General features: G+C 61.8%; 55 protein-coding genes (2 of these 55 only partly in view). 21 read left to right on the plus strand and 34 right to left on the minus strand.

The features are described from left to right. Nucleotides 1-729, plus strand: the 3' portion of a protein-coding gene (locus tag HNP71_RS08030; RefSeq protein WP_183266373.1) for a LysR substrate-binding domain-containing protein. The gene continues 198 nt to the left of window position 1, outside the view; only the last 729 of its 927 coding nucleotides appear in the window; the start codon falls outside the window, past its left edge; the stop codon is at nt 727-729. Here the strand turns inward: HNP71_RS08030 and lldD are convergent. From lldD to HNP71_RS08070, 8 genes are all read right to left on the minus strand, one after another. Further along, nucleotides 726-1871, minus strand: coding sequence for an FMN-dependent L-lactate dehydrogenase LldD (lldD, locus tag HNP71_RS08035; protein ID WP_183266374.1), 1146 nt, complete (start codon nt 1869-1871; stop codon nt 726-728). The genes HNP71_RS08030 and lldD overlap by 4 nt on opposite strands. Before the next feature lie 162 nt (nt 1872-2033). Next, nucleotides 2034-3704 (minus strand): sigma-54-dependent Fis family transcriptional regulator, encoded by a 1671-nt coding sequence (locus tag HNP71_RS08040; RefSeq protein WP_183266375.1) that lies wholly within the window; start codon nt 3702-3704, stop codon nt 2034-2036. A gap of 135 nt (nt 3705-3839) precedes the next feature. After that, nucleotides 3840-4832: a 2Fe-2S iron-sulfur cluster-binding protein gene (locus HNP71_RS08045; RefSeq protein WP_183266376.1), complete on the minus strand. Its 993-nt coding sequence runs from the start codon at nt 4830-4832 to the stop codon at nt 3840-3842. A 2-nt stretch (nt 4833-4834) separates the two neighbouring features. Next, on the minus strand, nt 4835-5821 hold the full coding sequence (locus tag HNP71_RS08050) for an aromatic/alkene monooxygenase hydroxylase subunit beta (RefSeq protein WP_183266377.1): 987 nt from the start codon (nt 5819-5821) through the stop codon (nt 4835-4837). A gap of 11 nt (nt 5822-5832) precedes the next feature. Beyond that, entirely contained in the window at nt 5833-6147 is a 315-nt protein-coding gene (locus HNP71_RS08055; RefSeq protein ID WP_183266378.1) for an MmoB/DmpM family protein, read from the minus strand. A 26-nt stretch (nt 6148-6173) separates the two neighbouring features. Further along, nucleotides 6174-6509 carry a Rieske 2Fe-2S domain-containing protein gene (locus HNP71_RS08060; RefSeq protein WP_183266379.1) on the minus strand — a complete coding sequence of 112 codons (336 nt, stop codon included), beginning with the start codon at nt 6507-6509 and terminating at the stop codon, nt 6174-6176. Between the two features lie 5 nt (nt 6510-6514). Next, nucleotides 6515-6775: a toluene-4-monooxygenase system B family protein gene (locus HNP71_RS08065; RefSeq protein WP_183266380.1), complete on the minus strand. Its 261-nt coding sequence runs from the start codon at nt 6773-6775 to the stop codon at nt 6515-6517. Between the two features lies 1 nt (nt 6776). Continuing rightward, a complete protein-coding gene (locus HNP71_RS08070) occupies nt 6777-8282 on the minus strand; it encodes a ferritin family protein (RefSeq protein ID WP_183266381.1) in 1506 nt (501 codons plus the stop codon). 468 nt (nt 8283-8750) lie between these two features. Here HNP71_RS08070 and HNP71_RS08075 point away from each other — a divergent pair, with 468 nt between their 5' ends. The 4 genes from HNP71_RS08075 (at nt 8751) to HNP71_RS08090 (ending at nt 13175) form a co-directional block, all read left to right on the plus strand. Continuing rightward, nucleotides 8751-9068: a 2Fe-2S iron-sulfur cluster-binding protein gene (locus HNP71_RS08075; protein ID WP_183266382.1), complete on the plus strand. Its 318-nt coding sequence runs from the start codon at nt 8751-8753 to the stop codon at nt 9066-9068. A 92-nt stretch (nt 9069-9160) separates the two neighbouring features. Beyond that, nucleotides 9161-10813, plus strand: coding sequence for an acyl-CoA dehydrogenase family protein (locus HNP71_RS08080; RefSeq protein WP_183266383.1), 1653 nt, complete (start codon nt 9161-9163; stop codon nt 10811-10813). Between the two features lie 423 nt (nt 10814-11236). Further along, nucleotides 11237-11701: a hypothetical protein gene (locus HNP71_RS08085; protein WP_183266384.1), complete on the plus strand. Its 465-nt coding sequence runs from the start codon at nt 11237-11239 to the stop codon at nt 11699-11701. Between the two features lie 172 nt (nt 11702-11873). Beyond that, on the plus strand, nt 11874-13175 hold the full coding sequence (locus HNP71_RS08090) for a polyhydroxyalkanoate depolymerase (protein ID WP_183266385.1): 1302 nt from the start codon (nt 11874-11876) through the stop codon (nt 13173-13175). Here HNP71_RS08090 and cydC read toward each other — a convergent pair. The 10 genes from cydC to trxC form a co-directional block, all read right to left on the minus strand. Further along, complete coding sequence (gene cydC / locus HNP71_RS08095) at nt 13172-14839, minus strand: thiol reductant ABC exporter subunit CydC (protein ID WP_183266386.1); 1668 nt, start codon at nt 14837-14839, stop codon at nt 13172-13174. The two genes, HNP71_RS08090 and cydC, sit on opposite strands and share 4 nt — an antisense overlap. Then, a complete protein-coding gene (gene cydD, locus HNP71_RS08100) occupies nt 14836-16602 on the minus strand; it encodes a thiol reductant ABC exporter subunit CydD (protein WP_183266387.1) in 1767 nt (588 codons plus the stop codon). Before cydD ends, cydC begins: the two co-directional genes overlap by 4 nt. A 12-nt stretch (nt 16603-16614) precedes the next feature. Further along, nucleotides 16615-17658 (minus strand): cytochrome d ubiquinol oxidase subunit II, encoded by a 1044-nt coding sequence (gene cydB / locus HNP71_RS08105; protein ID WP_183266388.1) that lies wholly within the window; start codon nt 17656-17658, stop codon nt 16615-16617. Between the two features lie 28 nt (nt 17659-17686). Next, the gene (locus tag HNP71_RS08110; RefSeq protein WP_183266389.1) at nt 17687-19129 is read right to left on the minus strand and encodes a cytochrome ubiquinol oxidase subunit I; all 1443 of its coding nucleotides are present in this window, start codon (nt 19127-19129) and stop codon (nt 17687-17689) included. Nucleotides 19130-19220: 91 nt separating this feature from the next. Next, nucleotides 19221-19826: a GbsR/MarR family transcriptional regulator gene (locus HNP71_RS08115; RefSeq protein WP_183266390.1), complete on the minus strand. Its 606-nt coding sequence runs from the start codon at nt 19824-19826 to the stop codon at nt 19221-19223. A 234-nt stretch (nt 19827-20060) separates the two neighbouring features. After that, nucleotides 20061-20840 carry a sulfite exporter TauE/SafE family protein gene (locus HNP71_RS08120; protein ID WP_183266391.1) on the minus strand — a complete coding sequence of 260 codons (780 nt, stop codon included), beginning with the start codon at nt 20838-20840 and terminating at the stop codon, nt 20061-20063. Nucleotides 20841-20844: 4 nt separating this feature from the next. Beyond that, nucleotides 20845-21762: an MBL fold metallo-hydrolase gene (locus HNP71_RS08125; protein WP_183266392.1), complete on the minus strand. Its 918-nt coding sequence runs from the start codon at nt 21760-21762 to the stop codon at nt 20845-20847. Continuing rightward, nucleotides 21759-22391, minus strand: coding sequence for a class I SAM-dependent methyltransferase (locus tag HNP71_RS08130; protein ID WP_183266393.1), 633 nt, complete (start codon nt 22389-22391; stop codon nt 21759-21761). Before HNP71_RS08130 ends, HNP71_RS08125 begins: the two co-directional genes overlap by 4 nt. Nucleotide 22392: 1 nt before the next feature. Beyond that, nucleotides 22393-22596 (minus strand): YgaP family membrane protein, encoded by a 204-nt coding sequence (locus tag HNP71_RS08135; RefSeq protein WP_183266394.1) that lies wholly within the window; start codon nt 22594-22596, stop codon nt 22393-22395. Nucleotides 22597-22610: 14 nt separating this feature from the next. Then, a complete protein-coding gene (trxC, locus tag HNP71_RS08140) occupies nt 22611-23048 on the minus strand; it encodes a thioredoxin TrxC (RefSeq protein ID WP_183266395.1) in 438 nt (145 codons plus the stop codon). Nucleotides 23049-23381: 333 nt separating this feature from the next. Here trxC and HNP71_RS08145 point away from each other — a divergent pair, with 333 nt between their 5' ends. The 6 genes from HNP71_RS08145 to HNP71_RS08170 are packed head-to-tail and all read left to right on the plus strand — an operon-like array spanning nt 23382 to nt 28097. Further along, nucleotides 23382-23759: a group II truncated hemoglobin gene (locus HNP71_RS08145; protein ID WP_183266396.1), complete on the plus strand. Its 378-nt coding sequence runs from the start codon at nt 23382-23384 to the stop codon at nt 23757-23759. Then, entirely contained in the window at nt 23752-24390 is a 639-nt protein-coding gene (locus tag HNP71_RS08150; protein ID WP_183266397.1) for a DUF2202 domain-containing protein, read from the plus strand. Before HNP71_RS08145 ends, HNP71_RS08150 begins: the two co-directional genes overlap by 8 nt. Nucleotides 24391-24438: 48 nt before the next feature. After that, nucleotides 24439-24906, plus strand: a complete 468-nt coding sequence (locus HNP71_RS08155) for a PaaI family thioesterase (protein WP_183266398.1) — start codon at nt 24439-24441, stop codon at nt 24904-24906. Between the two features lie 36 nt (nt 24907-24942). Beyond that, on the plus strand, nt 24943-26376 hold the full coding sequence (locus HNP71_RS08160; RefSeq protein ID WP_221246694.1) for an aldehyde dehydrogenase family protein: 1434 nt from the start codon (nt 24943-24945) through the stop codon (nt 26374-26376). A 9-nt stretch (nt 26377-26385) separates the two neighbouring features. Further along, nucleotides 26386-27636, plus strand: coding sequence for an FAD-dependent oxidoreductase (locus HNP71_RS08165; protein ID WP_183266399.1), 1251 nt, complete (start codon nt 26386-26388; stop codon nt 27634-27636). Further along, nucleotides 27633-28097 (plus strand): hypothetical protein, encoded by a 465-nt coding sequence (locus HNP71_RS08170; RefSeq protein WP_221246695.1) that lies wholly within the window; start codon nt 27633-27635, stop codon nt 28095-28097. The genes HNP71_RS08165 and HNP71_RS08170 overlap by 4 nt, the downstream gene beginning before the upstream one ends. Nucleotides 28098-28361: 264 nt before the next feature. Here HNP71_RS08170 and HNP71_RS08175 read toward each other — a convergent pair whose 3' ends face one another. Then, the gene (locus tag HNP71_RS08175) at nt 28362-29249 is read right to left on the minus strand and encodes a LysR family transcriptional regulator (RefSeq protein ID WP_183266400.1); all 888 of its coding nucleotides are present in this window, start codon (nt 29247-29249) and stop codon (nt 28362-28364) included. Between the two features lie 219 nt (nt 29250-29468). On the opposite strand from HNP71_RS08175, the gene HNP71_RS08180 reads away from it, so the two are divergent. The 5 genes from HNP71_RS08180 to HNP71_RS08200 all read left to right on the plus strand — a co-directional run bounded on the left by HNP71_RS08180 (nt 29469) and on the right by HNP71_RS08200 (nt 38888). Continuing rightward, complete coding sequence (locus tag HNP71_RS08180) at nt 29469-31487, plus strand: type I restriction-modification system subunit M (RefSeq protein ID WP_183266401.1); 2019 nt, start codon at nt 29469-29471, stop codon at nt 31485-31487. Continuing rightward, the gene (locus HNP71_RS08185) at nt 31484-32728 is read left to right on the plus strand and encodes a restriction endonuclease subunit S (protein ID WP_183266402.1); all 1245 of its coding nucleotides are present in this window, start codon (nt 31484-31486) and stop codon (nt 32726-32728) included. The genes HNP71_RS08180 and HNP71_RS08185 overlap by 4 nt, the downstream gene beginning before the upstream one ends. Further along, the gene (locus HNP71_RS08190; protein ID WP_183266403.1) at nt 32725-35952 is read left to right on the plus strand and encodes a type I restriction endonuclease subunit R; all 3228 of its coding nucleotides are present in this window, start codon (nt 32725-32727) and stop codon (nt 35950-35952) included. The genes HNP71_RS08185 and HNP71_RS08190 overlap by 4 nt, the downstream gene beginning before the upstream one ends. Beyond that, nucleotides 35945-37225, plus strand: coding sequence for an ISL3 family transposase (locus tag HNP71_RS08195; RefSeq protein ID WP_183266404.1), 1281 nt, complete (start codon nt 35945-35947; stop codon nt 37223-37225). Before HNP71_RS08190 ends, HNP71_RS08195 begins: the two co-directional genes overlap by 8 nt. Nucleotides 37226-37709: 484 nt before the next feature. Continuing rightward, complete coding sequence (locus HNP71_RS08200; protein WP_183266405.1) at nt 37710-38888, plus strand: TDT family transporter; 1179 nt, start codon at nt 37710-37712, stop codon at nt 38886-38888. Nucleotides 38889-38962: 74 nt separating this feature from the next. Here the strand turns inward: HNP71_RS08200 and HNP71_RS08205 are convergent, their stop codons facing one another. After that, nucleotides 38963-40249 (minus strand): NAD(P)/FAD-dependent oxidoreductase, encoded by a 1287-nt coding sequence (locus tag HNP71_RS08205; protein ID WP_183266406.1) that lies wholly within the window; start codon nt 40247-40249, stop codon nt 38963-38965. 85 nt (nt 40250-40334) lie between these two features. Between HNP71_RS08205 and HNP71_RS08210 the strand changes: the two genes are divergently transcribed. The 5 genes from HNP71_RS08210 (at nt 40335) to HNP71_RS08230 (ending at nt 46562) form a co-directional block, all read left to right on the plus strand. After that, nucleotides 40335-40658 (plus strand): ArsR/SmtB family transcription factor, encoded by a 324-nt coding sequence (locus HNP71_RS08210; protein ID WP_246344127.1) that lies wholly within the window; start codon nt 40335-40337, stop codon nt 40656-40658. Nucleotides 40659-40669: 11 nt separating this feature from the next. After that, nucleotides 40670-41002, plus strand: coding sequence for a rhodanese-like domain-containing protein (locus tag HNP71_RS08215; protein ID WP_183266408.1), 333 nt, complete (start codon nt 40670-40672; stop codon nt 41000-41002). 18 nt (nt 41003-41020) lie between these two features. Beyond that, nucleotides 41021-42010 carry an efflux RND transporter periplasmic adaptor subunit gene (locus HNP71_RS08220; protein ID WP_183266409.1) on the plus strand — a complete coding sequence of 330 codons (990 nt, stop codon included), beginning with the start codon at nt 41021-41023 and terminating at the stop codon, nt 42008-42010. Then, a complete protein-coding gene (locus HNP71_RS08225) occupies nt 42007-45231 on the plus strand; it encodes an efflux RND transporter permease subunit (protein ID WP_183266410.1) in 3225 nt (1074 codons plus the stop codon). The genes HNP71_RS08220 and HNP71_RS08225 overlap by 4 nt, the downstream gene beginning before the upstream one ends. Before the next feature lie 722 nt (nt 45232-45953). Next, entirely contained in the window at nt 45954-46562 is a 609-nt protein-coding gene (locus tag HNP71_RS08230; RefSeq protein ID WP_183266411.1) for a flavin reductase family protein, read from the plus strand. 132 nt (nt 46563-46694) lie between these two features. Here HNP71_RS08230 and HNP71_RS08235 read toward each other — a convergent pair whose 3' ends face one another. The 14 genes from HNP71_RS08235 to HNP71_RS08300 all read right to left on the minus strand — a co-directional run. Continuing rightward, on the minus strand, nt 46695-47642 hold the full coding sequence (locus tag HNP71_RS08235) for a SphA family protein (protein WP_183266412.1): 948 nt from the start codon (nt 47640-47642) through the stop codon (nt 46695-46697). A gap of 536 nt (nt 47643-48178) precedes the next feature. Continuing rightward, nucleotides 48179-48832, minus strand: a complete 654-nt coding sequence (locus HNP71_RS08240; RefSeq protein ID WP_183266413.1) for a trimeric intracellular cation channel family protein — start codon at nt 48830-48832, stop codon at nt 48179-48181. 23 nt (nt 48833-48855) lie between these two features. Continuing rightward, nucleotides 48856-50130: an amidohydrolase gene (locus tag HNP71_RS08245; RefSeq protein ID WP_221246696.1), complete on the minus strand. Its 1275-nt coding sequence runs from the start codon at nt 50128-50130 to the stop codon at nt 48856-48858. Nucleotides 50131-50142: 12 nt separating this feature from the next. Beyond that, nucleotides 50143-50352: a hypothetical protein gene (locus HNP71_RS08250; RefSeq protein WP_183266415.1), complete on the minus strand. Its 210-nt coding sequence runs from the start codon at nt 50350-50352 to the stop codon at nt 50143-50145. Between the two features lie 563 nt (nt 50353-50915). Beyond that, entirely contained in the window at nt 50916-51143 is a 228-nt protein-coding gene (locus HNP71_RS08255; RefSeq protein ID WP_221246697.1) for a type II toxin-antitoxin system TacA family antitoxin, read from the minus strand. Continuing rightward, nucleotides 51118-51285, minus strand: a complete 168-nt coding sequence (locus HNP71_RS08260) for a hypothetical protein (RefSeq protein WP_183266416.1) — start codon at nt 51283-51285, stop codon at nt 51118-51120. Before HNP71_RS08260 ends, HNP71_RS08255 begins: the two co-directional genes overlap by 26 nt. After that, nucleotides 51285-52001, minus strand: coding sequence for a hypothetical protein (locus HNP71_RS08265; RefSeq protein WP_221246698.1), 717 nt, complete (start codon nt 51999-52001; stop codon nt 51285-51287). Before HNP71_RS08265 ends, HNP71_RS08260 begins: the two co-directional genes overlap by 1 nt. Then, entirely contained in the window at nt 51998-53050 is a 1053-nt protein-coding gene (locus tag HNP71_RS08270; RefSeq protein ID WP_183266418.1) for an ABC transporter ATP-binding protein, read from the minus strand. The genes HNP71_RS08265 and HNP71_RS08270 overlap by 4 nt, the downstream gene beginning before the upstream one ends. Further along, nucleotides 53047-53676: an ABC transporter permease family protein gene (locus HNP71_RS08275; protein ID WP_183266419.1), complete on the minus strand. Its 630-nt coding sequence runs from the start codon at nt 53674-53676 to the stop codon at nt 53047-53049. The genes HNP71_RS08270 and HNP71_RS08275 overlap by 4 nt, the downstream gene beginning before the upstream one ends. Further along, nucleotides 53649-54599, minus strand: a complete 951-nt coding sequence (locus HNP71_RS08280) for an ABC transporter permease family protein (protein WP_183266420.1) — start codon at nt 54597-54599, stop codon at nt 53649-53651. The genes HNP71_RS08275 and HNP71_RS08280 overlap by 28 nt, the downstream gene beginning before the upstream one ends. Further along, nucleotides 54596-55612, minus strand: coding sequence for an ABC transporter substrate-binding protein (locus HNP71_RS08285; RefSeq protein ID WP_183266421.1), 1017 nt, complete (start codon nt 55610-55612; stop codon nt 54596-54598). Before HNP71_RS08285 ends, HNP71_RS08280 begins: the two co-directional genes overlap by 4 nt. Nucleotides 55613-55628: 16 nt before the next feature. Then, a complete protein-coding gene (locus tag HNP71_RS08290) occupies nt 55629-56351 on the minus strand; it encodes a TonB family protein (protein ID WP_183266422.1) in 723 nt (240 codons plus the stop codon). A 1-nt stretch (nt 56352) separates the two neighbouring features. Further along, nucleotides 56353-56757, minus strand: a complete 405-nt coding sequence (locus tag HNP71_RS08295; RefSeq protein WP_246344129.1) for an ExbD/TolR family protein — start codon at nt 56755-56757, stop codon at nt 56353-56355. A gap of 12 nt (nt 56758-56769) precedes the next feature. Further along, nucleotides 56770-57129 carry the 3' portion of a MotA/TolQ/ExbB proton channel family protein gene (locus HNP71_RS08300; RefSeq protein WP_183266424.1) on the minus strand. The gene runs 318 nt beyond the window's last position, so only the last 360 of its 678 coding nucleotides appear in the window; the start codon falls outside the window, past its right edge; the stop codon is at nt 56770-56772.

Below are 57129 nucleotides of genomic sequence, written 5' to 3' on the forward strand. Positions count from 1 at the left end.
GACCGCGCCGCCCAGATCCTCGCCGATCTGGAGGACGCGCGCAACGCCACCTCCTCGCTCAATGCACAGCCGCGCGGGCTGCTGCGCATCAACATCCCCGGCGCGTTCGGGCGGCTGCACATCATGCCGCACATGAAGGACTTCCTCGCCCAATTCCCCGAAATCCGGCTGGACGCGACACTGACCGACGCCACTGTGGACGTGATCGCCACGGGCACGGATGTCGCCATCCGCATCGGCACGCTCGCCGAATCCTCATTGATCGCACGGCGGCTCGCCCCGCATACAAGGCTGCTGGTGGCTAGCCCCGGCTATCTGGCCGCGTATCCGGTGCTGGAGGAGCCCGAGGATCTGCGCCGCCATGAATGCCTGGCCTTTGCCCTGCAACCCACCAACTCCTGGTATTACCGCCCCCGGCAAGGAGGAGCGGAGATGGCGGAGATGTCCGTCAGCGGGCATCTCCGCGCCAATGATTCCGACACGCTGCATCAGGCGGCGCTAAATGGCCTCGGCATCGCCCTGCTGCCGACCTGGCTGGTGGGGCCGGATCTGCGTGCCGGCAAGCTGCGCGCGGTGCTGACAGGCTGGGACTGGTTCATCGCCCCGGGGCCCGAGCGGGCGATCTGGGCGGTATACCCGCCCAAGAAGGTGGTACCGCCCAAAACCAAGGTGTTCATCAACTTCATCGCCGAGCGCTTCGGCGCCCCGCCTTATTGGGAACCGGCCTAAGCCAGCTCCGCTTTCACGAGGCTGTCGCGTGTGATCTCCGCCACATTGCGCGCGCCGGTAAGCGCCATCGCCACACGCATCTCCTGGGCGAAGAGGTTGAGCAGATTGGCCACACCCGCCTGCCCCGCCGTGGCCAAAGCGTAGATATAGGCGCGGCCTAGCAGCACACCGTGCGCACCGAGGGCAAGCATCCGCACCACATCCAGCCCCGAGCGGATACCTGAATCCACCAGCACCGTCAGGTCATTACCAACGGCATCGGCGATTGCCGGCAGGGCGCGGGCGGTGGAAAGCACGCCGTCGAGCTGGCGTCCGCCATGGTTGGAGACGACGATGCCATCGGCGCCGAAGCGCACGGCCTCGCGTGCATCTTCGGGGTCGAGGATGCCCTTCAGCACCATCTTGCCTTTCCAGAAATCGCGGATCCATTGGAGGTCTTCCCAGCCGATGGAGGGATCGAAATTCGCGCCAATCCAGCCCATGTAGTCGGCCAGCCCGGTTGGGTTGCCGCGATAGGCGGAGATGTTGCCAAGGTCGTGCGGGCGGCCGAACAGCCCGACATCAAAGGCCCAGGACGGCTTGCAAATAGCTTGCGCCACACGCCGCAGCGGCGCTCCGGGGCCGGAGAGGCCGGAGTGATTGTCGCGGTAGCGGGCACCGGGAACCGGCATGTCCACGGTAAAGACCAGCGTGTCGATCCCCGCCGCCACGGCCCGCTCCAGCGCGTGCCGCATGAAACCGCGATCCTTGAGCACGTAGAGCTGGAACCAGATCGGCTGATCCACGGCGCCTTGCACCTCCTCGATCGGGCACACCGACATCGTGGACAGGGTATAGGGAAGCCCGGAATCGGTGGCCGCGCGGGCCGCCTGGACCTCGCCACGGCGGGCATACATGCCGCTCAGCCCCACCGGCGCCAGCGCTACCGGCATGGCCCATTTGCGGCCCAGCTGCTCGGTTTCCAGGCTCAGCGCGGCGACGTTCTTCAGCACACGCTGGCGCAGCGCGATAGCCGAAAGATCGGCGCTGTTCCGGCCCAGCGTGGTCTCCGTGTAGGCACCGCCGTCGATATAGTCGAAGAGGAATCGCGGCAGCTTCCGGCGGGCACCTTCCCTGTAATCCGAAGGGGCGGAAATGATCATTGTATCATCCTATCAAGCTTGGTCGCCAAAAGCGCCTAGCGCAGAGATATAAAACAACCGGTATTTTGTAAAAACCAGATATGCCGGCGTCTCGCGCGCCAGTACACAGGCAGCGTGATGATCCGCAGCATGCTGATCATGCCATCGGCGGCGTTTTTAAATCTAAGGCGGCAAAGCAATGCCGTGTTTCTGCAGCCGGTACACCAGCTTGGGGCGGGTAATGCCCAGCAGCCGTGCCGCCTTGGCGAAGTTGCCGTGAGCCTCGGCCACGGCGGCGCGCAGCATGGCGGCCTCGGTCTCCGCCAAGCCCGGCTTGGGCAATACCCCTTCCCCCGCATCCGCCGCGGGTTCCGCCACGAGCGCGATATTCCCGTTGCGCTTGAGCACGAAAGAGGAGGTGTCGATCTCCTCACCGGTGGTGAAGAGATGGCACAGGTCCAGCACGCCATTATCCTCGGCCAGGATCACTGCGCGCTCGACCATGTTCTCCAGCTCGCGCACATTGCCGGGCCAGTCATAGTTGAACATCGCGTCCACCGCGCGCTCGCGGAAGCCGGTGATGATTTTGCCGTGCTTCTTGGCGAAGCGCTGAACGAACCAGTTCATCAGCAGCGGGATGTCGTCGCGCCGCTCGCGCAAAGGCGGGACCTTGATGGGAAAGACGTTGAGACGGAAGAACAAGTCGTCGCGGAAATGCCCGGCTTTTACCGCCTCGCGCAGATTGACGTTGGTGGCGGCGATCACGCGCACATCCACTTTCCGCGTGCGCGTGTCGCCAACGCGCTCGATCTCGCCCTGTTGCAACGCGCGCAGCAGCTTGCCCTGGGCGGTGAAGCTGAGCGTGCCGATCTCATCGAGAAACAGCGTGCCGCCATCGGCACGCTCGAAACGCCCAGGCCTGGAGCATGTGGCGCCCGTGTAACCGCCCCTCTCCACGCCGAACAGCTCGGATTCCATGAGATGCTCGGGGATGGACGCGCAGTTGACGGCGATGAATGGTCCGCCGCGCCGTTTGCTGAGCTGGTGCAGATTATGCGCGAAAATTTCCTTGCCGACTCCGCTTTCCCCTAAAAACAGCACCGTTGCCTCAGTGGGGGCGGCCTTCTTCACCATGTGGCAGACGGTGTTGAAGCCGGCGGAAATGCCCACCATGCCGAAGCTATTTTCCGGCACCGCCGCCTGTGCGGCGACACGGCTCGCAGCGGGTGGATGCGCCACGGCTTCGCTCGACCATTTCACGAAATCGCCGATCTGCAGGAAGCGCAGGTCATCCTCGGCGTCCTCCCACTCCTCCACCGGCTTACCCACGACACGGCACCTGTCATGTCCCATTGCCCGGCATTCCACCTCGCGCCAGAGGATCGGCCGCCCCATGAAGGCGCTTGAATAGCCGCAGGCATAGCCGACGAGCATCCAGCACACCGCCTCGTTGCCGATGCCATAGCTGGCCACATGCGCCTCGGCCTCGGCGCAGTCGATGAGCGCGAAATCGCCATAATAATGGCCTCGCCCGACATCGATATCCAACGCCAGCGGCTCGCAATGCACGACGCCTTCCAGCGAGACGAGTTGCGGCCCGGCCAGGAAGTCATCGTAGGAGTTGGCCCCGGCGCGCACCTTGCGGGTCATGGCGGCATCATTCGTGCCGGCCTGATAGCCGATGCGCGTGATGAGGCCGCGCGCCGTCTCCTTGCCCAGGCTCTCGATAAGCTCCTGGCGCAGCGACCCAAGCGAGCTGATATGCATCAGCATCATCCGCTGATCGTCCAGCCATATGCGCCCTTGCTGCGGCGCAAAGCGGAGCCGCCGGGCGAGGTCGTGCATGTCCGGCATACGGATACCCGCCGCATGCGGTTTTTCCCTAACCGGCGCGCTATGCCTCGGGGCCGTGTTCGCGGGCCTTCTTTTCAGCATCATTTCCCCCGCGTGCCTCAAGGCACGCTTGTTTTGCCGAGCAGCAAAACCGGTTCACAGAAATCTGTCAAAATGAATCTGTGAGTAGGAGACGCGGTGCTGCACCATCAGCAGGGTTTGCAGGGCCTCGATCATCGGCGGTGGACCGGCGAAATAGAACTCGTACTGCTCCAGCGGCGCTGGCAGGGTACGTGCCACTGCCTCATGCACGAAGCCCTTGGTGCCGGTCCAGCTGTCATCCGGGGCGGAAAGCACGGGCAGATAGGCCAACCTGGGGCCGGCCAGCCCGGCGAGCTGATCGCCCCCGCAGAGATCACGGACGGTGCGCGCCCCGTCGAAGAAATGCACATGCCGGGGAGAGGGCGCGCTGAGTGCCGCCCGGGCGATGCCGAGCATCGGCGCCAGCCCAGAGCCACCGGCAACGCAGACGATCTCGCGCGGGGCCTCCTCGCGCAGATAGGCGTGGCCGTAGGGACCATCGAAGGGCAACGTATCGCCTGGGGCCAGGGCCTCGAACAGCGCGCCACTGCCTCGCCCGTTAGGGACGCGGCGGATGATGAACTGCCAGATCCCGTCCTCATTCGGCAGGTTGGACATGGAATAGGCGCGCGCCCCCGTGGCGCCGGGCGGGTAGAGCAGAGCGTACTGGCCCGGCAGGAAGGCGGCGCCCCCCGGCACGCGCAGCGTGAATTCGGCCATGTCCGGCGTGAGCATCCGCCGCGCCTCCAACAGCGCCGTGCGCTGGCGTGGCGGGATCACGGGGCGGTATTCATCGGCACAGCGCAGCTTTACCGTGCAATCCGAGAGCGGACGGGACTGGCAGGCAAGGAATTTGCCACGCTTACGGTCTCGCTCGGAGAGCCCGGGGGCTTCTGGCCAGAACCGCTCCATCTCGCCGTCCAGGAGGTCGAACCGGCAGGCGCCGCAACCGCCGACGCTGCATTCATGCGGCAGGCCCACCCCGGCGCGCAGGGCCGCGCGCAGGAGCGTGTCTTCTTCCGAGGGGAAGGCGAATACCTCCCCCCCTTCGATCTGAACGCGGTGCATCGTCAGAGACCGATTGATGCGCGGAAATCGCGCACCGCACCGCGCGCCTGGGCGGCGGCACCGGGTGCATCCGGCAGAGCGGCGCAATAAGCGTCGATGGCCGCATCGCCCAGTGGTTCCCACTTGGCAACCGAGCGGGAGAGCACATCCCGGTTGCCGTCCTGGGTGAGCGCCATCTTCACCAGCGCCCCGGCCCAGCGGCGGTGACGCAGCGCATCGACGAGTTGCGCGTCGGTCAGCATGCCGAGCAACGTGTCGCCGTTATGCCGCCCGGCGTTGCCCAGGGCGCGCAGCACGGTCTCCTCCATCGCCGGGCGCAACACCAGGCTCAGGCTCACGAAGGCTTCGCCCCAATCGTAAGCCACCAACGCCTTCTCCGCGAGTTCACGGAAGCCCTGCCAAGCTTTGTCCTGCTCCCAGTAGCCGCGCTCATCCGTGCCGAGGCCGATATCGCTAAAGGTTTTGGAGAGTTCCTTCGTGCGGTAGGCGGTATGGGTGAGCCAGCGCAGGGAGTCGGCCGCCTGGTAGGCCGCGCAGTTGGAGATGGTGGAGGCAGGGGCGATCTGCGTCAGATACGCCGAGCCCATCTGCAAGGCGTGGAACAGATAGCGCCCCGGCGCGTAGAGCCGCGCCAGGCTGCCGGCCCAGGTCTTCTCCAGCATCGTGTCGTGCCCACGGGCGGAGAACTGGTCAAACAGCCCATACACGTAGGTTTCCTGACCGTCCTGCAGCATGTTGTAGGTGCGGTAGACGATCTCGTCCGGGTCGCGGAATTCGTCCCAGTCCGTGTGCTTAAGCGGGCAGGCGTTGCGGTTCGTCTTGAACCACAGCGCCAGATCCATGTTCGGGTCGAGCTCGAACGGCGCGTCGGGGTTGTCGGTGGTGTAGTGCAGGTTTGTGGAAACGATCTCGTATTCGCTGGGCTTGCGCCGGCGTGCGGCAAGGTGGCTCCAGGTCTTCAGCGGCTTGAGCATTTGCGTTTCAGACATATCCGGCCCCCTCACAGCGTTTTTTCATAATAGAAGCGCACATGGTCGTCCGTGGTCTCGATGCGCCCCGAAAAAGAAGCGAGATTCACTTCCAGCTCGGCGAGGCGGAATGGCCGACCCAGCGCTTGCTCCAGCGTCGCGCGGCGTAGGATCAGTTCACCATCGGTGTCGATGCGCACATAGGCGAGCTTGTCATCCACGCGGATCTCCTTGCCCGGATTATCCTCGCGTGCGGCCTCGATCACACCTTCCGTCATGTCGCTAGCGCGCAGCACCGGGCCCACCCGGTTGTTGCGGTAGCCTTCGGCAACTGTTTTGGTTGTCACGGTTTCCTCCTGGTTTTTTCTTGTTTTCAGCTATGGGCGAAAAGCGGTGACACGCCTTCCACATCGACATAGAGATCATCGCCCTCGGTTTTCACCGGATATTGGGCGAGGCGACAATCGCCGGGGTTGAGACCTTCGCCGGTATTCGCGTCGAAGGTCCACAGATGCGCGCGGCATGTCACCACGCGTCCGTCGAACTTGCCCTCGGAAAGCGGAATGTCCTGGTGCGGGCAGATGCCCTGATAGGCGCGCACCTCCCCGCCCTGGGGCCAGACCAACAGGACCACATGGCCGTTGATCTCGACCTCAAGCATGTCGCCTTCCCAAAGATCATCCAGCGCACAGGCTTTTTCGAAACTCATGGGCCTTACTCCGCCGCGAAGATGAATTCGAGGGTCTCCATCGGCTGGACGGGCGTTTCGCACAGCTTAGCCGTGCGCGGGAAGAATTCCGTATCGCCCTGGCGCCGTACGCGGATCACCTTATCCGGCTGCGGGGCGACGCGCCGCCCCACCGAATGATGCGCCGCCGCCGCCGCCACCTCGTCCATGGTGTTTTCGGTATCGACGGGCACGAGTTGCAGCACAAAATCGTACTGGAAGTTGGAGATGACTGGAAACAAAGCCATTTCAAGCGGCCTTCTTGCTGTAGGGAGCGTTGCGGTAAGCCTCGACCCAGGCGTATTTGTGCGCATCGTCGCCGATCTCGCCAGGGGAGAGGTTCATGTATTGCAGCGCGCCCATCAGGTTGGGCGGCTGGATATGCCCGGTCAGGAAACGGTCCACGGCTGTGAGGTGGTCGCGGTAACGCACCGGGTCCTGCTGGAAAACCCAGCGGTCGATCTCCGAGTTGAAGTGATAGGTGCGGCCCTTGTAGTCGAGCGGATAGTCCTTCACGTTCCAGCCCTTGCCCGGCACGGCGCAGATGGGAATCTGGCTCATGTTGCAGATGATGGGCAGCGTCTCCGGCACGGTCAGCTCGGGTCTTCCGGCCAGCAGGTTGTCGATGATCACGTCCCAGCATTTGCCGAAGGTGTCGTTCCAGCCGGGATATTTCTCTTCCAGCCAATCGCGGCACTCAGGCGTCATGCCCGCCGCCGGATTCCACCACACGGTGGGGCGCCAAAACCACACGCCCAGATGATAGGCGTGATGCTGGTAGTCGAACTCATTGATCATCTGGTCCCAGTACCAGGGCAAATCGAGGCCCAGATCGATCAGGCTGCGCTCGAACTGGCCGACGATCCATTCCTGCATGAACTCCTTGAAGGATTGCTTACGGTGCTCAAGCGGCGTGTAATAATCCATGGATAGGCCGGTAAGCAGCGCGAAGAGCCGCCAAGCGCGGGCGATGGCCACATCCACCAGCTTCTGCGCCTCGGCCTTGCGGCCATTGGCGATGAGAATTTGCAGCGCCGGGCCGCCGATCTGCGCATGGCGGGATTCGTCGGTCTGGATGGAGGAGATGAGGCTGGCGAAGGTGTAGTCGCCGGTCTCGGCGGCATCCGCGGCCAAGCCGAGAAACTGCATGTTGGTGAAGCCGGTCTCGAAGGCGAAAGTCAGCATCACCGCGATATCCGTGGCGCTGCGGGCCATGAACAGATCGTCGAAGGTATGACGCGCGGCAATCGCGCCCCATTCATTGGTGTGATAGGCTTTATGTGCCCAGTCGAATTGCCGATCCTTGGGGCAATGCTCGTGCGGGAAGTAGAGCTGGATCTGGCCGTGGCGGTTTTCGTCCAGCATGCCGAACGTGGCCATGTTGCGCATCCCCGGTGCGCGGCCAAAGCGGGCCATGCGGGCTTCGGCGCTCATGGCGGCGTACTCGCCAAGGGCGATAGCGCCGTAATGGGCCTTGAGAATCGAAAGCCAACCTGAATCGGCGGTCTCGTACATACGGTTGCGCTCAAGCGCCGCCTTCACGGAATAGGCGCCCGCATCCTTTTCGCGCTGGATGCGCACGTATTCTGGATAGGACGTCTTGTACGGCTCGTCATAGCTTTCCCACTTTTCGGCGGGCACGCCCTGGGCGCCGGTCATTACGTCAGGGAAGAGTTCAGCGTCGCTCACGTAGCTGGACGTCCAGTTCGTGGCGCGGGCAATGTCGTACCATTCCGCACGATCAAGCAAGGCCATAGAATCCTCCTATTGTTTTCATAACGATTATTTCCCCTCGGACATTTGTCTTGGTTGTTGTGCAGGGGAGAAACAGCAAGCGCCGTGCCATAAGGCGGCAAAGCGCCCGCTGCTGCGGCGCAACACGTTGCCAAGCCGGCGGTCTGGCTGGCTTTTTGGAAAAAACAGGAAAAATGCCGCTGCGCCGCACAATGATACGTCAGCGGTGGGAAGTGATCATTTGATCAACACCGCCATCTCGGCAATGTCGATGATTATCTCTATTTCGTAAAATATCGAAAAACGAATTCGCATGAGGCCATAGGTTTGTCGGACGGCTTGAAGCCGAGATTGACCAAGCATCTGCCCGAGACCGCCGGGTTCAAAAGGAGGGAGTGGTCGTTCCCATCGTTGGACGCACGAAGCTCCGGGGGAGCTCAACGCGCATTGCAATGGCTGCACAAATGTCCGCAGTGCTACACTTCGTTCATGCCACATATTCTCGTTACCACCCGTGATGGCCTGACGCATCAGGTTGAATACCTCCCCGGCCGTATTCTGACGGACGCGCTACACGATGCCGGTCTCACCGAACTGCGCGCGCTTTGCGGCGGCTGCCTGACCTGCGCCACCTGCCACGTCTATGTCGATCCGTTGAGCTCCGCCTCACGCCCACCCTTCGGCGAGTTGGAGGGCGTTGTCATCGGCGGCCTGGCTGCCCCGCGCGAGAACTCCCGGCTGGCCTGCCAACTGGTGCTCACCGCAGCGCTGGACGGTCTTGCACTTACGATCCCGCCCGAAGGCTAGGAGCCGCCACCATCATGGCGGTGTCCGCAGCATTCCATTCGCACGCAGGGGGTCATGCGGTGTATGGTCGGCGCGAGACTAGGAGGAACAGCATGTCAGGCTATGCCACGCATGAGGTCCGCAACCAGCCGCCGCCGCTTGAAGACTTCAATGCCTGGGCTGCTGATTTACCGCTGCGGGAGGCAGTAACGGCATTTGGCGCCGGGTGGGCGGAGGCGCGTCTTGCGACATGCGGCGCACGCGTCGGCTCGGCGCATGTGCAAGCGCTGGCGCGGCTGGCCAACCGCTTCACCCCCGAGCTGCGCACACATGACCGCTACGGACACCGTATCGACGAGGTCGAATTCCACCCCGCCTGGCATGAGCTTCTCGGCATGTTGCGGGCCGACGAGGTTCACTCTTTGGGCTGGACTGAACCTCGCCCCGGCGCACAGGTGGCGCGCGCCGCCCTCTCGTATCTTTGGGCTCAAGGCGAGGCAGGTATTGGCTGCCCGGCGGCGATGACCTTCGCCTCGATGGCGGCACTGCGCCATGCGCCAGATCTGCTGGACCGCTTCCAGGTCAAGATCCTGTCGCCGCTCTACGACCCGCGCGCCCTCCCACCAGCGCAGAAGCCCGCGCTCACGGTGGCCATGGCGATGACGGAAAAGCAAGGCGGCTCCGACCTTCGGCAGATACAGACCCAGGCAGCCCCCGCAGGCGGCGGCTGGTATGCGCTTACCGGCCATAAATGGTTCTTCTCGGTGCCGACGGCCGACCTATTCCTCACGCTGGCACGCACCAAGGCGGGGCCAACCTGTTTTCTGGCGCAAGGGTGGCGCGACGGTGGCGGCCGCAATTTCCTGCTCCTGCAGCGCCTCAAGGAGAAATGCGGCAATCGCTCCAACGCCTCGTCGGAGGTTGAGTTCCGCGGGCTTCAGGCCCAGCCAATCGGCGAGGAAGGGCGTGGCATCGCCACGATCCTGGAAATGGCCCACCTCACCCGCCTGGAATGCGCTCTGGGCAGCGCCGGGCTGATGCGTCAGGCACTGCGACTGGCACTGCACCATGCCAACCACCGCACGGCGTTCGGCCGCCCCCTGGTGGAACAGCCCGCAATGACAAACGTGCTGGCGGATCTGGCGCTGGAGGCGGAGGCTGCCATGTGGCTGGCGCTGCGAGCGGCGGCCGCGCTCGATGCCAGCAGCCGCGACGAGGGCGAGCGGATCTTAAGCCGCCTTCTGGCGCCGCTCGCCAAATACTGGGTGTGCAAACGCGCGCCGGTGGCTGTGGCCGAGGCCTTGGAGTGCCATGGTGGCAACGGCTTCATCGAGGAGCATGATATCGCCCGCCTGTACCGTGACGCGCCGCTCAACGGACTGTGGGAAGGCTCGGGCAATATCATTTGCCTGGACGTCATGCGCGCCCTTGCCCGCGTACCGGACAGTGCGGACTTGCTGCGTGCGGAAATCACCCGCGCCAGAGGGGCTCACCCCGCGCTGGACGCTTGGCTGGCTACCCCGCTGCCAGCGCCCGAGGAAAAAAACGCGCGCCTGCTTACCGAGCAGCTTGCTCTGGCACTGGCCGCCAGCCTGTTGCTGCGGCACGCCCCCTCTTACATCGCCGCCGCCTATTGCGCGACGCGCCTGGGGCATGCCGGGGGATATGCTCCCGGCACACTGCCAGCGGGCATCGACTGCGCCCCGATCGTCTCCCGCGCGGCACCAGCCGGCATGGGCGACGCCCATTTGGAAAAACGCGGCTGATCACGGCGCAATCAAGCGCCATGATGATGCCACCAACTGATATTACCGCGAGTTTACTGGCGGGTATTGCCAGGAAGCCAGTATAAAAACGCACTCGGTGAGTTGGGCCAGAACCAATCATTCCTCTAACGCGTCGTGCAGATGAATACGCCATCTTGTGCATGCAAGCGAGCAGTGATCATTTCCTCACCCCGAAGCTGTTTGTTTTCAGCTAAAAAATCAGGAGGGAGTCATGGAATTTGCTGCATGGCAAAAATTCATGCTGACACTGGGAAAGAGGCGATGGAAGCCGCCACGCATCTTTATGGCCACAATGACAGCCCAGAATTGTGGCAGAAACTGAAGTAGACAAAAAGAGCCGGCGTTCTGTACGCTTAAGTTTTTTACCAAGACCAAGTCTGGCAGCCAAGCGAGGAAGCTAAAATGACTGACGTCACAATACAGAGAAGAACATCCGACTTTATAAACCAGCAAAGAGCAGGTGTTGAGATGCTCGCACACCCTCTATTCGACGGCATCGAGCAAGCATTGAAATATCAGCATAACGGGTTGAAACAGTTAGAAGGGGTCGTCTCTGAGCATCTTGGACGGCGCCTCGAGGCATGTACGGCAATGCAGCATCTTATCACGCGGATGCGAGATGAACGCGACCCGGCAAAAATTCTCGAGGCGCAGCGGGAATGGTTTTCCGGTGCGGTCGAGAGAATGACGGCTGATGCACTCGCATGGCAATCTGCGGGGGCGGCACTGCTCAAAAGCGCCAAATCTATGCCCGAATCAGGTTCGGCACAATATGCGCCCCCCAGAGAGAAGACACAGGCACCTCGCGTTGACCCGGAGGCCGCCTCCCCCGCGCCCCTGCGGCGCAGCGATATCAAGGCGGGTTGAACAAAAGTCTCTCACAACGGTTGTTGCAATGTGGTGGACTTTCTTGTCCGATCCCATCGCAAAACAACCATGATGATAACGTTATCATCATGGCAGGAGGTGGCATGAACAAGTGGCACTGAAAGCAACAGAGCGGCGTTCCAACGTCCTTCATCAGCCCTTGGACAGAGGCATGGTCATCGGTGAATTTTGCAGCGGCGCGGGTGGACATGTCACCCTCGGTCTATCGCGTGCAGCACCTGCCTACTGGCTCTACGAGATGGCTCACGCGGCAATTCGCCCGGCCCGCGCCTTTGTCGACGTCAGCAGGCTGCTCTTCGAAAATTCGGCCAATCCACTCGCCGAGAGCCCTTTCGGCAAATCGCTTCTTGCCGCAGGCGAATTGTTCGAGCGGACGACACGCCGCTTTGCTAAGCCGGAATGGAATATAAACTCCACCATCGTCGATGGAGACGTTGTCCCGGTGCAAATCTCCTGCCTGTGGGAGCGGCCGTTCTGCCGCCTTTTACATTTCCGAAGGGCGGTCGAATATTCGCGGCTTACCGTAGACCCATGCTTACTGATCGTCGCTCCAATGTCCGGCCATTATCCAACGCTGCTGCGAGGAACGGTTCAGGCATTCCTGCCCAGCCATGACGTCTACATTACCGAATGGGTCGATGCGCGGGCGGTTCCTCTTATCGAAGGCTGCTTCGATCTTGATGACTATATCGACTACGTCATCGATATGTTGCATCTGTTCAACGGCGATGTCCATGTCCTGGCCGTTTGCCAGGCTGCGGTTCCGGTCCTGGCAGCCGTTGCGCTGATGGATGCCGACGATCATCCTGACATTCCCCGCTCGATGACCCTGATGGGCGGCCCGATTGATACACGGATTAATCCCAGTGTCATCAATAAACTCGCCGAGAGACGCGGTATCGACTGGTTCCGCCAGAATGTTATCACACGAGTGCCATTCCCGAATCCTGGCGCCTTGCGGGAGGTTTATCCTGGTTTCCTGCAGCTCTATGGTTTCATGGTGATGAACCTGAGCCGTCACATGGAGGAGCACTTCAAACTTTTTCAGCATCTTATCCATGGCGACGGCGATTCCGCCCAGCGGCATCGCGACTTTTACGATGAATATCTCGCGGTGGCCGATCTCTGCGCCGAGTTCTACCTCCAGACATGCGATACGGTTTTTATTCGCCACGCTCTGCCAAAAGGCGAGATGACACACCGCTCCCGTCCAGTCGATCCTGCGCAAATCCGGCATGTGGCGCTTATGACGATCGAAGGAGAACACGATGACATTTGCGGTGTTGGCCAGACTTCGGCCGCGCTGCGGCTATGCGCGAATCTCCCGGCGAGCCACAAAAAACATTGGTTGCAGCTTGGCGTTGGTCATTACGGCGTGTTCAACGGCGCACGCTTCCGCGCCGAGATTGTACCACGTGTTAGAGACTTTATCCTCGAAAACGACCATGGCTAGGGCGGTGACGTTCCATAGCACACGCCCAAGTTCAACACCTTATCGGCCAAACGCAGCGCCTGTGGGCGGTGCGTGACAAGCAAGGTCGTGCGGTGGCGCATCAAGCGGGTCAGAGCCTCAAGCACCGCCTGTTCGCTGTGGGCGTCCAGCCCTTCGGTGGGCTCGTCGAGCAACAGAATTGGGGCGTCCTTGAGGACGGCGCGGGCAATGGCGATGCGCCGCGCCTGCCCGCCGGAGAGATTGCGCCCGCCCTCGCCGACGATGGTCTCCAGCCCCTCGGGCATGGCCCGCACCTCGTTCAGCAGAGCCGCTTGGCGCAGTGCCTCATGCAGTTCGGCATCCGTCGCATTGGGGCGGGCGACGAGCAGGTTCTCACGGATGCTGGTGTTGAACAGATGCGTCCGCTGCGCGACCACCGCGCAGAGGCCACGCACGGTCTCACCTTCCAGGGCTCCGAGCGGCACGCCGCCGATCTCCACCGCGCCGCTCTGGAACTCAAGAAAGCGCAGAAGGACATTGAGCAGACTGGTCTTGCCCGCCCCCGAGGGACCAACAATGCCGAGGCATCCACCTTGCGGTACATGGAAGCTCAGATGCTCCAATACGTTGGGCTGGCCCTCGCCATAGCGCAACGTGAGGCCGTCCACACGCACATCGAAGCGCCGCGGCGCCGCTTCTGGCCGTGCGGGGTCGCGGGTGGCGGGGACAGCATCAGCGATTTCGAAGATGCGCCGAGCCGCCGCCATGATCTCCCCCAGCGCCTTGAAGGCTGCGGGCAGAGGGGCGGTAATCTCGAAACTGGCGAGAACCAGCAGGCCCAGCATGGCGATATCCGGGCCACTCAACCGCTCCCCATCCGCCAGAGGCAAGGTGAGCAGCAGGACCAGCCACAGGCTGAGTTGGGCTACCAGCCCGCCCAGGACGCTGCCCGCAGCGCCAATCCCGGCCAGACGGCGCTGGGCGCCAAGCTGCGCCACCCCCGTCTCTTCGCAGCGCGCCATCTGCGACGCCAACGCTTGGTCCACGGTCAGTTCGGCGAAGCCGCGCGTGAGATCGGCGATGTCGGCGGTAAGACGCCCGCGCAAGGCAACCGCCTCGCCCCCCGGGCGATGACCCAGGCGCTGGGCAAGCAGCGGCACGGCCACTCCCGCAAGAGCCAGACCAACCATGTCCACTCCCGCCACGCGCGGGCTGATCCAGGCGAGGAACGCCCCCATGAGCGGCGTGGCGATGAGCGCCGCCGCACCGGGAACAAACACACGCAGATAGAAGGTTTCCAGGCTGTCGATATCGGCGCGGATGCGGCTCAGCAGATCGCCGCTGCGGTATTGTTGCAGCCGCGCAGGAGCCAGCGGCTCCAGCCTTGTGTAAAACCACACGCGCAGCCGGGTGAGCAGGCGGAAGGTGGCGTCATGGGTGACCAGCCGCTCCAGATACCGCCCCACGGTGCGCAGGATGGCCAGGCCCCGAATGGCGGCGGCGGGGGTGAAATATTCGATCATCGGCCCGCCATGCCCGGCCAGCGCCATGGCGGCGATAAACCAGCCCGAAAGCCCCAGCAGCGCGGTATTGGCTAAGCTCACCACGGCGCTCAACCCAACCCCGGCCAGCCCCCAGCGCCATTCCCCGCGCAGCAATTTCAGCAGCCGCCACATGTCGCTCATGCAGCCCCCCCATAGGCGGCGAGCGCCGCCGCATAAGCCCCAGGCCGAGCGCGCAGTTCGGCGGGCGTGCCGGTTTCCACGACCCGCCCATCCGCCAGCACCACGATGCGGTCGGCATCGGCCACGCTCTCCAGCCGGTGGGCGATGACCAGCACCGCGCGGTCACGCGTCTGGGTCGCCACAGCATGATTGACGGCGGCGGCGGCAGCAGCATCCAGGCTGGCATCGGCTTCGTCCAGAATCAACAGATCCGCGTCCTTCAGTAGGGCGCGTGCCAAAGCCAGGCGGCGGATCTCCCCGCCCGAAAGCCCCTGGCCATGCTCGCCGACGAGACTGTCATAGCCCCGTGGCAGGCGTTCGATGAAGCCCGCAGCCCCTGCGGCCTCGGCGGCGGCGCGCAATTCCGTTTCGGTAGCGTCAGGTTTGGCGAGGCGGAGATTTTCCGCGATGCTGCCGTGGAAAATGGTCGGCGCCTGGGGCAGCCACGCCACGCGGGCGAACCAGCCTTGCGGGTCGATGCCGCGCAGATCCACGCCATCCACAACGATGCGCCCGGCATCCGGCGTTGCCAGCCCCAGCAGCAGCCTCGCCAGCGTGCTTTTGCCGCCGCCGCTTGGGCCGATGAGCGCGACACGCTCACCTTGCTTCAGCGTCAGGTCAATGCCGCGCAGCACCGGCTGGCCCGACCTGTAGCTAAAATCCACGCCCTCCAGGCTAATCATGCGGATACGCGCGTCGGGCAACTTGCCTTGGGTAGAGAGGCGTTCAGGGGCGGGCGTTTCCAGCAACGCCACGATCTGCTCCGCGGCGGCGACGGCCTCCATCCGCGCATGGTGCTGCGTGCCCATCGCCCGCAGCGGCCGGTAGAATTCCGGGGCCAACAGCAGCACGTAGAACCCGGGCAGGAGGGACATCTCGCCGTAGTAAAGCCGGAAGCCGATATAGACGGCAATCATGGCGATGGAGAGCGTGGCGAAGAACTCCAACACCAGCGCCGAGAGGAACGCCACCCGCAGCACCGCCATCACGCTATGGCGGTATTCGTCGGACATGCGCTCGACGATCCGCGCCTCGATCCGGCTGGCGTTGAACAGTTTCAGCGTGGTCAGTCCCTCGATCACATCGAAGAAATGCGCGCTCATGCGCGCGAGGCGCCGCCATTGACGCTGGTTGAGCTGCTCCGCCCCCTTGCCGACGATCACCATGAACAGCGGGATCAGCGGCGCGCTGGCCAGCATGATGAGGCCGGAAACCCAGTCGGCAGGGAAGGCGAAGGCCAGCAGCGCGGCGGGGATGAACATGGCCAGCGCCGCTTGCGGCAGATAAGCGCTGTAATATTGGTCGAGCTTGTCCAGCCCGTCGGTGAGCAAGGCGGCGAGCGCGCCGCTGGCCTGGCCCTGCACAGAGCTTGTCCCCAATGAAGCGAGCTTGGCATGCAACTCGCGCCGCAACGTCTGCTTGGCCCCCGCAGCCGCCGCGAAGGCGAGGCGCTCCGACGCCACCCCGGCCAGGGCGCGCGCGGCGAAAATGCCGAGCAGCGCCCATAGCCAGGGCCAAGTGGCGGCGAGGCCGAGATGGCGGGTCACCACGCCATCAACGATCCGCGCCAACGCCCAGGCTTGCGCCACCAGCAGCAGCCCGCCACAGCTCCCCGCCGTCACCGCGCCCAGCAATGCGGCGCGCACCGGCTTGGCCCGGCCGCGCAGCCAAGCGTTGAGCCGTTTGGCGGTGGCGCGGGACATTGGCGGGGCGTGGGTAGCCATGGCGGGCGGCCTTTAGTGGTAGGCGGCCAGGGCGGAGACCCGCGCCCGGAACACCCAGAGCTGATAGGCGTTGTACATCAGCATGATCGGGAAGAATCCGCCCATGGCCAGGGTGAAGGTGAAGAGCGATACGGCCGGGCTGGCGCCGGAATAGATCGTCCAGGTGCCGGGGATGAGCCAGGGATAGATTGTGGCCATCATCGCCCCGGCCATGATGGCCACGCCGAGATTGAGCCACAGGATCGCGGCCAGATCGCGGTCATGCGCCACGGCGCGGCGCATTTGCACCGCGGCGAACACCACCGCCAGCGGTACCAGCGCCCAGAGCGCCGCATCCGGCCCCAGCCATTTCCGTGCGGCCCAGGGGAAGAGCTCGGCACTGGCCGCCAGCGTGATCACCACCGCCGCCAAGGCGAGGTAGAAGATGCGGTTGGTCCACGCCGCAGCCTGCTGGCGGATCGGTTCGGCTTTCTCGAACCGGGCGCGGATGAACAACACCCCGGAGAGCGTGACCGCGACAACCGCCGCCACGCCGGTCCACAGGCTGAAGGGCGAGATGAAGCGCCAGGGACCGCCGACATAAGTGGGCACCGTGCCGGGCGTGTTGGTGAGCGGGAAGCCCTGCAGCACCGCGCCCACCGCCATGCCGCCGAAGAACGCGGTGACCAGGCTGGAGACGCCGAAGGCGATGTCGGAGAAACGCTGCCAGCGGGCCTCGGCCAGATGGCGGAATTCCAGCGCCACGGCGCGGGTGATCATGCCCCACAGCGCCAGCGCCAGCGGCACCATCAGGTAGGGAAAGGCCGAGCCGTAGACGAAGGGGAAGGTGCCGAACAGCACCCCGCCCGCCACGATCAGCCAGGTCTCGTTGGCGTCCCATGTGCCCGCCATGGCGGACATGATCGCGCCGCGCTCATGCTCGCTGCGCACGAACAGGGAGAAGATGCCGGCGCCGAGATCGGCGCCGTCGAGCAGCACGTAGAGCAGCACGCTGAAATCCAGCGCAATCCACCAAGCGAAGGTGACGAGGCTCTGAATCTGGGTCAAACCGTTCATGATGAAATTCCTTTCGGTATGACGGGGATCAGATGGGACGGATGTAGGAAGGCAGGGCGTCCGGATCGTGCTTGGGCACTTCCAGCTCACCCAGATGCTGGTGCCCATCCGCCGCCACGGGGCTGGTGAGGTCCGGCCCCATGCGCATCAGCTTGGCCAGGAAGTACCAGACGCTGGCCCAGACCACGATTTCGAACGCCATGTAGCCCGCCAGCCAGAGTGCGGCTTCCAGCACGCCCATATGGCTAACGCCGTCCTCGGTGCGCATCAGCCCGTACACCACCCAGGGCTGGCGGCAGATCTCGCGCACCCACCAGCCGCACCAGACGGAGATGTAAGGCAGGAACCCAGCCACGATGACCGCGCGCAGGAACCAACGGTGGCGGCTGACGCGCTCGGCGCTGAGGCGTCCGCGCAGGGCCAGCCACGCGCCCCAGAACCCCAGCAGCACCAGCGCCCCGCCAGCGGCGACCATGACGCGGAAGCTGTAGAAGGGGATTAGCACCGGCGGGCGGTCCTGCGCCGGGATGTCATCCAGCCCGGTGACCTTGCCGTTCCACGTATGGGTTTCGATCAGGCTCAGCGCGTGCGGGATGGAGATCGACCAGGCGAAATCATCGCCCGCCGCGTTGGGCCAGCCGATCACCTGCCAGGAGGTGTCCACAGAACCATCCGGGTTGTAGGTGTGGTAATGGCCTTCCATGGCGGCGAGGGCAGCCGCCTGATCGTCGGCTACCACGCGGCCCAGCCCGTCGCCCAGATAGACCTGCAACGGCGCCACCACGGCCAGCGCCAGGATCGAGGGTTTGAGCGCGCGCTGAAAAAGCGCAACATGTTGCCCCTTCAGGATGAACCAGGCCGAAACCGCGGCGGCGAAGCAGAGGGCAAGCTCGAACGCGGCCAGCAGCATGTGCGGAAAGCCGAGCAGCACATCCGGGTTGAGCAGCGCCGCCCCCCAATCCACAACCTGGAAGAAGCCGTCCTTGAGCACCACACCGGCAGGCGTCTGCATCCAGGAATTGGCGTCCAGGATCCACATCGCCGAGAGGCTGGAAGACAGTGCGACGTTGAAGGTGGCGAAGAGGTGCATCTTGCGGCTGATCTTGCCCCAGCCGAAGATCATCAGTCCGATGAACCCGGCCTCGTACATGAAGGCGGTGATCGTCTCATAGCCCAGCACTTGGCCGAAGAACGGCCCCGCCGCCTGCGAGAACGGGCCGTAGAGAATGCCAAACGCCATCTCCATGGTAATGCCCGTGGCGACGCCGGCGGCGAAGTTGACGATGAACAGCTTCTCGAAGAAGCGCACCAAGCGGTACCAATGCTCATCATTGCTGCGTACCCAGCGCCATTCGGCAAGGAACAAGAGCGCCGCAAGCCCGATGGTAAGCGGCGGGTAGAGGATATGCATGGAGGTGATCCAGGCAAAATCCAACCGTGACAGGAACACGGCGAGCGCATTGCTTTGCATTGTTAACACTCCGTTGTTTTAAATAACAGTCCAGCTCGTGGCCGCGCGGGCGGGCTATTACCTCATGAAAACCGGCGTTTAGCCCGTTGGGCTAGAATTCAGGCTCCATATCGTCACCAGGCGGCGCGGCCTCCGCGCGGCGGCGCGCGTTGCGGCCCAGCACGGGCAGGCGGTTCTTGAGTTCGAGCAGACTGACCACACGGCTGCCGAGCTTGAGCAGCTGCACCAGCTCCCTGGTGTCGAGCTTGCTCACCTCATCCGCCCAGCCGACCAGCAGCTCGATCAGATCGTGCATCTCGCGCAGCTTGTTCTGGGCAAGCTTATCGCTTTCGCTGGCGGGCTGCGCCACGATCAAATCGCGCAGCACCGAGAGCGTGGGGTCCACCTCGCGCCGGCGGCGCTGCTCGGCCAGGGTGCGTACAATTTCCCAGATATCGTCGGGCGTGGAGAAATGCTCCCGCCGGTCGCCCGGCAGGTGCTGCAGGCGGACCAGCCGCCAGGATTGCAGCTCCTTCAGCCCCATCGAGACGTTGGAGCGCGAGAAATCCAGTTTCTGCGCGATCTCGTCAGCCGGCAGAGGACGGTCCGAGATGTAGAGCAGCGCGTAGATCTGCCCCACGGTGCGGTTGATGCCCCAACGGCTGCCCATCTCGCCGAAATGAAGCACGAAGGCTTCAGTAAGCGGTGACAACTCCATTTTCTGTTCTTTCAGTCTTTTCTGAAAGAACAGGTATTTCCAAAACAGCCTCGCGACAAGCGATGAGACTGCATGGCAGTTTCATCCTTGCATGTTCTTACCGCATGGCTGGAGGAAGGGACCATGCTTCGGCATTCACGGGTAGCCTTGCATCCGTTTTGGCGCCCACGCCTGCTGTTTGCACAGAAGCGCCCCTCAAAAAATTATAACACCGCCGAGGGATAAAGGTTGGGTTCAGCCAGCCAGGCTGCGCGCGAGCATATAGAGCGCAACAAGACAGATCAGCCCGGCGAACAGGGTCGTCAGCCGTCCGCGCTGGGCGGCCAGGCGCCGCGCGGCGCCTGAGCCTGCCATCCCGCCGACGAGACCGCCGCTGATGAACAACGCCGCCAACCGCCAATCCACCAGCCCGGAGCTGGCGTAATTGGCCGCCGTGGTTAGGCCGAAAGCCGTGACGGCGACAAGCGAGGTGGCCACCGCGTTGAGGATTGGCATGGCGGCGGAGCCGATCAGCGCCGGCACGATGAGAAACCCGCCGCCAATACCAAAGAACCCCGAGAAAGCCCCCGTACCGAAACCAAAGGCGGCGACGCGGGGGGCATTCCGGCTGTTGCAGTCCGGGCATGGCTGGTCTGGCGCGTTGCGGTGGCGCAGCATCAGCCCGGCGACCACCAGCATCAGAAGCGCGAATAGGAACAGCAGGCGCTGGCCGTCGCACGCCTTGCCCAGCGAGAACCCCAGTGCCGCCCCCAGTACGCCCGCCGCAGCGAACGCGCCGCCACAGCGCCAGCGTACATTGCCCGCACGGGCGTGATGGAACAGCCCGGTGGCGGCATTGGCTGCCACCGCCAAAGCGGAGGTGCCGATAGCCATATGCGGGTCGCGCACCCCCACCACGTAGAGCATCAGCGGCACGGCCAGGATGGAGCCGCCACCGCCCACCAGCCCTAGTGTAAAGCCGACCACCCCACCCGAGAGCAGGGCCAGCGCGCTGTGCAAGGTGTCGAGGACCATTACGCTAAAGCATGTCCAGAGGCAGCTTCAGGTAGCGCACGCCATTCTCCTCCGCCGGGGGCAGATGCCCGGCACGGATATTCACCTGCACCGAGGGCAGCAGCAGCCGGGGCATCGCCAGCATGGCGTCGCGCGCCTGGCGCATGGCGGTGAATTCGGCCTCGCTTACGCCCTTATGCACATGGACATTACCTTGCCGCTGGGCGCCGATGCTGGTCTCCCATAGATAGTCCTCGCGCCCCGGCACCTTGTAGTCGTGGCAGAGGAACAGCCGGGTCTCTTCGGGCAAGGCGAGCAGGCGGCGGATGGAGCGGTAGAGCTGAGCCGCATCGCCGCCAGGGAAATCCGCGCGCGCCGTGCCGTAATCGGGCATGAACAGCGTATCTCCCGCGAACACCGCATCGCCGATGACATAGGCGATATCCGCCGGCGTATGCCCTGGCACATGCAGCACCATGGCCGGCACGCCGCCGAGGCTGAAGACCTCGCCATCCTTGAACAGATGGTTGAACTGGCTGCCATCGCGCGCGAATTCGCCGCCCAGATTGAAGATCTTCCCGAAGACCTGCTGCACGGCGGTGATATGCTCACCAATACCGATACACCCGCCGCATTGTTCCTGGATATAAGCGGCGGCGGAGAGGTGATCGGCATGGGCATGGGTTTCCAGCAACCAGTCCAGCATCAGCCCGGCCTCGCGCAGGAAGGCGATCACCGCATCGGCCGAGCCCGTGGACGTACGGCCCGAGGCGGGATCGAAATCCAGCACGCTGTCGATCACCGCGGCGCGTTTAGCGGTCTCGTCGTACACTACATGGGTGGCGGTGAAAGTCGCTTCGTCGAAGAAGCTCCGCACCGCTGGGCGCGGCGCATGAAGGGCGTTGATCTGCGCCGTGGCGGCGGCAAGAGCGATGTCGGTCATTTGGCAGTTTCCGGGCGAATGGCGACAAGGTCGATCAGGGCGGACATACCGGCATGCGCGGCGCCCTCCTCGATGACACTGTCGTGCGCACGCAGTTCCACGATTTCCATATCTGCGAAAGCCTCGCGCAATTGCGCCTCGGTATAGAGTTGTTCCACCTCCGGCGGACCGCCAGTATTGTATACTCGCTGTTCGGGCCGGTACCCCTGCAACAGCAGCACGCCTCCCGGCTTAAGCGCGCCTTTGAGGTGCGTGAAGAAGGCCGGGCGTTCAGCGGGAGTGATGAACTGCACGAAGATCGCCACGACTACGTCATATATCGCCTTCGGCCAGTTCCAGCTGGTTACATCCGCCTGCTCCCAAGTCAGCATCACCTTGCGCGCCTCGGCCAGGCGCTTGGCCTTGGCGATGGCGGTGGGGGAAATCTCAGTCGCATGCACAGCCGCGCCAAGGCTGGCGAGAAACGCGCCGTTGCGTCCCTCGCCATCGGCCACAGCCAACACTTTCGCGCCTGGCTTTATCCGGTGCGCCTGCGATACCAGAAATGCGTTCGGCGCTTCACCGAACACGTAGCTCTTAGTAGCGGCAAAACGGTTTTCCCAGAACTCCCCGCGGTCTTGCTGCGTCATCTTAGTTGAACGCCGCCCCCGGCTTCACCCCGAGCTTTTTGAAAATCATCGCCGCTGGGCAGAAGCCGGTGAAACCGGTTTGCAGCAGATTCAACCCGACGAAGGCGGTAAGCAGCAGCCACCATTGCGAGAATGCCAGCGTCAACACCAGGCTGAGCAGCACCATGAAACCGGCGAAGGACAGAACGGCTTTGTCGATGGTCATTGTTATCTCCTGACTTATTGGAACGAATGCTGGCGGACCCATTGCGCGATCTGCCCGGCCGCCATGGCGCCGGCCTGCTGCGCAACAAGCTTGCCGCCGGAAAACAGCAGCAGCGAGGGAATGGAACGTATGCCATGGCGCGCCATGGTGTCCGGCGCGGTATCGGCATCCAGCTTAAGCAGCCGCAGGCGCGGCTCCAGCAGCGTGGCGGCCTGGGCGAATTGCGGCGCCATCATGCGGCACGGGCCGCACCACGCGGCCCATACATCCACCAGCACGGGCACGCCGTCATGCGCCACATGCCGGGCCAACTGGCCTTCATCCACCGCCAAAGGCTCCCCGGTGAACAAGGGCTTGTGGCAGACGCCGCAGCGCGGCGAGTCGGCAAGGCGCTCCCGTGGCACGCGGTTGAGCGCCGCACAGGCCGGACAGACCAGGGTAATGCCACTCATGGCTCGCTCCTTGGGGCGTTTGCCGCCAGATCGTTTAGCATGAAATAACTGCCACTTTTCATACTTGTAGAATAATCACATTGTCTTACACTTGATCTGCAACAAGAAATGCCAAGAACAGCACCTCCTGTCAGACGCCATGCTCTTGCGTTACATATGTTCTATAATTCGTATATTCGCAATAACGAATGTTTTCAGCCATACGCACACTCTTGACGAGCGTTATTTTAGGTATATTTTAGATATATCTAAACGATTGTGGCCATGGGCCTACCCCGTCCGGTTCCACATCACCCTTGGAGGCTTTCCCGCTGGAAAGCCAAGCATGAGAGCATGTCTATGACACCCTACGAAGCCATTGGCGGCGAACCCGTTCTGCGGACCCTCACGAAGCGCTTTTATGCGCTTATGGATACATTGCCCGAAGCAAAAGCCTGCCGGGACATCCACCCGAAGGATATGACGAGAAGCGAGGAGAAGCTGTTCGAATATCTCTCCGGCTGGCTGGGCGGTCCGCCGCTGTTCACCGACAAATACGGCCACCCAATGCTGCGCCGCCGCCATCTGCCCGCCAAGATCGGCACGGAAGAGGCCGATGGCTGGCTGCTATGCTTCCGCCAAGCCTGGAACGAGGTGGTAACCGATAAAGCCCTCGGCGATGCACTGCTGCCGCAAGTTGAAGCTCTGGGGAGGCATATGATCAATGTTTGAAAATGCGATGACTGGCAAAGGCGTCAACCGCTTTGATCAAGCTGAATTCGGCGCACACCGCGCGGCGCATGTCGCGCAGATGCGCGCCAAAATAGCCACATACCAGCCTGGCGAACTCACGGATGCCGAGCGGGAAGATCTTCTGCTGATGCGCGAGGAAGAGAAAATTGCTCGCGACGTTTACGTGCGCCTGCATGAGCGTTGGGGCCTGCGGCCTTTTGCCAATATCAGCGGCTCGGAACAGGCGCATATGGATATGATGCTGGCCCTGCTCGAACATTATGGCCTCCCTGATCCCGCCCATGACCTGCAACCCGGAAAATTCCATAAAGCGGCATTACAGAAACTGCATGACGATCTGGTAGAAAAAGGACTGCAGAGCCAGGAAAATGCCGTTCAGATCGGTCTGCTGATCGAGGAACTGGACATCGCCGATTTGCAAAAGGCCCTCGCCCACACGGCGAAACCGGAAATCCGCGCGGTTTATGCCGAGCTTGAGCGCGGCTCACGCAACCACATGCGTGCGTTCTATCGCTGGAAGCAGCATATGGGCATCGACTACCGGGCCGCGCATCTGCCGCAGGATGAGCTGGTGCGGATCGCCTTGTCAGCCCACGAAACCTGTTCGTAACAAAAACGCGGCGGCGAGCCCGCACGCAAACATCATGGGAGAAACGATTTGAAGGCGATCCAGGATTATTACCCCGAGGAACTTTCGCACTGCTATGGCTGCGGCAGCCAGAATGAACACGGGCACCAGATCAAGACCTACTGGGATGGCGATGAAACCGTGACGCGCTTCACCCCCGAACCGTATCACACCGCCGTGCCGGGGTTTGTGTATGGCGGGTTGATCGCCTCGCTCATCGACTGTCACGGCACCGGCTCGGCGGCGGCGGCCACCTATCGCGCCGAGGGCCGTGAGCCGGGCACCGAACCGCTGGTGCGCTTTGTCACCGGCTCGCTGAAGGTGACGTATCTGAAGCCAACCAAGCTGGGGCCGGAGATTGAAATCCGAGGCCGTGTACGCGAGTTGAAGGAGCGGAAAGTCGTCATCGACAGCCGCGTGCTGGTCGATGGGGTGGAAACCGCCCTGGGCGAAGTCGTGGCGATCCGCATGCCCGCCGATTTCGGTAAAGCGGTTTAGACCTTATCAGGGGCATTTGACGGTAGAAGATCAGACATGCCCACAAATGCCCCAGATGCCTCGGCGGAAATCGCCACCATGGAGGCCCTGCTGGAACGGCAGAGCGCCGATTGGCGCGCGCATGGCGGGCTGGATTATGCCCACCGCCGGGATTTGCTGCGCGGGCTGGATGATCAGCTCACCCGCCGCCAGGATGAGCTGACGGCGGCAATGTCACGGGATTTCGGCCACCGCCACCCGCGCGAGAGTGAGATTTACGAGCTTTATCCCTTGCGCGCCGAGCTGCGTTACGTGCTGCGCCGGCTCAAGGGCTGGATGCGCCCGCGCCACGCCGCCATGCGCTGGCCGTTTCTCCCCAGCACCGGCTGGGTCGCGCCGCGGCCTCTGGGGGTGGTCGGGGTGATCGGCGCCTGGAATTATCCGCTGCTGCTTACCCTGCTGCCGGTCATCTCGGCCATTGCCGCTGGCAACAGGGTCATCGTCAAGCCGCCGCGCCTGGCTCCGCACAGCATGGCGCTTCTGGCGGAGATAGTCGCCACCCTGGCCGCGCCCGAAATCCTCTCCCTGGTGCAGCCCTCTCCGGCGGTGGACGCAGCCTTCCCCGGCCTGCCCTTCAACCATCTGATCTTCTCCGGCTCCACCCGCGCCGGGCGCAGCGTGGCGAGGATGGCCGCCCGCAATCTAACGCCGGTGACCCTCTCGCTGAGCGGCAAAAGCCCAGCCATCGTCGCCCCTGGCTGCGATTTGGCAAAAGCCGCCCGCGCGATCATGGCTGGCAAGCTGGTGAATGCCGGGCAGACCTGCATCGCGCCAGATTATTGCCTGGTGCCCAAGGGGGATCTGGCCGCGTTCGTGGCGGCGGCGCAGGCGGCGGTGGCCGAGCTGTATCCGCACGGAGCGCAAGACCCCGGCTATACCCATGTGCCGGAAGCCTCGCTGCGCACGCGGCTGACCGCCCTGGTGGAAGACGCCATGGCCAAGGGGGCGCAAGGCTGGCACAGCTTCCCGCTACCCACGCCCCATACCGGCGCCGCACCTTTCCCGCCTACGCTGCTCTGGCCCGCGCAGCCCGGCATGACCTGCATGGATGAGGAGGTTTTCGGCCCAGTCCTGCCCATCCTCCCCTATGAGCATCTGACCGAGGCGGTCAATTTCGTATGCAACCACCCAGCCCCGTTGGCGCTGTACTGGTTCGATGCCGACCTCCTGCGCGCCCGGCGGGAGACCGCGCGCATCCCCGCCGGAAGCGTTGGCATCAACGCCGCGCTATTCCAGGCCGCGCAACCGGCACTGCCTTTTGGCGGTGTTGGCGAGAGCGGCATCGGTCAGTATCGCGGCCGTTACGGGTTCGAGCGCCTCTCGCACATGCAGGGCGCGTACAGGCAGGCTTCCCGGGCCACGCGCTGGGTGCAACCGCCCTATGGCACGTGGACACGCTGGCTCATGGCGCAGCTCTTGCGACGGGGCTAAGGAAAAGCCATGCGAAGTGACGACGCGCTCATCGTTGGCAGCGGTCCGGCGGGCGCCATGGCGGCGCGGGAACTGGCGCAAGCGGGCCTGAAAGTCCGGGTGCTGGAACAAGGCGGCGCGGCCCCGGCTGCGGTGCCCAGCCTGTGGCGGCTGTGGCGGCGGCGCGAAATGCTCTGCATCGCCCCCGGCGTGGCCCTGCTGCGCGGCGTGCGGGTGGGCGGAAGTTCCTCGGCGTTTTTCCACACGGCCATCGCACCGCCATTGGCGATGTTCACGCGGCATGACGTCGATCTGGCCGCACATGTGCAGGCCGTCCTGGCGGAAGTGCCGCATGAGCCACTGGCCGAGCCATTGCTCGGGGCTGGCGCGCGCGCCCTGAACCACGCGGCGGAACAGCTTGGGCTGCCCTGGGCGAAGCTGCCGAAGATGATCGCGCAACGGCTCTGCCAAGACGGCGTCTGCCCACCCGAGGCATTCTGGTCGGCAACCGGGCTGCTGGCCGAGGCGCAAACGCATGGCGCTGTGCTGGAGACCCGCGTGGCGGTGCGGCGCGTGCAGCTGGAAGCAGGGCGCGCCACGGGTGTGGAAACACAGGACGGACGGGTGCTGAAAGCCGGACGGGTGATCCTCGCGGCGGGCGGGATCGGCACGCCCGCGATCCTGCGGCGCAGCGGCATTGCCGGGGCGGGCGCGGGGTTTTTTTGTGATCCGCTGCGGATCGTCATGGCCCGCGCGCCCTATACGCCCGAGGCCGCGCCCGCCCTGCCGATGGCGGCCGGGCTGATCGACCACGACGCTGGCTACATGCTCTCAGACATCACCGTGCCTGATGCTTTGTACCGCACCTTCGCGCTGGGGGCCGGGCGGCTGGACATGCTCGGCCAAGACCGGCGCACCATGATGGTGATGGTGAAAATCCGCGACGATATCATGGGCGAAGTCCGCGCCGATGGCACCGCCTGGCGGCATTTCTCCGCCGCCGACAAGGCGCGGATGCAAAACGGCGCAACCCTGGCCCGCAAGCTGTTGCGCGCGGCGGGCGGCGGACGCCCGTTCCTCTCACCCTGGGTGGCGGCGCATCCGGGCGGCAGCGCGCGCTTGGGGGAGGTGCTGGATGCGCGCCTCGCCTGCCGCGCGGTATCCAACCTGCATGTGTGCGATGCCGCCGCCCTGCCCGAGCCCTGGGGCCTTCCGCCCACCGTCACCATCCTCGCCCTGGCCCGGTACCTGTCGCATATCGTTCTGGAGCAAACGCCTTGAGCCTGATGTCGCTGTTGCTGTCCCTGCATGTCATCGCCGCGATCACCTGGATTGGCGGCATCTTTCTCATCGACCTGTTCCTGGCCCCGGTGCTGAGGCGGCATCTGACCGACCCGGCAGCGCGGCTGAGCATCATCCACGCGCTGTTTCGCGGCTTCTTCGCCTGGGTGTGGCTGGCGGGCGCGGCGCTGCTGAGCAGCGGCTACTGGGCCGTGTTCCGCTTTGGCGGCTTCGCCGCGCTCAGCCCCGCCATGTGGGTGATGGTGGCGGGCGGCAGCTTCATGGTGCTGCTGGCGCTGTATGTGTTCTTCTTCCCGTTCCTGGCGCTGCACCGGGCGGTCCGCGCCGCCGACTGGCCGGGCGCCGCCAAGGCCGCCGGGCAAATCCGCTGGCTCTCCAGCGTCAATCTGGTGCTGGCGGTTCCGGTTGTGCTCGCGGGCGTGCGGGCATTCCATGGCTGAGCGGAGAAGAAACAGCGCAATACATCCGGGGGGCCGCAATGGCAGCGGGGGAAATGTCCACGGCACACACCCCCGCCAGAAACAAACACATCAACGGCTTCATGGATTATCTCCTTTAACATCCGACGCTGCGGTTTCGTTGTTAAGCAGCCTCCGGGTGAGGCAGGGATAAAGCCTCCAATCATTCGTATAATGGATAATTTATTTTGTATTGATGGATTATGCGAATGATCAATTCTCCAGCGGATCAGGCGCCCGCCATATTTACGCTTTGCCCTCGCGGATGAGCTTCAGCAGCGCCGCCACCGCACGGGAGCGGTAACGCTCCACATGCTGGACAGCATTGAACTCCCGGCCCGGAAGTGTGACACCGACCTTGACGAGCCGCCCCGCCGCGAGGCTTTCGGCACAGACCAGCGAGGACAACGCCGCCGGACCGGCTCCGCCTTCAGCCGCCGCACGCACAGCTTCGTTCGAGGGCAAGGCAATGGCGATACGTAAATCCTCATGCGCCAGGCCGAGGGCATGCAACGCTTCGGTAAATACCGCGCGCGTGCCGGAGCCGTCTTCGCGCAGCACCCAGCTTGCCTCGGCCAACGCCGCTGGCGACAAGGACATCTTTCCAGCCCAGGGATGCCCTGGTGAGACCACGACGATCATCTGATCGGTGCCAACGAGTTCCGTCGCCAACTGCGGGTGGCTGACCGGGCCTTCCACAAACCCAAGCTCGGCATCGCCCTGGGCAACGGCGCGCACGACCTGCGCCGTGTTGCCAACCGCAACTGATAATTCAATCCCGGGAAATCTGGCGTGAAACCGAACCAGCCAGTCGGGCAGAAAGTAGCTGGCAATGGTCTGGCTGGCATGAATGGTCAGACGCCCGCGCGCCATCCCTGAAAATTCCGCCATGGCCGCCTCGGCCGAGTGCACGCGGGCGAGAATGGCTTTCGCCTCGTTGAAAAAGCAACGCCCCGCCTCCGTAAGCGTGATGTTACGCCCGACACGGTGGAACAGCTTCAGCCCGAATTGCTGTTCGAGGGCCGAGATCGCAGACGATGCGGCGGATTGCGTCAGATTTAGCGCTTCCGCCGCGCGCGTGACATGCTCGCGCTCGGCTACGGCGGCGAAAATCCTCAGCTGTTCAAACGTCATGCGCCGCCATGCTCCTGCCACAGGACATCAGGAAATATTACACAAATCAATAATCCAGACAGATCGTTTTGAGAAGAACAATCAATTACTAAAATGGGCTATTTGCATTCTGAGGGTGGAATCGTAAAACCGTCACTTAGCCCGTTTCGTGCATAACTTGGTTGACTGGCACTACAATTCTGGTATGCTGTTTCGTGCATAACTTGGTTGGAGCGTGAAATGGCAGAGTTGGCAGGTTCGGCGGCATCACTTGCGGATTTCATTTGGAAAAACGCCGAAGACTTATGGGGTGACTTCAAGCACACCGACTTTGGCAAGATCATCCTGCCATTCACATTGCTTCGCCGTCTGGAATGCGTACTGGAGGCGACTCGACAGGATGTCCGTGACGCTCATGTCGCGCATAAGGAATCCGGCATCGACATAGACCTGATCCTGCGCCAGACCACGCGCTACCCGTTCTACAACACGTCCGAGTATGAATTGAGTACGCTGGGCGGCAACAAGACCCGGCAAAACCTCCAGGACTACATCGCGCACTTCTCGGACAACGCTCGCGTCATCTTCGAGCAGTTCGACTTCTCCAATACCGTGATCCGGCTCGATAAGGCCGGCGTGCTGTACAAGATTTGCAAGAACTTCGCCGGCGTCGATCTGCATCCTGACGCGGTGCCGGATCGGGTCATGAGCAACCTCTACGAGCACTTGATCCGTCGCTTTGGTGCCGAGGTCAATGAAGGCGCTGAAGACTTCATGACACCCCGCGACGTGGTGCATCTCGCCACCGCGCTCCTGCTTGACCCGGATGACGCCCTGTTCGAGGCCAATCCCGGCCTGATCCGCACCCTATACGACCCCACCTGCGGCACGGGCGGCTTTCTTTCCGACGCCATGAATCACGTTGCCGAATACGGCACTCGATTCAAGGTGCCGCCAGTGTTGATCCCTTACGGGCAGGAACTGGAACCTGAAACCCATGCCGTCTGCCTGACTGGCATGCTTCTACGTACTCTAGAGTCCGATCCTGGCAGGGACTTGTCCAAGAACATCAAGCTTGGCAGCACCCTGTCCAACGATCAGTTCGCTGGAGAGCGATTCCATTATGGACTTTCCAATCCGCCCTTCGGCAAGAAGTGGGAGAAAGATGCGGCGGCCATCAATGCAGAGCATGCCGAGAAGGGCTACGATGGGCGCTTCGGGCCTGGTTTACCGCGCATCAATGACGGCTCCATGCTGTTCCTCCTTCACTTGGCCAGCAAGCTGGAGCTGCGTGAAAACGGCGGAGGACGGGCGGCGATCGTTCTGTCCGGCTCTCCCCTCTTCAATGGCGGGGCTGGATCTGGGGAGTCAGAAATTCGCCGTTGGCTTTTGGAGCACGATCTGGTCGACGTAATCGTGGCGTTGCCTACGGAAATCTTCTTCCGGACTGGCATCGGCACGTATCTTTGGGTGCTTTCCAACAAGAAGCCTGAGCATCGCCGAGGCAAGGTGCAACTGATCAACGCGACCAGTCTGTGGACCTCGATCAAGAATGAGGGAAATAAGCGGCGGGCGATCAGTGACGATCAGTTGCGGCAGGTATTGGAAGTGTACGGGTCGACAGAGGACAGCGAATTCAGCCGAATGGTCGATTATCGAGTCTTCGGCTATCGGCGCATCAAGGTCCTTCGTCCGTTGCGGATGGCTCTCCACATCAACGAGGAAACGCTGGCCAAACTAAATGATGAAAAAGCCTTGGCCAAATTCTCGGACGCGCAGCGGGAGATATGGACGGAAGCCTTGCAGCCATATCTTGGCACCATTCAGCAGGTGTCCTGGGCGGAGTCTTTCGCGGCTGTAGTCGCTCGCACGTCACCCGTTGTCGGCAAGGTCGCAAAGCCGATCCTCAAGGCAATGGTCAATGCTTTCGGTACGCGTGATCCGGAAGGTGAACCGGTACTAGACGCTGATGGTGAAACAGTTTCAGATCCCGATCTGACGGATTATGAGAATGTGCCACTTCTGGATGACGTCGATGAGTACCTGGCATGCGAGGTACTTCCACATGTCGAAGACGCCTATATCGACCTCAGCTTTCGTGACAATAAAGACGGTGAAGTTGGCCGGGTCGGCTATGAGATCAATTTCAATAGGTTCTTCTACAAATACGTCCCACCGCGCGCCCTGCGTGAAATCGATGCCGATCTGAAGGCGGTCGAAGCGGACATCGCTGATTTGCTCAACGAGGTCACGGAATGAGCCACTACAAGCCATATCCGGCCTACAAGGATTCCGGCGTCGACTGGATCGGGAATATGCCGCAGCACTGGGGCGTCAAGCCTATCAAGGTAATCGCCTCTTGCAATGACGACAGCCTGCCGGAGGCAATACCATTGGACATGCCGATTCGCTATGTCGATATCTCCGCAGTTAGCCACGATGGAGGTATTTCCGGCGCGGAGCCGATGGTATTTGGAGAAGCGCCTTCCCGCGCACGTCGCATGGCCAAGCTCGGCGATGTGGTCGTGTCTACCGTTAGGACATACTTGAAGGCGGTGGCGTCCGTTGATGAGGCGCACGCTGATTGCGTATATTCGACAGGATTTGCCGTTCTGCGCGCCCGCAGCGAGCAATTGGCTCCTGAGTTCCTCAAGTGGCTGGCGCTCAATGACTTGCTCATCCAAGCCGTTGAGTCACATTCCGAGGGGCTCAGTTATCCGGCGATCAATTCATCGGATCTGGTAAACCTCAAGGCAGTGGTGCCGGGATTGCCTGAACAAAAGCGCATTGCTGCAATTCTTGACCGCGAAACCGCCCGCATCGACGCGCTTATCGCGAAGAAAACGGAATTCATCGAACTCCTTAAGAAAAAGATTGCCGCTTTGGCTTCTCAACCTCCGGATTCGCCCAATCTCAAGTGGGTTCGACTTTCACATGTCTGTGAGGTAGTTTCGCGCCCAGTGCTCCAGCAAGTTGGTAGTAGCTACACAAAACTTGGACTGTTCAATAGAGGGCGCGGAATTTTCAAACGGGACGAAACCGATACCGAAGATATGGGCGATTCTGAATTCTTTTGGATTCAGCCTGGCGACTTGATCCTTAGCGGTCAGTTCGCATGGGAGGGAGCAGTAGCATTGGCAAATGAAGATCATGCCGGATGCGTTGTCTCTCATCGTTTCCCCGTCATCAGAGGGCGCAATAATGAAGCGCTTACCGAATACCTGCTCGCCTACTTCTTGACCGCCCACGGTGATTTTGTGCTGAACGACTGCTCCCGTGGTTCAGCCGGGCGCAACCGCCCCCTGAACATGAACCTGTTGCTAGGGTGGAAAATTCCAATTCCGGCGATGCCGATCCAATGTGAGATTGCACGGCTCGTTCAACTGGAAAGGCGAATCGGGGAAAGGGTAAGCAAGAGCATTACTCTCCTAAAAGAGCGGCGTTCCGCCTTCATCACCGCTGCCGTCACAGGCCAAATCGACCTCCGGGGATCACCATGAGCGACACCGCCCATCAAGAAAAGCACTTTGAAGCCTATGTCGTTTCCAAGCTGGAGGCTCAAGGCTGGAAGGTCGGTAACACGCTTCAATATGATACTGAGCGCGCGCTTTATGCGGACGATCTCATCGCATGGCTAGAGGCTACCCAGCCAGAGAAGTGGACCAAGCTCCAGAAGGACAACGGCGAGCGTGCCCGAGACATATTGATGGACCGGCTGGCCAAGGCACTGGAACAACACGGCACCATGCATGTCATCCGCAATGGATTCTCGATTGCGGGTTGCGGCCATATCGACCTCACCGAAGCGGCCCCGGAAGACAAGCGCAACGACAAGGTATTGAAGCGCTACGCGGCCAATATCCTGCGCGTGGTGCCGCAGCTTGAATACCACCCAACCCGCAAGCTGGCGATTGACCTGGTGCTGTTCATCAACGGCATCCCGGTCGCTACCGTGGAACTGAAGACCGACTTCACTCAGTCCGCAGAAGCGGCGATGGAGCAGTACAAGACCGACCGGCTGCCGTATGACCCCAAGACCAAGCGCCGCGAGCCACTGCTGACCTTCAAACGGGGCGCCGTGGTCCATTTCGCCATGTCCGATTCCGACATCCAGATGGCGACCAAGCTTGATGGCGAGAACACCACCTTCCTGCCGTTCAACCAGGGCAATGACGGCCATGCCGGCAACCCACCGCGCGAAGACAAGGAATACCCGGTCGCGTACTTCTGGGAGTCGATCTGCCAGCGGGATGCCTGGCTGCGCATCTTCCACAGCTTCGTCTATGTGGAAAAGAAGGATGTCGTCGACCTGAAAGGCAACTGGTCCAAGAAGGAAACCCTGATCTTCCCGCGCTACCACCAGTGGGAATCGGTCAACGCCATGATCGCTGACTCCCGCGCCAATGGCCCTGGTATGCAGTATCTAGCAGACCAAAGTGCCGGCTCAGGAAAGACCAGTACGATTTCATGGATGGCCCATGATCTGGTCAAGCTGCGCCGGGACAATGGCGAGGCAATCTTCAACAGCGTCATCATCGTCACCGACCGAAACGTGCTGGACAGCCAGCTTCAGGATGCGGTCAAGCAGATCGATCATCAGTTCGGGGTGATCGCCGCCATCGACCGCCAGAAATCATCCAAGTCGAAAAGCAAGCAATTGGCGGAAGCGCTGCTGGCCAACACGCCGATTATCGTGGTCACTATCCAGACCTTCCCCTACGCGATGGAAGCTATCGTCACGGAGAAATCCCTGAAGGACAAGAGCTTTGCGGTGATCATCGATGAGGCGCATGCCTCGCAAACGGGATCGACGGCTGCCAAACTCCAGACGGCACTCTCCATGAGCGGCAAGGGCAAGATGTCCACGCTGACCGTGGAAGAACTGCTGGAAGAATTGCAAAAGTCGCGGGCACGGCCGAAGAACATTAGCTACTTCGCCTTTACAGGCACGCCTAAGCATTCCACGCTCATGCTGTTCGGCCGTCCGGCTGATCCGTCACGCCCGGCCTCCAAGACCAACCTGCCGGAGCCGTTCCGACGGTATCCCATGCGCCAGGCCATCGAAGAGGGCTTCATTCTCGATGTGCTCAAGGGCTACGTGCCCTACAAGACCGCTTTCAATCTTGCTAAGCAGATTGGTGATAGAAAGCGTGTCAGCGGCAAACATGCCAAACGGGCACTGGCACAGTGGATGTCCTTGCACCCGACCAATGTAACCCAGAAAGTACAGTTCATTATCGAGCATTTCCATAAGAACGTGGAATATCGCCTGGATGGCAAGGCTAAGGCGATGGTTGTCACCAGTTCTCGTGCCGCGGCCGTGCGCTACAAGAAAGGGTTCGACAAGTACATTGAGAAACACCCGGAATACGCCGGCATTCACTCGCTGGTGGCCTTCTCCGGCAAGCTGACCGGCAAGCAGGTCATGCACTCCGATGATGAACGCATCGCCGGTGAGGTCTTCGTGGTTGACGAGATTGAGGAATTCACCGAGGTCAGCATGAATCCCGGTGTGACCCAGGATTTGCGGCTAGCCTTCGAGCGTCCGGAATATCGGGTGATGCTGGTAGCCGACAAGTTCCAGACCGGCTTTGATCAGCCAAAACTTGTTGCGATGTACGTGGACAAGAAGATCGCCAACGACGTGGAAATCGTTCAGACCTTCTCGCGACTGAACCGCATCGCCCCCGGTAAGGATGAAATCTTCATCATTGATTTCGTCAACGATCCCGCCAATGTGCGGCGGGCATTCGCCATGTACGACGATGGCGCCCAGATCGACGACATGCAAGACCTGAACGTGGTCTACGAGATCAAGGAATCGCTCGATGGCCAGGGGCTATACGAGGCGGAAGACCTTGCTGCCTTCAAGGAAGCTCGCTTCAAGACCATTCGTGACATCACCCAGGCGCAGGAGCCGCAGCACAAGGCGCTCTATGCCGCCACGGAGCGGCCAACGCGACTGTTCAATCAACGCCTGAAGATGCTGCGCGAAGCGGTGAATACGTGGGAATCCGCGTATGAGAAGGCGCACAGACAAGGCGACCAGGCAGGCATGAAGACGGCCGATCATCACCGCCGGGAGCATGCGGACCAGATCAAGAGCATCATGACGTTCAAGTCCGGTCTGGGCCGCTTCTGCCGCACGTACGCCTATATCGCCCAGTTGATCGACTTCGGCGATCCTGAACTGGAAAATTATGCCTCGTTCGCCAAGCTGCTCCAGAAGCGGCTTAATGGTGAACCACCGGAGAGCGTCGACCTCAAGGGGCTCGTGCTGACTGGGTTCGACATCAAAGGTAAGGACGATGCCGCTGGTGACGAAGATGAGCCTCCGGTATTGAAGCCTGTCGGCCCCGGCACAGGCGGCGGAAAAAGTGACGATCCGCACTACCTTAACGAAATTATCGACCGACTGAACCACCTGTTTGGTGATGCGACTCCGCTGCGTGACCAAGCGACTTTCGTCAATCACATCGTCTCGATTGCTCGTGAAAACGATGTCGTGATGGCGCAGGTGGAAAACAACTCCCGCGAGCAGGCACTGAAGGGAAACTTGCCCGGAGCGGTGCAGCAGGGAGTGGTTCGAGCGCTGACATCCCATCAAAAACTGGCGACCTTGGTGCTGAAGTCCGACCGCCAAGCCATGTCCGGCCTGACCGACGTAATTTACGAGTTGATCAGGGAGCGCCGCGACATCGATTTGGACGACATCGGTGCTTGATCTACTGAATCTTCCGGGCGTTGTTCCTGTCGATCTTCGTACAGGCAACAAGTGCATCATCGTTGTCGCCAACGTGGACGATGGTGATTTGCAGCAATGCCCTGATTGCAACAAACCCATGTACCGGCATGGACGCAGAACGAATGTGTTCGCAGATACGCCGATGCAAATGCAGCCGGTACGTTTGGAAATCTCCCGGCCACGCTATCGCTGCACAAGCTGCGGAGCAATGGTCACCCCTGAATTGACGTTTCTGGATGAAAAGCGCCGGGCGACAAAACGGTTGGTGGACGCCATTCGGGAGCGCTGCCTTGGAATGACCTTCCATGCGCTCGCCGAGCAAACCGGTTTGGCAGTCAATACCATCAAGAGCATCGCCCAAGACTTGATCGCGGATTTGGAGCGCACGGTTCTCTATGAAACGCCCGTCATCATGGGTATCGATGAAGTCAATCTGGCAGGTGAGATGCGGTGCGTCATCACCAATCTAGCGACGAACAACGCCTTTCAGATGCTTGAGTTTCGGACCCAAGAGCATCTGAAGCCATTCTTCAAGAACCTGCCCGACAGGGAAAAGGTGGAATGGGTCTGCACGGACATGTGGCGGCCGTTCAAGCGATCATTCAGCAAATACTTGCCCAATGCTCGCCTGGTCATCGACAAGTTCCATGTGGTTGCAATGGCATCAGAAGCGCTGGAAACGGTGCGCAAGAAGCACCAAGCTACGCTGGACAAGACGGAACGTATCAAGGTCAAGAAGTCGATCCGGTGGCTTACCTTGAAGCGACCCCACAACCTCTCGTCGGCCGAAGTTGAAGCGTTGGCGGTTGTCCGGCAAGTGATCCCTGACCTTGCTTTGGCCTATGACTTCAAGGAGGCTTTCTACCGAATTTACGATGATCCGGTCAAGGAGTCGGCCATGCGGGCGTTCGAGGCTTGGGAAAACTCATTGCCGGATGAGCTAGATGGTTTCCGTAGTCTGGCCAAGACAGTCCACAATCATTATGACGACATCTTTGCCTACTGGGACTCGCCAAGCCGAATCACGAACGCATACACAGAAGGCTTGAATGGGCTGACCAAGGTCGCTAACCGCATGGGGCGGGGATATAGCTACGAGATCATTCGGGCGAAGATGCTGTATGCCAAGTATGCACGGAGGGTCGGGAGCGGTGTTCGAGTAGCGGAGAAGACGGGCGGCTCTGAAACCGTCGAGTACGGCCCGCATATTCCAACCTTGGTTGAGATGGCGGAATCTGGTGGCCTGGATTAGGCGGCGATAAGAGTTCCTACCTCGCTTCGCTGCGGGATCGAGCCGAGGCTGCGTTTTATTGGAAAACCGGGCCATATGGACATGAATTCCAACCAACAACACCTTGCGTTTGATCTGGCTTGATTGGCAATTTCCAACCAGCAGGCTGGCAGAACTTCAGGCCGATTCAACTGCAAAATTGCTCGATTCCAACCCTAGTTTGCAAATAGCCCTAAAATGGTAAGACCCCACCTAATGTCCTGGGCATTAGAAAGGAGGCGGCAGGCTACCGCCTACGCCAGACATCCGTGACACCTTGCCGCTCCCCTCACCGCTCCTCAAGTGTAAACAACCCATTGGCAGGGGGCACGGCGCGTTGCGCGCCATATTCCCACCGCCCAAAAATCATCAATTTTAAAAATGATAACAAGAGATACAATCCATTATACAAATGGCTTTATACTCTCTAGATCTCCGCCCAGCCACCGGCAGAAAGGATCAGGTCATGTTCGGTATCAGCAGACCCTTTGCCCATCACGACCATCCGAGCGAGATCGTCCGGCAATTCACGCCGAACTGGTTCACCGTGACGATGGGAACCGGCGTCTTGGCTCTGGCGCTCAACCAGTTTCCGCTGGCGCAACCGGCGCTGCACAGGCTGGGGGCGATCATCTGGCAGGCGAATATCGGTCTCTTCACCCTTTGCACCGTTCTGTATGTGGCGCGCTGGATCTTCTACCCCCATTCAGCGGTAAAGATCTTCAGCCATCCGGTCATGCCGATGTTCCTCGGCGCGATCCCGATGGGGCTTGCGACTATCGTCAACGGCTTCCTCGCCTTTGGCATCGGCGCCTATGGGGCGCAGGCGATCGCCATCGCCCAGGCTTTATGGTGGGTGGATGCCGGGCTTGCCGCCGGCATCGGGCTGCTGGTGCCGTACATGATGTTCACGCGGCAGGAACACAGCATCGAAAACATGACCGCCGTCTGGCTGCTGCCGATCGTGGCCTGCGAAGTGACCTCGGCAAGCGGCGGGCTGCTCGCGCCGCACTTGGCGGACCACATCGCCGCCGCGCATCTGCTGTTCACCTGTTATCTGTTCTGGGCGCTCTCGGTGCCGCTGGCCATGGGTATTCTGGTCATCCTGTTCCTGCGCCTGGTGCTGCATAAGCTGCCGCGGCGGGATATGGCGGTTTCCACATGGCTGGCCCTGGGCCCGCTTGGCACCGGCGCCCTGGCGCTGCTTGTGCTGGGGCATGACGCCCCGTCCATTCTGGGCGCTGTCGGCATGGCGGACATCGGCACCGTGGCGCAGGGGATCGGCCTGATCGGCGGGCTGGTGATCTGGGGTTACGGCGCTTGGTGGCTCGTGATGGCCGTGGCCATAACCTTCTCCTATCTGCGCGAGGGACTGCCCTTCAACATGGGCTGGTGGGGCTTCACCTTCCCGCTGGGTGTGTTCACTCTGGCGACATTGAGCCTAGGGGGGCAGACCGGCATGAGCTTCTTCACCGTCCTCGGGGCAGTGCTGGTCGTCGCCCTCGTGGGGTTCTGGCTGATCGTCGCTACCCAGACCTTCATCGGCGCTTACAAGGGACATCTGTTCGCCGCCCCCTGCCTGAACAGCGCTTCCAGACTCTCAAAGGAAACAGGGCTGCCGGCAGCAACGGCCTCCGCGCGTTGAGGTGATGCTTAAAATGCCGGGCAGCGCATCAAGCCGTGACGGGGAGGCTACGCACCTCCCCGTCAACCATTTGTTTACGGCGTGCCGCTCTCATCCTCGAACTTATGAATATGAAGTTGATTCAGAAGATAGCGCTCATAGAACGGCTCGCTCTTGCCGACCCTGATCTTGTGCAGGAAGTATTTCTCGAACCCGACCTTCGCCATATGCACCCATTTGCCGCGCGCCGCCCAGTTGGCGTTGCGCGGCGGAATCTGCGGCTGCGCCACGAAAACAACACCGCCATCGCCAAAATCGGCCAAGCATACGGCATTCCAGCTCGGCTTGGTATGAACCTCGTCACCGCGCAGCAGCGCGCCGATATTGCGCACCGTCGCCGTTACCATGGATTCGATCATGAAGCCGGTTTTGGGCACACCAACCGGCACGGGCGTTTTGCCCGTGGGCGGAATGGCGACGCAAACGCCGATTGAGAACACGTTGGGGAATTTCGGGTTACGCTGGTACGCATCGGCCTGGATGAAACCGCGCGGATTGGTCAGCCCCTCGATGCCGAACACCGCCTTCACACCACGGAACGCGGGCATCATCATCGAGTAGCTGAACGGCAGCTCATGGGCTGCCTTCAGGCTGGCGTCCTCGTTCAATTCCTCCACCACCATCTTGCCTTCGGTGATCTCCTTCACCCGGGCATTAGTGATCCATTTGATGTGGCGCTCGCGCAGTTCGCTCTCCATCAGGCCCTTGGTGTCGCCCACACCGTCCAGGCCAAGATGCCCGATATACGGTTCCGGGGTCACGAAGGTCATCGGCACCTTGTGGCGGAGTTTTCGTTTTTTCAGTTCCGTATCAAGGATAAAGGCAAACTCATAGGCCGGGCCGAAGCAGGACGCGCCCTGCACCGCGCCGATCACGATCGGCCCCGGATTTTCGCAGAATTTCTCGAAGGAGGCATGGGCCTGCTCGGCATGGCCGGTCTCGCAGATGGATTGGGTAAATGCCTGCGGTCCGAGGCCTGGCACTTCGTCGAAGGCGAGTTCCGGCCCCGTGGCGATGACCAGATAGTCGTAAGCCACTGACCCGCCACCATTGAGCTCCACCCGATTTTCCTCGGGGCTTAGGCGCTTCGCCCCCTCGGTGACGAAGCGGATCTGCTTCTTCTCCATCACCTTGGTCAGGTCCACCTCGATATCCTTGCGCTGGCGCCAACCGATCGCGACCCAAGGATTGGAGGGATAGAACTGATAAGATGGCGCCTTGCCGATGACGGTGATATGATCCTCCGCTCGCAGATGTTCGGACATTTCATACGCCATCAGGGTTCCGCCCAACCCTGCGCCCAGTATCGCAATCTCTGCCATTGGTTCGTTTCCTTGTTATATTTTCGTATTGCAGTTATATTCTAAAATTCGTATATTCGCAATAATGAATATTGATCCAAAAGTCATGCACAATGCCGCCGGCCAGGCGAGTGAACTGCTGAAGTCACTCTCCAATCCACATCGGCTGATGATCCTTTGCCAACTGCTGGAAGGGGAGCGTTCAGTCGGCGAGTTGGCGGCGTTTTTGGATCTGCGCAGCTCCACGGTATCGCAGCATCTGGCGCTGCTGCGGCGGGAAGGGCTAGTTGCCGCCAGGCGCGAGGCCCAGACGATCTATTACGGCATCGTCAGCCCCCCTGCCCGGCGGATTTTGATAACGCTGTTCGAGTTTTTCTGCGTGCCGGATGCACTGTGCGGCGGCGAGGCGGCTCCCACCAACGAGCAATAAAGGAAACGGAAATGCTGTTCTTTACCGGGAAAAAGAAAGATCTGCGCGACTTCACGCCCAAGGAGCTGGAAACAGCTCTGGCCAAGGGCGAGGTGATTCTGGTGGATGTGCGCGAGCACGCCGAGCATCAGGCCGCATGCATCGAGGGCGCGATCTGCCATCCGCTCTCCAGCTTCGACCCCAACACTCTGCCCGAGGGCGATATCGTGCTGCATTGCGGCGTGGGCAAGCGCTCGGCCATGGCGGCGGAGAAATGCGCCAAGGCGGGCGTGAAGATCGCCGGGCATCTGGCGGGTGGCCTTAACGCCTGGGCTCAGGCGGGCCTGCCCGTCAAACGCCGCTAAAACTTCACGGGAGTCGCCATGTCCATCTTGCGCTGGGCCTTTGCCCTGGGCGTGTGCGCCGCTGCGTCGGCGCAGGCGCAGCCAGCCAGCTTTACCGTCGCCACGGCCAGCATCGCCGACCAGAAAGCCGTGTTTGCCACGGTGGAGGCGGCGCATGTTGTCCCGGCGCGGGCACGCATTGGCGGCACCCTTACCTCTTACGAGGTGAAGTATGGCGACAGCGTACAGGCAGGCCAGCGGATCGCCATGATTGCCGACCCGGCCATGATCCAGCAACTTCAGACGCTGGATGCCGGCATCGCCGCCGCCAGGGCGCAACTCGCCCAGGCCAATATCGATTTCGCCCGCGCGCAGAAGCTGATCCTGACGGGCGCTGTATCGCGCGCGGTGTACGACCAGGCGCAGACAGGCGTTTCCGTCGCCACTTCCACGCTGAAGGCGAAGCGAGCGGAACGCGACACGCTGGCGCAGCAGATCAATGAAGGTGCCGTGTACGCCCCGGTGGCGGGGCGTGTGCTGCTTACCCCGCTGACCCAGGGCACGGTGGTGCAGGCGGGTGACAGCGTGGCGAGCATCGCCGAACAGGATTACGTGCTACGGCTCGATGTACCCGAGCATCATATCGATTACCTGCATGTGGGCGATATGGTGCGCGTGGCTGGAGACAAGCCGCTCTTTGCCAAAATCGTGCTGGTCTATCCGCAGGTGGCCAACGGCCGGGTGGAAGCCGACGCCATCGCGCCCGATGTCGGCGATTATTTCGTCGGCCAGCGCATTGAGGTGTGGGTTTATGTTGGCTCACGCCCTGGCGTCGTCGTTCCCGCCAGCTTCATCGATACGCGCTTCGGCCTGGACTATGCCGATCTGCGCGCGCCTGATGGTCATGCCATCGCCGTGCCCGTTCAGCGCGGCATGCCACAACCCACGCCGGAGTTGCCGGACGGCGTGGAAATCCTCTCCGGGCTGAAGACTGGCGATGTCCTGCTGCCGCCGGGCAGCGCACCATGAGCCTTGGCATTTCCGGCGCGCTCACCCAGCGCTTCATCCGCTCGCCGCTCACGCCGCTCTTCCTTATTGCGGCGGTGATCTGCGGGCTGATCGCCCTGGCCACCATCCCGCGCGAGGAAGACCCGCAAATCCACGTCCCGATGGTGGACGTAATGGTGAACACCGACGGGCTGAAAGCCTCGGACGCGGTGGAGCTGGTGACCAAGCCGCTGGAGGTGGTGCTGCGCGGCGTGCCAGGCATTGAGCATATCTACTCCTACACGGTGGATAACCACGTCACCGTCGTGGCGCGCTTCGTCGTCGGCACCAATGAGGACAAGGCGGTTCTGCTGGTCAACGACAAGATCCGCGACAATATGAACCGCATTCCCGTCGGTATCCCCGCGCCGATGATCGTGGGGCGCGGGATCGACGACGTCGCCATCCTCACCTTAACGCTCACCCCCAAGCCCGAGGCCGCCAATCGCTGGGATGCGGGTGCGCTGACCCAGCTGGCCCAGAAACTGCAAGGCGAGCTGATCAAGATCCCCAATGTCGGGATCACCTATATCTCGGGTGAGGACCCGGAACAGATCCGCATCGAGCCCGACCCGGAAAAACTGGCGCTGTATGGCGTAACGCTGCAACAGCTCGTGGCGCGGGTGCAGGAGGCGAATGACGTGTTCTCCGCCGGTGCGCTGCGCGATGCCGGGCGGATGCAGGGCGTGGATGCCGGGCAAACGCTGGACGGCATCCCGGATATCGGGTTGCTGCTCGTCACCACGCGCGACGACCGCCCGGTTTATGTGCGCGACGTGGCGCAGGTGGTGTTCGGCCCCGCGCCGCAGGAGGAACGCGTCTGGGCCTTCAACCGTGACAAAGCAGGCTGGGGCCGCGCCCCCGCCGTCACCCTGGCCGTGGCCAAGATCGCGGGCTCCAACGCTGTGAATGTGGCCAATGCCGTGCTGGCGCAGGTGAAGACGCTGCAAGGCCAGCTGATCCCCGGCGACATCCGCGTGGAGGTGACGCGCGATTACGGCCAGACGGCGACACAGAAAGCCAATGAGCTGCTGTTCCATCTGGCACTCGCCACCATCTCCATCATCCTGCTGATCGGCTTTGCCCTTGGCTGGCGCGAAGCCGCGGTGACGGCGGTGGTGATTCCCTCCACCATCCTGCTTACACTCTTCGGCGCCGAGATGATGGGCTACACCATCAACCGCGTCTCGCTCTTCGCGCTGATCTTCGCCATCGGTATCCTGGTGGATGACGCCATCGTCGTGATTGAGAACATCACCCGCCATTGGGCGATGCAGGATGGCCGCCCGCGCATGCAGGCGGCCATCGAGGCAGTGGCGGAAGTCGGCAACCCCACTATCGTCGCCACGCTCACCGTCATCACCGCGCTGCTGCCGATGCTGTTCGTGAGCGGGCTGATGGGGCCGTATATGTCGCCGATTCCGGCGGTGGCCTCGGTGGCCATGGCGTTCTCGTTTTTCGTCGCCATGATCATCGCGCCCTGGCTGACACTGAAATTCGCCGGCGGCTTCTCCGCCAAGCCGGGACACGATGCGCACGAACACGGCCTGCTGGGGCGGCTGTATCTGCGCGCCGCCATGCCGCTGCTGAAAACCCGAAAGCGGGCCCTGCGTTTTCTGCTGCTGGTCGGCGGCGCCACCATCCTGGCCTGCTCGCTGTTCTATTTCGATCTGGTCAAGGTCAAGCTTCTGCCGTTTGACAACAAGTCAGAGCTGGACGTGGTGTTGGACCTGCCTCCAGGTGCGGCGCTGGAGGATACCGAGCGCACGCTACTCGCGGCCGCGCGCATCGCGGGCCAGATGAAGGAAGTGACCTCAATGCAGGTCTATGCCGGCACCTCGGCGCCATTCGACTTCAACGGCTTGGTCCGCCATTACTATGCGCGCCAGTCGCCCGATCAGGGCGAGTTGCACATCGTGCTGGTCAACAAGGATGACCGCTCGCGCCAGAGCCATGCCATTGCCGTCGCGTTGCGCCAGGCGCTGGACAAGGAGATTCCGCTGCCACCCGGCGGGGTGATCAAGGTGGTCGAGGTGCCACCCGGCCCGCCGGTCTTCGCCTCGCTGCTGGCGGAGATCTACGGCCCGACGCTGGAGATGCGCCGCGCCGAGGCGGAGCGCGTGAAGGCGGTGTTCAAATCCATCCCATTCATTGTGGATGTGGATGACAGCTACCACCTGCCGCCGCCGCGCTTGCAGATCACCGTCAACCAGGACGAGCTGGAATATTTCCGCGTGCAGCAGGCCGATGTGAACCAGACCCTGCGCGATCTCTTTCTGGGTGAGAGCATCGGCTACTCCTATCGCGGCACAGACCGGCCGCCGCTGAACATTACCATCGGTCTTCCCAAGACCGGCCTGACCTGGAACCAGGCCGTGGCCGATACACCGGTGCCCGCCAACACCCTGCCCGGCGCGCGCGGCGTAGTGGAGTTGGGCGAGATCGTCTCGGCGCAAAATACGCAAGGCTCGCCCCTGATCTTCCGCCGCGACGGGCATTTTACCGAGATGGTCACCGCCGAGCTTGCGGGTAAATTCGAAGCGCCGATCTACGGCATGTTCGCCGTGGATTCCGCCATCGAGAAATCCGCCTGGACAGGCCTGCCCAAACCCAAGATCCGCTTCTTCAGCCAGCCAAAGAATGAAGCCAAACCCTCCCTGCTATGGGATGGCGAATGGCAGATCACCTACGTCACCTTCCGCGATATGGGGCTGGCCTTTGGCGTCGCCATTCTGGGCATCTATGTTCTTGTGGTGGCGCAGTTCGGCAGCTTCAAGCTGCCACTGGTGGTGCTCACGCCAATCCCGCTGACGCTGATCGGCATCATGCTCGGCCATTGGCTGCTGGGGGCGGATTTCACCGCCACATCGATGATTGGCTTCATCGCGCTTGCGGGCATAATCGTGCGCAACTCCATCCTGCTGGTGGATTTCATCCGCCACCGCATGAGCCCCGAGCGCCCCCTGCGTGACGTGCTGCTGGAAGCAGGGGCAATCCGCATCAAGCCGATCTTCCTCACCGCGCTCGCCGCCATTATCAGCGCCTCCACCATTCTCTCGGACCCGATCTTCCAAGGGCTGGCAACGGCGCTGTTGTTCGGCCTGATCTCCTCTACATTGCTGACCGTGCTCGTCATCCCGGCGATCTATGTGGTGCTACGCGATGACGGCCGTCCCGCCACTCCATCACATCAGGACGGTTAACCTGCCATAGCACCGGTGTGCATGCGACTTGCCGGAACGCAAACTGTCGAGGCCAGCCGATCCCTCAGCATAGCCATCCGCCACCAAGATCGACAAGGCAATATAAGCCATATATGTGCTTTGCATCGGGCCGTAGAACGGGAGCTCTCAGCAGCCGCAGCAACACAGCTCGGGACATCAGGGCTGGGCTTCTTGTCCAGCCCTGATCGTGAATCACACCCCGGACACATCAAGAAAGCGCTAAAACCATACCTGTAGCGCGTATGCCAACGGGAAGTTTGATAAGCCAACGCAGTTAATTGCGAAGTGATTGGCCTGATTTTTCTGTAACCGTTCTTCGAAAAGCTATCCTGCGCACCATAGACGGCCTGGGTACCCATGACGGCAATTCACGCCCGCCTGGGCCGAGCGGATCGTCAACTGTATTTTCATATATCCCAACTGACAAACATCATGATTGCCATGAAACTTTTATCAGAAGCTGGGAGCCATGATTTTTGACTATCTAGGATCGACATCAGTTGGACAATCTTCATGCCACATAGACGAAAAAGTTGCCACCCTGGCTTTAGCAAGGTGGCACACCAAGCTTCCCCAGCCCGGCAATTGCACCTCTCACGTTAATTCTCAGCACGAATCAACAAAATTGATCCCGCGCAACGCGTCTCTCGCAATGCTCTGATATTAAAACGCTTACGGTCGTTTTCCTTACGGAGAAGCCAATGAAGTCCTTTCCGCTCAATCGGGCTTTTACTTTGCTTGAACCTGGGCCTGTTGTCTTGGTCACGACGCATGACGGGCATCGCGACAACGTGATGACCATCAGCTGGACGATGGTCCTCGATTTCGCGCCCCGTTTCGCGATCACCACCGGTCCGTGGAATTATTCATGGAACGCTCTCGAGAAGACGCGCGAATGCGTCCTCGCGGTTCCACCTGCAGACATGCTCGACACGGTGGTCGGCATAGGTCTGTGTTCCGGCAAGGATACCGACAAGTTCGTTAAATTCGGCCTCACACGGGTGAAAGCCAGCCATGTGGGCGCCCCCCTTATCGGTGATTGTCTGGCGAATATCGAATGCCGTGTGGTCGAGATCATCGACCAGTATGGCATCGTCATCCTTGAAGGGGTTGCTGCCCATATTGATCTGAAACGCAAGGACCGGCGAATTCTTCATGCAATTGGCGATGGCACCTTCACAACCGACGGACAGGTACTGGACCGGCGGAAGATGATGCGTCCCAAACTACCTGATAGTGTCCTGTCCCCAACGAGGGTGCCGGTCTACGGCGTCGGCCAACCTGCCCCACCATCCAGCGGAGGAAGATAGGGCACACGTTGAAGGCAAGATCGCGGTCGTCAGCAGGGAGATTTTTATACCAGCGACGCGAACAATTCTATGATGCCATGCAATGGCTCTACGGTTGGCGTGCGGAGGACCGCCTGAGAACGGCAGCATCGTTTAGAACGCCGTGAGGAAGCGGAAATCGACAAAGTCACCACCCACGTCGTTGTGTACTCCATAACAATGGTTCCAGATCGCGGTGACACTCATACCCCCCGGGAACTCGTAGCCCACAATCGGCCCGACGCTATAGTTGGTGAAGCGGGTTCCCGGCACGGGGGTGCCATTCAAAGTATCGTTGCTGAACTGGTTCTCTTGGCTGGCGCCAACACCCATCGTCCAGCGGCCGATGGTTTTGGTGACGGTATAATCAGCGGAGAACTCCGTGGTGGAGTGATAACTGTTGCCATGGACACCACCGTAATTGTCGTCTGAGCCGATATTGAAGCTGACATGCCCAGCGGCGGACACGTTCCAGCCATTCCATAGCCAGCTGATGCCGAAATCCGGCTGTAAAGTACTGAATGCGTTGCCTGAAGGTGCACCGCCATTCTTCACATTGCCCTTGAAGTAATCGCTCATCGTATTTGTCGCGGTGGGCAGCAGCACGGTCAAGCCAACGCGCGCAAACAGATTATGCGGCAGTGACCAGGACAGCGCACCCGGGATCAGCACGGTGTTGTACAGGCCGAGATTGCCACCGCCGGGCGTCTGCCTCTGGAACGGCGTGAAGGAGGTATAGTCGAACGGCAGGCCGATCGCCATGCCATAGGTGGCACCGAGAACCTTGAAGTTGGGGATGTAGACCAGCACGGGCATCTCGACCAAGACGGTCAGATGCGTGCCGGGAATCCGGTTGCCATTATTGTCAAACTGGCTGTAATCCGCATAGTAGTTGTCAAGTTCTCCATAAAATCCTGGCGGCGCCAATGCGCCCGAGGGAATACCTTCACCAGACCCGCGCAGATACGGATCCCAAAGTTCCTCGGCCTTGGCAGCGGTGAATGTGAACATGGAACCGACTACAGCCAACGCAGCGGCACTCGTTAGAAACTTCACCGACATTTCTGTTCTCTCCCTGTCTTCAGGCGCACGTCTTTATGGAGCGCGCACCTCTTAACGATCCCGTTTTTGAGCACTCCGGCTGTCAGCATCGCAAAGCTGAACAGGAAAGCACAAACCATAAAGGGAATGGCTCTGATGAACGAGACGCAGCCCATCGAGCCTCAAGCGGATGGCGGGCCTATGCGGCCCTGGCTGCTCCAGCCAACGGCTCAAGGCAACTCATCATCCCAACTGATGGAGGAATTATCCTCCAAGGGAGAAATACAATACATCGTCCAGCATACACTGCGTTTCCTTAGTTTCTCTTGTTGTACGAAGAACCGGGATTTTCCTAGAACTCAAAACTCGGATAGAATTGTGAGATTTTCAAATCAAACACTTGCTATATATATTTCAATACCTGCCGGGTATAACAGTCAGTGAATGACTGGACATCGCCCTATATCGGCATCTACCAGAACAAGCTCAAATAAAACCTTCAACAGGACTGCGCGCGCCGCAGTGAGCGACAACTTGTGAGGACTGCCTTGGCTTCTTCAAGTGGCGTTGTTATTCTTCCATGGGGCCACCGGAGCGCGCCAGCCTCGATAAATTGCCATTAGCCTCAAAAAAATGCAGAGCGCAGCTCCAAGCAGCATCGGGACCAGCGGCGGCGAGCCGATAACATGCCCAACGGATACGGCAGCTCCGGCCGCCAGCGCGGCAATCGCATATAGGTCGGCGCGTAGCACGAAGGGAACCTCACCAGCCAGAACGTCGCGTGCCATTCCGCCGCCAATGCCTGTCAGCATGCCCATGATGGCCGCCATTAATGGGTTAATGCCGTAGTCCAGCGCTTTCTGGGCACCAATAACGGCAAACAAGGCAAGACCAACCATGTCGAACAGCAATATCTGGTGCTGTAGCGAGGCAACCCGTGGATACCAGTAGAAGGTCAGCAGCCCGGCGCCAATTGAGATCATGAAGTAGTGCGTATCGGTGATCGCGGCGGGGGGAAGTGCGCTAATCAGAATATCGCGCATCATGCCACCTGCAACCGCCACCACGAAGGACAGAAACAAGACGCCGAACAGGTCAAACTGCTTGCGGACACCAAGCAGACCACCGCTCAGGGCGAATGCTAAGGTTCCCACCCAATCCAGCACCTGGATCAGATTTTTCAGGATTGCACTGTGCACGGTCGGGATCATGGCTGGGGCAATCATGCTTATTGTCAAACCGCGCCGGTGCCGCCGCGGCAAAGCCATGCGCTGGCGGCGGTCAGCATGGCCTCGATCCCGGTGCGCAGTGTTGGGTCAATCACGGGCGCGAAATCCGGTGCATGGTTGGCGGGAAGCTCATCCACTTTGCCCGCCTTAACGGCTTCCTCGTATCTGACCGGGTCTATGCCGCCAATCATCCAAAATACAGACGGCGTATTCCAGGCGGTGCCAAACAAGCCAAAATCCTCACTCGCCGTGGCGGGGGAGATCTCGCTTACACGATCAGCGCCAAAATGCTGTTCGAGCGCGGCCACCACCTTGCGCGTGGCGGCTTCATCGTTGCGGGTCAGGGGAAACTCGCTCAGCACCGAAAATTCGGGGGGCTTTGGCGCGCCGGAAGCCTGCGCCTCCGCTTCCAAAATCCTCTTGACGGCCGCGAGCACGCGCGTGCGCACCTCGGTTTTAAAGGTCCGGACATTCAGGCGCAACAAAGCCCGGTCCGGGATCACATTCTCACTCATGCCGGCCCGCAATGTGCCGACAGTCACCACGGCGGCCTCCGTCATCGCCACCTCGCGCGAAACCACTGTTTGCAGGCGCATCACCGCCGAGGCCGCCATCACCACCGGATCAATGCTCTTTTGCGGCATCGAACCATGGGCGCCGCGGCCGAACATGGTGACCTCCCAGCTATCCCCGGCCGAAAGTATAGTGCCTGTACGCCAGCCGATCTGTCCGGCCGAAAGCGGCATCACATGCTGCCCCAGAGTCACATCCGGCCTGGGGAAGCGCTTGACCATGCCATCTTCGATCATGGCGCGGGCACCCTGCCCAGTCTCTTCGCCTGGCTGGAAGACGGCCATGACCGTGCCGCGCCAAGCCGGCCTGTTCTCGGCCAGGATGCAGGCCACCCCCATCAACCAGGCCACATGCATGTCGTGCCCGCAGGAATGAGCAATCGATGTGGCCTGACCAAAACGGTCGGTTCCAGTTTTATCGCTCGCATACGGCAGGCCGGTACTTTCCTGGATCGGCAGCGCATCCATGTCGGCACGCAGCAGGACGACAGGCCCATCGCCATTGCGCAGCACCCCAACAACGCCCGTACCGCCGACGCCTTCGGTTACCTCATAGCCTTGTTGGCGCAGCCACGCCGCCGCGATGGCCGCCGTGCGATGCTCTTGCATGGAGAGTTCTGGATTGGCGTGCAAATCCTGGTAGATGTGCTCAAGCTGAGCAAGCAGGTCAGCCGATGGCCTGGGTAGAAAGCCGGCTTGTGTCTCCATGGTCATACCCCTTTAAGCCGCCAGGCCGACGGCATGTGCGGCCACCTGTTCACACCTGAATCCCAGCTCCTCTTTCCCAGCCCAGGCCAGAAGCTCCCCGGCGATACGCAAGGCGTCATCCGCCGGGAGCGCGTCGGGATGTTCGATCAGGGCGAGAAGATGCGAGATCCGCGCCCAATGAGCGTGCAAAGGACCGGAACCGTCAGCGCAATGCGGGCACATGATGTTTCTCCTCATTTTTCCTCAGGCCGGTTTTACCTGCGGTTGTTACGCCACGTCAAATACCGTATATCACCAGTCCTTCGATTTTGATGTTAGGTCGCAGTATTTCAATCCCGTCTGCGGTTTGATCGTGCAGCAATACGACGACCGACCAGGAGCCCTGAATTTTGAAGCTGTTCAACCAGGATGAACGACAGCTTTCGGATCACGCCGCGTGAGCTGAACGCCCTGGTTATGAGGCCAAAACCATAAATCGGGGGAGCATTTGCCCTTGACCAGCTCAAGCCCCCAATACCCCCCGCAACAATGGAAGAGCCCCACCAATTCGCTCTCACTTTTAAGGTGCAATTGCCTGCAAGTCTGCCAAGGCTGGCCATGAGCATCATAGATCAAGCGGCAATAGGCCACCCCCGCCCATCCGCGCGGACAACAAATGTACGAGACCCGCCGCAGATCCTGATCTTCAGGGCAAGGTATTTCAACCATCTATCAGGCGTTTCCAGGCCGCATAGGAATGCGGGGCACGTCATTCTGCGCAGTCAGCGGTTCAGATACAGCAAGCTCTACTTTACCTTCCAGGGGAGCGTGCTCTGCATGATCTTGTGCAGGTGTTCATTCGGCTGCGGCGGGGCATCCAACCGCGCGAGAAAGGTGGCATAAGCGTCCGGCGTGGCTCGAATCACGGTCTGGCCGAGCAAGGCATCTTCCGCGGTCGATCGGGCCGCTTCCAGCGCAAAATCGGAGCAACAAGAGCCGCAAAATTTATTAGTGCCGCGCGAGATATGCCGCACCGGCGAGCAGACTGACCGGCAGCGCCAGCCCTGCAGCAAGCTCAGCGGGTGAATGCAGCACCACCACAGCCACCAGAATGGACAGCCCCACGACGCTCAACGTGCGCTGGTCGCCAAACAAGGTCTTGATAAAGCCTCGCATCAAATCACCTTCACATCGCCGATTGCCACCGCATAGAACCGCACAAGCGCCAACCCGCCCGCGCTGTAGAAGATGAACAGCGCAGGCAGCGTGGCGTCTCCCAGCGGCCAATGGTAGCCAAGCGCTTCCAGGACCCAGAAACTGCCAAAGCTCAGCATGGCGGCGCCTACTGTAAACTTGATAACATTCTCCGGCACTCGCGCCAGCGGCTTGCGCAGCAGCACGCCTGCGGCGGCGACCACGCCAAGAGCGAGCAGGGCTGCACCGGCGGCGGCCAGCGTATGGTGCATCTGCACGCCGAGCGCCACCACGATCAGCCATACCTCCAGCCCTTCCAATAGCGTGCCGTTAAAGGCGATGAACCACGCGGCGCGGCGGTCATGAATATCAGACCGGGCCCGTAGCGCGGCGAATTCGGCATCCTCGTCATGGAGCTGTTTCAGCCCAGCCCCGCGCGCTACCGCCTTGCCCAGCCAGCGTACGCCAAACAGCGTGAGCAAAATACCGACGACTAATTGCAGGATATACAGATCATTGATGCGCGTAAGTATGAAACTTCCTGCCCCCGTGAGGACAGCCAGCACCAGTAAGGCGCCCCCCGCCGCCGCTAGCGCCCGGCGCCAGCCGATGGAAAGCGCCACGGCAAGGATAATTGTATAGGCCTCCACCCATTCCACCAAAGCGGCAAGGAACGTGGCGATCAGACTGGCGATCACGGGCAATGGTCTCCGGAAACGTCGAACAGGAAAATCTTGGCGGGGTCGATGCTGATACGTTGCGCCCCCAGCGGCACCGGCGCGGCGGCATACCCGCTCAACGGCTGCGCAAGCCCAGGCACGCGCCAGCGGACCCGGAAACGTCCAGCCTCAAAATTGACCGAGACCACCTCCGCGGCAATCCCCCCTTCCCCGGCGGGACAAATCGCATCGTCGCGCCAGAACAGCCGGGCCTTTTCCGGCGGTGCGCCAGGCAACACGATAACCTCTCCCCCCAACACCAGCGCCGCCTGGCCGCAGCGCGCCATCACCGGCACCGGAATGCCGCCATGCGCGCCGGTAAAGCGGGCGATATAGGGGGAGGCAGGCGCTTCCCACAGCGCCTGAGGCGTGCCCTGCTGGCGGATCGCGCCGTTCTCCAGCACCGCCACCTGGTCGGCCAGCTTCCAGCAATCTTCCGGGTCGTGGCTTACCAGCACGGCGGAAACACCCGTGGCGCGCAGGCTTTCGCGCAATTCTTCGCGCAGGCGCTCGCGGGTTTCCAGGTCCAGGCTGGAGAGCGGTTCATCCAGCAGCAGCAGGCTAGGCCGGGTAGCAAGAGCGCGGGCAATGCCGACGCGCTGCTGCTGGCCGCCTGAAAGCTGTGCCGGGCGACGCCGGGCCACCGCCGCAACGCCGAGCCGGTCCAGCAGGGCCATGGCGGCCTCGTTACGTTTTGGCGTGACGGGGGGCAGCGCGAGCGCCACATTCTCCAGGCAGCTCAGATGCGGCCACAGGGCAAAATCCTGAAACACCATGCCAAGTCCGCGGCGTTCGGCAGGAATGAACACGCGCCCGGCATCGTCCATCACCGTGCCGTTAATTTCGACAATGCCTGCATCAGCGCGGTCGAGCCCGGCGATCATTCGCAGCATGGTGGTTTTACCTGAACCAGACTCCCCCGCGAGCACCAGGAAGTCTCCATCGTTCAAGGCAAGATCAATGCCTCGCAGCACAACCCGTCCGCCCAGGCGGCGGCTGGCGCCAAGAATACGCAGGCTGCGCCTCATACCGCCTTCCCTTCCAGCGAACGCGGCATTCCGCCCAACCGCAGCGCCAGGCACAGCGCGGCTGCGAGCCCTGCCAACACGGCCATGCCCAGCAGCGCGAGCCGCGCCGCTACGTCGTAACGCGCCATCATATCCGCCGAGACGATGGCAACGCCGAGGGGCATCTCTCCTGGCACATAGAGCAGTTCCGAGACCGGCAATTCGAACATCACCGCCGCAGCCACAAGCAGCCAAGCATGGAGGCCGGGGCGGGCCAGCAACGCCGCCTCGATATCAATGAGACGGGTAGAAAGCGGGAGCGCAAAAATCCGCGCGGCCTCATCGAGCTTCATGTCGAGTTGGGCGGTGGCGGTGCCTAGCAGGCGGACAGCCACCGGCAGCGCTCCGGCCGCATAGGCGACGATCAGCAGCAGCGCCGTGCCGTAGAGCGGCAGGACATTGTTGTTGAAGGCGATGACATAGCCGGCGCCTAGAACCAGCCCCGGCACGGCCATATTCGTGGCGAGAAGCCCCTGCATTCCCGCGGCAAACCAGAGCGAACGCCCATGTTGGAGTTTGAGCACGGCGATACCCGTTGCCAGCGCCAATGTGGCGGCGATCACACCGTAACCCAGCGAACGCGGCACTGCGTCCAGGCTGTCAGTATCCGCCCATGTTCCACCCAGCGCGACGGCGACCAGCGCCAGCAGCGGCGCCGCCAGCCCCCCCCCCCCCAGAGCAGCACCGCCCCCGCCGCCAGCCATGCGCGCTCTCCGTTATGGGGCAGATGGCGATCTACGCGCCGTGCCTTTCCGTGCACAAGTGCAGCCTGGTGGCGCCGTTGCACCGCCATCTGCAGAAGCGCGAGCAGCGCGGCGCTGACGATCAGCCACCAGCATAGCTGCGCGGCCCCGGTGAAATCGGTGGGCGTGGTGTTGAGACGCTGGTAGATGGCATAGGTGAGAATCGGGATTTTCGTGGTCACGCCGAGCGTGGCGGGAATACCGAATTCCTGCATCGTCTCGATGGCGGCGACGGTGAAGGCCGCAGCCATGGCCGGAAGTGCAAGGCGCAGGTCCAGAAGCCGCCGCCGCCAAGCGGTGATGCCCAGCACCAGGGCGGCCTCGTGCAGCGTGGCCCCGGCCTCGGCGAAGGTCGCGCGGGCGACAAACACGGCAAAAGGCAAAGCCTTGAGCGCATAGAGAAAAACCAGTCCCATCGGACCGAGGAAGAGCTGGCCGAACACCCCGTTGCGGACCACGGGGTTGGTGAGGATGACCAGCCAGCCCGTGGTGAGCACATAGCCGGGCGTGAGGAAGAGCAGCCACAGCCCGAGGCCCAGCGCCCCGACCGTCCGGCCTGTTCTTGTCTCCAAGGACTGTGCCAGCATCGCCCCCAGCGGTGCCACAATGCTCCCCACCAGCAGCGCGAAACCAGCGGAATTGATGAAGGCCCGCCAGCTATCCACCGTGCTGCCAGCCCCAACCAGTGGCAAGACCAGCAGCCGCGCCAGCGGATAGACGAACAGGAAAGCCAGCAGAGCCAGCACGAAACCGCGCATAAACCTCATGCGCCGGTCATCACCTTGGCGAACCAGGCGTTGATGTCGCTTTCCAGATGCCCCCAAACCGTGGGTTCGAGTGTAACGGTCTTGGCATGAGAAATATCCGGCAAACCGGGCGGTGGCGCTGGGGCATTGATGGTGATGGGCCAGTAATCGCCATCCGTTTCGCCCTGGGCTTGGCGCAACCTCTGGATGTCGGGGCGCATGACGAACGCCATGAAGCGTGCGGCCTCGGCCTGGCGTTTGGCCGACAACCCGGCGGCCTCCACCATCACGTTGGGCAACACGTAGGCGGGGCTCGGGATGGTAACCCGCAAGCCTGGATGATGCGCGGCATAAAAGGCGGCGGCCGAGGACTGCACGATGGCGAGGCTGATCGCCTGCGACTGGAGGGCGGAGAGCGTGGCGTCATTCTTGTCGAATATATGCAGCCCATTGGCCTTGAGTGCCCGCACGAAGCCCTGGCCCTGCGGCCAGCCGCCGGCATTGTCCAGCATCCCGGCCAGCATCGGGTAGCTGGGGCCGGAAATCGAGGGATCGTTCATCCCCACCTGTCCCTTATACGCCGGCGCCAAGAGGTCGTTCCATGTCGCGGGCAGCGCGGGCAGGCGCGCCGGGTCCGAGATGAACACGCCCGCCAGGGTGAAGCCGGTGGGGATGTAAGCGCCATCGGCACTGAGCATGGACTGCCCCACAGCCGTAAGACCGGCTGGCGCGGGCAGGCCGGTCGCCAGCAGATGATCCGCATCCAGCGCGGCGGCGGCGGTCGCGCCGTCGAACCAGGCGAGAGCCCAGTCCGGGTGATTACCCTGCGCCACCATGCGCGCCAGCAGGCTACCGGTGGCTAGGCGCACGACGCGGATCTTGATGCCGGTCTCCTGGGTGAAGGCGTCGGCCACGGCTGGGCCGTAATCGAGCCCCGAATAGAGCACGAGCCCGTGGTCCGCCGATGGCCACAGCAGCACGGCGGCGATGGCGGCAATGATAACGGCAAAGGCACCGGCAATAAGCTTGCGCATGGTCTTTTATCCGTTCTTAATCGCCATCAACGCTCGGTGCCGCCATCTGGAAAATGACCTCGACCGTGACCGTGTAGGTCCGCCCGGCAAAGCCGGAGGGTGGCGGCGGGTAATGGGCGATGCGCGCGGCCTGTATCGCCGCCTGGTCGAGCAGCGGGAAACCGCTCGAATGCGCGAGGGCGATGTTGGTAACGGCACCATTGTAATAGGTGAACGTCACTTCCGGTGCGCCCGTCTCATGCGCCATCTGCGCGGCCTGAGGATACACCTCATTCGCCACGCTCTGCACGGCGCTGCGCATGGCGGAGCGGAACTGGTCCACCTCGCCCAGCGAAGGGGCCGGGGGCATGGGGGGCGTGGGCGGCGTTTGCGGCACCGGAGGCGCGGCCTTGGGCGGCGGCGGCGGTGCTGGGTGCGGCGGCACGCTGTGGTGAACGACATGTTGCGGCGCCGGACGCGGCGGCGGAGTCGGCACCGGCTTGGGCGGTGTGACCGGCTGAGGCGGTTGCGGCGTTGGCGGGGGCGGTTTGGGGGTGGGTGGCAGGGGCTTCGGCGCCTGCGGCGGGGCCTGGATGGAAATCTTGACCACCGATTGCTGCCGCGCGGGCGGTTGCTGCTGGCTCATCACCGGTAGCAACAGCGCCAGAGCCGCCAGCTCCACCAGCAGGCCGATGCCGATGGCCGCCATGAAACGGCGGCCATCCTGCGCCGGGACCAACCATGTTTCCGAAGAGTTCATCTTACGGACTATCCGCCCCGGGCTGGGCGGCAATGCCGATATCGGTGACATTCGCCTTCCGCGCCGCGTCGATCACGGTCATGAAATGCTGGAACGCCGCGGTCTTGTCGGCGGCAATGGTCACCTCGGTCTTGTCCGGCGCGCCATCGGCCTGGAACATCGCGGTCAGCTGGTCCGGCGTCATCACCTGATCCTTCACCTTGATCGTGCCGTCAGGCAGCACGTTCACGATGAATTTCGGGTGCGGCAGCTGGTCGGTCTGCGAGGCTGTCGGCAACTGCATGCTTACCCCGGCATCGGGGATCATCTGCAGCGTGACGATGATGAAGAACACCAGCAGGAACAACATCACGTCGATCATCGGGATGATCTCGATGCGCGCCTTGCGGCGTTCGAAATAGCGCATGGTCATGGCGCGTTACGCGGTCACGAGTTCGGGCGCACCCTGCGCCGCGACAGCGCGATGGGCAGCCGCCACGGGCGAGCCGTCGGTTCGGTTGACGATCATCATCTTCAGCGTGTCGAGCTGATGCACGACCAGACGCACCTGATTGGAAAGCGCGTTGAAACCGGCAAGCCCCAGCATGGCGATGAACAGGCCAAAAGCGGTGGCGACCAGCGCGTCGGCCACGCCGCCAGTCACTTCCGCCGGCGCGTGACCCGGCTGTGCCAGCACGTTGAAGGCGTGGAACATGCCGATGATGGTACCGAACAAGCCAAGCAGTGGCGCCAGGGTGGTCACAGTGTCCAAAATCCACAGGCGGCGGTCCAGCGACGG

Origin of the sequence: Acidocella aromatica (assembly GCF_014201825.1) — a bacterium.
Taxonomy (GTDB): domain Bacteria; phylum Pseudomonadota; class Alphaproteobacteria; order Acetobacterales; family Acetobacteraceae; genus Acidocella; species Acidocella aromatica.

Coding starts and splice junctions, on each gene's coding strand:
- lldD (WP_183266374.1), bottom strand. CDS start 1,871: ATGATCATTTCCGCCCCTTCGGATTACAGGGAAGGTGCCCGCCGGAAG.
- HNP71_RS08040 (WP_183266375.1), bottom strand. CDS start 3,704: ATGCCGGACATGCACGACCTCGCCCGGCGGCTCCGCTTTGCGCCGCAG.
- HNP71_RS08045 (WP_183266376.1), bottom strand. CDS start 4,832: ATGCACCGCGTTCAGATCGAAGGGGGGGAGGTATTCGCCTTCCCCTCG.
- HNP71_RS08050 (WP_183266377.1), bottom strand. CDS start 5,821: ATGTCTGAAACGCAAATGCTCAAGCCGCTGAAGACCTGGAGCCACCTT.
- HNP71_RS08060 (WP_183266379.1), bottom strand. CDS start 6,509: ATGAGTTTCGAAAAAGCCTGTGCGCTGGATGATCTTTGGGAAGGCGAC.
- HNP71_RS08065 (WP_183266380.1), bottom strand. CDS start 6,775: ATGGCTTTGTTTCCAGTCATCTCCAACTTCCAGTACGATTTTGTGCTG.
- HNP71_RS08070 (WP_183266381.1), bottom strand. CDS start 8,282: ATGGCCTTGCTTGATCGTGCGGAATGGTACGACATTGCCCGCGCCACG.
- HNP71_RS08075 (WP_183266382.1), top strand. CDS start 8,751: ATGCCACATATTCTCGTTACCACCCGTGATGGCCTGACGCATCAGGTT.
- HNP71_RS08080 (WP_183266383.1), top strand. CDS start 9,161: ATGTCAGGCTATGCCACGCATGAGGTCCGCAACCAGCCGCCGCCGCTT.
- HNP71_RS08085 (WP_183266384.1), top strand. CDS start 11,237: ATGACTGACGTCACAATACAGAGAAGAACATCCGACTTTATAAACCAG.
- HNP71_RS08090 (WP_183266385.1), top strand. CDS start 11,874: ATGGTCATCGGTGAATTTTGCAGCGGCGCGGGTGGACATGTCACCCTC.
- cydC (WP_183266386.1), bottom strand. CDS start 14,839: ATGAGCGACATGTGGCGGCTGCTGAAATTGCTGCGCGGGGAATGGCGC.
- cydD (WP_183266387.1), bottom strand. CDS start 16,602: ATGGCTACCCACGCCCCGCCAATGTCCCGCGCCACCGCCAAACGGCTC.
- cydB (WP_183266388.1), bottom strand. CDS start 17,658: ATGAACGGTTTGACCCAGATTCAGAGCCTCGTCACCTTCGCTTGGTGG.
- HNP71_RS08110 (WP_183266389.1), bottom strand. CDS start 19,129: ATGCAAAGCAATGCGCTCGCCGTGTTCCTGTCACGGTTGGATTTTGCC.
- HNP71_RS08115 (WP_183266390.1), bottom strand. CDS start 19,826: ATGGAGTTGTCACCGCTTACTGAAGCCTTCGTGCTTCATTTCGGCGAG.
- HNP71_RS08120 (WP_183266391.1), bottom strand. CDS start 20,840: ATGGTCCTCGACACCTTGCACAGCGCGCTGGCCCTGCTCTCGGGTGGG.
- HNP71_RS08125 (WP_183266392.1), bottom strand. CDS start 21,762: ATGACCGACATCGCTCTTGCCGCCGCCACGGCGCAGATCAACGCCCTT.
- HNP71_RS08130 (WP_183266393.1), bottom strand. CDS start 22,391: ATGACGCAGCAAGACCGCGGGGAGTTCTGGGAAAACCGTTTTGCCGCT.
- HNP71_RS08135 (WP_183266394.1), bottom strand. CDS start 22,596: ATGACCATCGACAAAGCCGTTCTGTCCTTCGCCGGTTTCATGGTGCTG.
- trxC (WP_183266395.1), bottom strand. CDS start 23,048: ATGAGTGGCATTACCCTGGTCTGTCCGGCCTGTGCGGCGCTCAACCGC.
- HNP71_RS08145 (WP_183266396.1), top strand. CDS start 23,382: ATGTCTATGACACCCTACGAAGCCATTGGCGGCGAACCCGTTCTGCGG.
- HNP71_RS08150 (WP_183266397.1), top strand. CDS start 23,752: ATGTTTGAAAATGCGATGACTGGCAAAGGCGTCAACCGCTTTGATCAA.
- HNP71_RS08160 (WP_221246694.1), top strand. CDS start 24,943: ATGCCCACAAATGCCCCAGATGCCTCGGCGGAAATCGCCACCATGGAG.
- HNP71_RS08165 (WP_183266399.1), top strand. CDS start 26,386: ATGCGAAGTGACGACGCGCTCATCGTTGGCAGCGGTCCGGCGGGCGCC.
- HNP71_RS08175 (WP_183266400.1), bottom strand. CDS start 29,249: ATGACGTTTGAACAGCTGAGGATTTTCGCCGCCGTAGCCGAGCGCGAG.
- HNP71_RS08180 (WP_183266401.1), top strand. CDS start 29,469: ATGGCAGAGTTGGCAGGTTCGGCGGCATCACTTGCGGATTTCATTTGG.
- HNP71_RS08185 (WP_183266402.1), top strand. CDS start 31,484: ATGAGCCACTACAAGCCATATCCGGCCTACAAGGATTCCGGCGTCGAC.
- HNP71_RS08190 (WP_183266403.1), top strand. CDS start 32,725: ATGAGCGACACCGCCCATCAAGAAAAGCACTTTGAAGCCTATGTCGTT.
- HNP71_RS08200 (WP_183266405.1), top strand. CDS start 37,710: ATGTTCGGTATCAGCAGACCCTTTGCCCATCACGACCATCCGAGCGAG.
- HNP71_RS08205 (WP_183266406.1), bottom strand. CDS start 40,249: ATGGCAGAGATTGCGATACTGGGCGCAGGGTTGGGCGGAACCCTGATG.
- HNP71_RS08210 (WP_246344127.1), top strand. CDS start 40,335: ATGCACAATGCCGCCGGCCAGGCGAGTGAACTGCTGAAGTCACTCTCC.
- HNP71_RS08215 (WP_183266408.1), top strand. CDS start 40,670: ATGCTGTTCTTTACCGGGAAAAAGAAAGATCTGCGCGACTTCACGCCC.
- HNP71_RS08220 (WP_183266409.1), top strand. CDS start 41,021: ATGTCCATCTTGCGCTGGGCCTTTGCCCTGGGCGTGTGCGCCGCTGCG.
- HNP71_RS08225 (WP_183266410.1), top strand. CDS start 42,007: ATGAGCCTTGGCATTTCCGGCGCGCTCACCCAGCGCTTCATCCGCTCG.
- HNP71_RS08230 (WP_183266411.1), top strand. CDS start 45,954: ATGAAGTCCTTTCCGCTCAATCGGGCTTTTACTTTGCTTGAACCTGGG.
- HNP71_RS08235 (WP_183266412.1), bottom strand. CDS start 47,642: ATGTCGGTGAAGTTTCTAACGAGTGCCGCTGCGTTGGCTGTAGTCGGT.
- HNP71_RS08240 (WP_183266413.1), bottom strand. CDS start 48,832: ATGATCCCGACCGTGCACAGTGCAATCCTGAAAAATCTGATCCAGGTG.
- HNP71_RS08245 (WP_221246696.1), bottom strand. CDS start 50,130: ATGGAGACACAAGCCGGCTTTCTACCCAGGCCATCGGCTGACCTGCTT.
- HNP71_RS08250 (WP_183266415.1), bottom strand. CDS start 50,352: ATGTGCCCGCATTGCGCTGACGGTTCCGGTCCTTTGCACGCTCATTGG.
- HNP71_RS08260 (WP_183266416.1), bottom strand. CDS start 51,285: ATGCGAGGCTTTATCAAGACCTTGTTTGGCGACCAGCGCACGTTGAGC.
- HNP71_RS08270 (WP_183266418.1), bottom strand. CDS start 53,050: ATGAGGCGCAGCCTGCGTATTCTTGGCGCCAGCCGCCGCCTGGGCGGA.
- HNP71_RS08280 (WP_183266420.1), bottom strand. CDS start 54,599: ATGAGGTTTATGCGCGGTTTCGTGCTGGCTCTGCTGGCTTTCCTGTTC.
- HNP71_RS08285 (WP_183266421.1), bottom strand. CDS start 55,612: ATGCGCAAGCTTATTGCCGGTGCCTTTGCCGTTATCATTGCCGCCATC.
- HNP71_RS08290 (WP_183266422.1), bottom strand. CDS start 56,351: ATGAACTCTTCGGAAACATGGTTGGTCCCGGCGCAGGATGGCCGCCGT.
- HNP71_RS08295 (WP_246344129.1), bottom strand. CDS start 56,757: ATGCGCTATTTCGAACGCCGCAAGGCGCGCATCGAGATCATCCCGATG.